Origin of the sequence: Acinetobacter sp. A47 (genome assembly GCF_000805455.1) — a bacterium.
Lineage (GTDB): Bacteria > Pseudomonadota > Gammaproteobacteria > Pseudomonadales > Moraxellaceae > Acinetobacter.
On sequence record NZ_JSUS01000071.1, the window covers coordinates 461,373 to 519,043 of the forward strand.

51 protein-coding genes, 2 tRNA genes, 2 pseudogenes and 1 riboswitch (2 of these 56 cut by a window edge) are annotated in these 57,671 nt (G+C 45.8%); of the genes and pseudogenes, 19 read left to right on the forward strand and 36 right to left on the reverse strand.

The genetic code is table 11. The annotated features are described in order from the left end of the window. Positions 1 to 50, reverse strand: the 5' end (the start) of a protein-coding gene (locus OC23_RS17590; RefSeq protein ID WP_038346269.1) for a potassium transporter Kup. The gene continues 1,831 nt to the left of window position 1, outside the view; the window shows 50 of its 1,881 coding nt (coding positions 1–50); its start codon is at positions 48 to 50; the stop codon falls past the left edge of the window. A gap of 125 nt (positions 51 to 175) precedes the next feature. Here OC23_RS17590 and OC23_RS17595 point away from each other — a divergent pair. Together OC23_RS17595 and OC23_RS17600 are read left to right on the forward strand one after the other, a co-directional pair. Continuing rightward, positions 176 to 265, forward strand: a tRNA-Ser gene (locus OC23_RS17595). Between the two features lie 430 nt (positions 266 to 695). After that, positions 696 to 1,157: a very short patch repair endonuclease gene (locus OC23_RS17600; protein ID WP_038346270.1), complete on the forward strand. Its 462-nt coding sequence runs from the start codon at positions 696 to 698 to the stop codon at positions 1,155 to 1,157. A 33-nt stretch (positions 1,158 to 1,190) separates the two neighbouring features. Here the strand turns inward: OC23_RS17600 and OC23_RS17605 are convergent, their stop codons facing one another. Beyond that, the gene (locus OC23_RS17605) at positions 1,191 to 2,507 is read right to left on the reverse strand and encodes an MvaI/BcnI family restriction endonuclease (RefSeq protein WP_038346271.1); all 1,317 of its coding nucleotides are present in this window, start codon (positions 2,505 to 2,507) and stop codon (positions 1,191 to 1,193) included. A gap of 63 nt (positions 2,508 to 2,570) precedes the next feature. Next, positions 2,571 to 4,013 carry a DNA cytosine methyltransferase gene (locus OC23_RS17610; protein WP_038346272.1) on the reverse strand — a complete coding sequence of 481 codons (1,443 nt, stop codon included), beginning with the start codon at positions 4,011 to 4,013 and terminating at the stop codon, positions 2,571 to 2,573. Between the two features lie 295 nt (positions 4,014 to 4,308). Between OC23_RS17610 and OC23_RS19680 the strand changes: the two are divergent. Together OC23_RS19680 and OC23_RS17615 are read left to right on the forward strand one after the other, a co-directional pair. Continuing rightward, a pseudogene (locus OC23_RS19680) lies at positions 4,309 to 4,443 on the forward strand (gamma-glutamylcyclotransferase); the annotation flags it as partial. A gap of 106 nt (positions 4,444 to 4,549) precedes the next feature. Further along, positions 4,550 to 4,625 (forward strand) — tRNA-Thr (locus OC23_RS17615). Positions 4,626 to 4,634: 9 nt separating this feature from the next. Here OC23_RS17615 and OC23_RS17620 read toward each other — a convergent pair. From OC23_RS17620 to OC23_RS17640, 4 genes are all read right to left on the reverse strand, one after another. Beyond that, a complete protein-coding gene (locus tag OC23_RS17620; RefSeq protein WP_038346273.1) occupies positions 4,635 to 5,057 on the reverse strand; it encodes a GFA family protein in 423 nt (140 codons plus the stop codon). Between the two features lie 7 nt (positions 5,058 to 5,064). After that, positions 5,065 to 5,892, reverse strand: coding sequence for an SAM-dependent methyltransferase (locus OC23_RS17625; RefSeq protein WP_038346274.1), 828 nt, complete (start codon positions 5,890 to 5,892; stop codon positions 5,065 to 5,067). A 1-nt stretch (position 5,893) separates the two neighbouring features. Then, positions 5,894 to 7,192 carry an FAD-dependent oxidoreductase gene (locus tag OC23_RS17630; RefSeq protein ID WP_038346275.1) on the reverse strand — a complete coding sequence of 433 codons (1,299 nt, stop codon included), beginning with the start codon at positions 7,190 to 7,192 and terminating at the stop codon, positions 5,894 to 5,896. Positions 7,193 to 7,626: 434 nt separating this feature from the next. After that, positions 7,627 to 8,493: a pirin family protein gene (locus OC23_RS17640; RefSeq protein WP_038346277.1), complete on the reverse strand. Its 867-nt coding sequence runs from the start codon at positions 8,491 to 8,493 to the stop codon at positions 7,627 to 7,629. A 289-nt stretch (positions 8,494 to 8,782) separates the two neighbouring features. On the opposite strand from OC23_RS17640, the gene ycaC reads away from it, so the two are divergent. Together ycaC and OC23_RS17650 are read left to right on the forward strand one after the other, a co-directional pair. Beyond that, entirely contained in the window at positions 8,783 to 9,409 is a 627-nt protein-coding gene (gene ycaC / locus OC23_RS17645) for an isochorismate family cysteine hydrolase YcaC (RefSeq protein ID WP_038346278.1), read from the forward strand. 69 nt (positions 9,410 to 9,478) lie between these two features. After that, positions 9,479 to 10,405 carry a LysR substrate-binding domain-containing protein gene (locus tag OC23_RS17650; RefSeq protein ID WP_038346279.1) on the forward strand — a complete coding sequence of 309 codons (927 nt, stop codon included), beginning with the start codon at positions 9,479 to 9,481 and terminating at the stop codon, positions 10,403 to 10,405. Between the two features lie 8 nt (positions 10,406 to 10,413). Here the strand turns inward: OC23_RS17650 and OC23_RS17655 are convergent, their stop codons facing one another. After that, the gene (locus tag OC23_RS17655) at positions 10,414 to 11,334 is read right to left on the reverse strand and encodes a LysR substrate-binding domain-containing protein (RefSeq protein WP_038346280.1); all 921 of its coding nucleotides are present in this window, start codon (positions 11,332 to 11,334) and stop codon (positions 10,414 to 10,416) included. A 136-nt stretch (positions 11,335 to 11,470) separates the two neighbouring features. On the opposite strand from OC23_RS17655, the gene OC23_RS17660 reads away from it, so the two are divergent. Then, on the forward strand, positions 11,471 to 12,148 hold the full coding sequence (locus tag OC23_RS17660) for a hydrolase (RefSeq protein ID WP_038346281.1): 678 nt from the start codon (positions 11,471 to 11,473) through the stop codon (positions 12,146 to 12,148). Between the two features lie 109 nt (positions 12,149 to 12,257). Here OC23_RS17660 and OC23_RS17665 read toward each other — a convergent pair whose 3' ends face one another. Both OC23_RS17665 and gabT read right to left on the reverse strand, forming a co-directional pair. Beyond that, complete coding sequence (locus tag OC23_RS17665) at positions 12,258 to 13,706, reverse strand: NAD-dependent succinate-semialdehyde dehydrogenase (protein WP_038346282.1); 1,449 nt, start codon at positions 13,704 to 13,706, stop codon at positions 12,258 to 12,260. Further along, positions 13,703 to 14,995, reverse strand: coding sequence for a 4-aminobutyrate--2-oxoglutarate transaminase (gene gabT / locus OC23_RS17670; RefSeq protein ID WP_038346283.1), 1,293 nt, complete (start codon positions 14,993 to 14,995; stop codon positions 13,703 to 13,705). Before gabT ends, OC23_RS17665 begins: the two co-directional genes overlap by 4 nt. Before the next feature lie 154 nt (positions 14,996 to 15,149). Between gabT and OC23_RS17675 the strand changes: the two genes are divergently transcribed. Then, the gene (locus OC23_RS17675; protein ID WP_038346284.1) at positions 15,150 to 16,649 is read left to right on the forward strand and encodes a PLP-dependent aminotransferase family protein; all 1,500 of its coding nucleotides are present in this window, start codon (positions 15,150 to 15,152) and stop codon (positions 16,647 to 16,649) included. Between the two features lie 70 nt (positions 16,650 to 16,719). Here OC23_RS17675 and OC23_RS17680 read toward each other — a convergent pair whose 3' ends face one another. The 4 genes from OC23_RS17680 to OC23_RS17695 all read right to left on the reverse strand — a co-directional run bounded on the left by OC23_RS17680 (position 16,720) and on the right by OC23_RS17695 (position 21,810). Then, positions 16,720 to 18,153 (reverse strand): amino acid permease, encoded by a 1,434-nt coding sequence (locus OC23_RS17680; RefSeq protein WP_038346285.1) that lies wholly within the window; start codon positions 18,151 to 18,153, stop codon positions 16,720 to 16,722. A 419-nt stretch (positions 18,154 to 18,572) separates the two neighbouring features. After that, complete coding sequence (gene ssb / locus OC23_RS17685) at positions 18,573 to 19,157, reverse strand: single-stranded DNA-binding protein (protein ID WP_038346286.1); 585 nt, start codon at positions 19,155 to 19,157, stop codon at positions 18,573 to 18,575. 51 nt (positions 19,158 to 19,208) lie between these two features. After that, positions 19,209 to 20,570 carry an MFS transporter gene (locus OC23_RS17690; protein ID WP_038346287.1) on the reverse strand — a complete coding sequence of 454 codons (1,362 nt, stop codon included), beginning with the start codon at positions 20,568 to 20,570 and terminating at the stop codon, positions 19,209 to 19,211. Between the two features lie 157 nt (positions 20,571 to 20,727). Next, positions 20,728 to 21,810 (reverse strand): DUF475 domain-containing protein, encoded by a 1,083-nt coding sequence (locus tag OC23_RS17695; RefSeq protein ID WP_038346288.1) that lies wholly within the window; start codon positions 21,808 to 21,810, stop codon positions 20,728 to 20,730. Between the two features lie 172 nt (positions 21,811 to 21,982). Between OC23_RS17695 and tenA the strand changes: the two genes are divergently transcribed. Continuing rightward, complete coding sequence (gene tenA / locus OC23_RS17700) at positions 21,983 to 22,663, forward strand: thiaminase II (RefSeq protein ID WP_038346289.1); 681 nt, start codon at positions 21,983 to 21,985, stop codon at positions 22,661 to 22,663. A gap of 37 nt (positions 22,664 to 22,700) precedes the next feature. On the opposite strand, the gene OC23_RS17705 is transcribed toward tenA, so the two are convergent. From OC23_RS17705 to OC23_RS17720, 4 genes are all read right to left on the reverse strand, one after another. Beyond that, positions 22,701 to 23,432, reverse strand: a complete 732-nt coding sequence (locus OC23_RS17705) for a hypothetical protein (protein WP_038346290.1) — start codon at positions 23,430 to 23,432, stop codon at positions 22,701 to 22,703. A 320-nt stretch (positions 23,433 to 23,752) separates the two neighbouring features. Further along, the gene (locus OC23_RS17710) at positions 23,753 to 24,106 is read right to left on the reverse strand and encodes a DUF1304 domain-containing protein (RefSeq protein ID WP_038346291.1); all 354 of its coding nucleotides are present in this window, start codon (positions 24,104 to 24,106) and stop codon (positions 23,753 to 23,755) included. 68 nt (positions 24,107 to 24,174) lie between these two features. Further along, positions 24,175 to 25,152, reverse strand: coding sequence for a zinc-binding dehydrogenase (locus tag OC23_RS17715; RefSeq protein WP_038346292.1), 978 nt, complete (start codon positions 25,150 to 25,152; stop codon positions 24,175 to 24,177). Positions 25,153 to 25,156: 4 nt separating this feature from the next. After that, the gene (locus tag OC23_RS17720) at positions 25,157 to 25,759 is read right to left on the reverse strand and encodes a TetR/AcrR family transcriptional regulator (RefSeq protein WP_038346457.1); all 603 of its coding nucleotides are present in this window, start codon (positions 25,757 to 25,759) and stop codon (positions 25,157 to 25,159) included. Between the two features lie 244 nt (positions 25,760 to 26,003). Here OC23_RS17720 and uvrA point away from each other — a divergent pair, with 244 nt between their 5' ends. Both uvrA and OC23_RS19600 read left to right on the forward strand, forming a co-directional pair. Further along, entirely contained in the window at positions 26,004 to 28,835 is a 2,832-nt protein-coding gene (uvrA, locus tag OC23_RS17725; protein ID WP_038346293.1) for an excinuclease ABC subunit UvrA, read from the forward strand. A gap of 119 nt (positions 28,836 to 28,954) precedes the next feature. After that, positions 28,955 to 29,509, forward strand: a pseudogene (locus OC23_RS19600) (AbiJ-NTD4 domain-containing protein). 288 nt (positions 29,510 to 29,797) lie between these two features. Here OC23_RS19600 and OC23_RS17735 read toward each other — a convergent pair. Then, positions 29,798 to 31,519, reverse strand: coding sequence for a GGDEF domain-containing protein (locus OC23_RS17735; RefSeq protein ID WP_038346294.1), 1,722 nt, complete (start codon positions 31,517 to 31,519; stop codon positions 29,798 to 29,800). Positions 31,520 to 32,023: 504 nt separating this feature from the next. Then, positions 32,024 to 32,890 carry a class D beta-lactamase gene (blaOXA, locus tag OC23_RS17740; protein ID WP_052209191.1) on the reverse strand — a complete coding sequence of 289 codons (867 nt, stop codon included), beginning with the start codon at positions 32,888 to 32,890 and terminating at the stop codon, positions 32,024 to 32,026. A 727-nt stretch (positions 32,891 to 33,617) separates the two neighbouring features. Here blaOXA and omp33-36 point away from each other — a divergent pair. Next, positions 33,618 to 34,541, forward strand: coding sequence for a porin Omp33-36 (omp33-36, locus tag OC23_RS17745; protein ID WP_264673656.1), 924 nt, complete (start codon positions 33,618 to 33,620; stop codon positions 34,539 to 34,541). A gap of 121 nt (positions 34,542 to 34,662) precedes the next feature. On the opposite strand, the gene OC23_RS17750 is transcribed toward omp33-36, so the two are convergent. Continuing rightward, complete coding sequence (locus OC23_RS17750) at positions 34,663 to 35,313, reverse strand: response regulator transcription factor (protein ID WP_038346296.1); 651 nt, start codon at positions 35,311 to 35,313, stop codon at positions 34,663 to 34,665. Positions 35,314 to 35,663: 350 nt separating this feature from the next. Between OC23_RS17750 and msuE the strand changes: the two genes are divergently transcribed. Beyond that, positions 35,664 to 36,404, forward strand: coding sequence for an FMN reductase (msuE, locus tag OC23_RS17755; RefSeq protein WP_038346297.1), 741 nt, complete (start codon positions 35,664 to 35,666; stop codon positions 36,402 to 36,404). 25 nt (positions 36,405 to 36,429) lie between these two features. Beyond that, positions 36,430 to 37,536, forward strand: a complete 1,107-nt coding sequence (sfnG, locus tag OC23_RS17760) for a dimethylsulfone monooxygenase SfnG (RefSeq protein ID WP_038346298.1) — start codon at positions 36,430 to 36,432, stop codon at positions 37,534 to 37,536. A gap of 78 nt (positions 37,537 to 37,614) precedes the next feature. Here sfnG and OC23_RS17765 read toward each other — a convergent pair whose 3' ends face one another. Continuing rightward, positions 37,615 to 38,028: an Lrp/AsnC family transcriptional regulator gene (locus OC23_RS17765; RefSeq protein WP_038346459.1), complete on the reverse strand. Its 414-nt coding sequence runs from the start codon at positions 38,026 to 38,028 to the stop codon at positions 37,615 to 37,617. Positions 38,029 to 38,132: 104 nt separating this feature from the next. On the opposite strand from OC23_RS17765, the gene OC23_RS17770 reads away from it, so the two are divergent. Further along, entirely contained in the window at positions 38,133 to 38,675 is a 543-nt protein-coding gene (locus OC23_RS17770) for a cysteine hydrolase family protein (RefSeq protein WP_038346299.1), read from the forward strand. Positions 38,676 to 38,732: 57 nt separating this feature from the next. On the opposite strand, the gene acs is transcribed toward OC23_RS17770, so the two are convergent. Next, on the reverse strand, positions 38,733 to 40,676 hold the full coding sequence (acs, locus tag OC23_RS17775) for an acetate--CoA ligase (RefSeq protein WP_038346300.1): 1,944 nt from the start codon (positions 40,674 to 40,676) through the stop codon (positions 38,733 to 38,735). A gap of 284 nt (positions 40,677 to 40,960) precedes the next feature. Here acs and OC23_RS17780 point away from each other — a divergent pair, with 284 nt between their 5' ends. Both OC23_RS17780 and OC23_RS17785 read left to right on the forward strand, forming a co-directional pair. After that, positions 40,961 to 41,530 (forward strand): DUF805 domain-containing protein, encoded by a 570-nt coding sequence (locus OC23_RS17780; protein WP_038346301.1) that lies wholly within the window; start codon positions 40,961 to 40,963, stop codon positions 41,528 to 41,530. 126 nt (positions 41,531 to 41,656) lie between these two features. After that, complete coding sequence (locus OC23_RS17785) at positions 41,657 to 42,637, forward strand: mechanosensitive ion channel family protein (protein ID WP_038346302.1); 981 nt, start codon at positions 41,657 to 41,659, stop codon at positions 42,635 to 42,637. Here the strand turns inward: OC23_RS17785 and OC23_RS17790 are convergent. The 5 genes from OC23_RS17790 to prfB all read right to left on the reverse strand — a co-directional run bounded on the left by OC23_RS17790 (position 42,617) and on the right by prfB (position 47,403). Continuing rightward, the gene (locus OC23_RS17790) at positions 42,617 to 43,327 is read right to left on the reverse strand and encodes a 16S rRNA (uracil(1498)-N(3))-methyltransferase (protein WP_038346303.1); all 711 of its coding nucleotides are present in this window, start codon (positions 43,325 to 43,327) and stop codon (positions 42,617 to 42,619) included. The two genes, OC23_RS17785 and OC23_RS17790, sit on opposite strands and share 21 nt — an antisense overlap. Beyond that, positions 43,324 to 44,643, reverse strand: a complete 1,320-nt coding sequence (locus OC23_RS17795; RefSeq protein ID WP_038346304.1) for a 3-deoxy-D-manno-octulosonic acid transferase — start codon at positions 44,641 to 44,643, stop codon at positions 43,324 to 43,326. The genes OC23_RS17790 and OC23_RS17795 overlap by 4 nt, the downstream gene beginning before the upstream one ends. A gap of 108 nt (positions 44,644 to 44,751) precedes the next feature. Further along, a complete protein-coding gene (locus tag OC23_RS17800) occupies positions 44,752 to 45,816 on the reverse strand; it encodes an alkene reductase (RefSeq protein ID WP_038346305.1) in 1,065 nt (354 codons plus the stop codon). Positions 45,817 to 45,842: 26 nt separating this feature from the next. Then, entirely contained in the window at positions 45,843 to 46,145 is a 303-nt protein-coding gene (locus tag OC23_RS17805) for an ArsR/SmtB family transcription factor (RefSeq protein WP_038346460.1), read from the reverse strand. A 162-nt stretch (positions 46,146 to 46,307) separates the two neighbouring features. Further along, positions 46,308 to 47,403 (reverse strand): peptide chain release factor 2 gene (gene prfB, locus OC23_RS17810; protein ID WP_152607858.1). Its coding sequence is split into 2 segments (ribosomal slippage): positions 46,308 to 47,330 and positions 47,332 to 47,403, totalling 1,095 coding nucleotides; the frame shifts between segments, so codons are not numbered across the junction. A 408-nt stretch (positions 47,404 to 47,811) separates the two neighbouring features. Here prfB and OC23_RS17815 point away from each other — a divergent pair. Next, the gene (locus OC23_RS17815) at positions 47,812 to 48,621 is read left to right on the forward strand and encodes a putative porin (protein ID WP_038346306.1); all 810 of its coding nucleotides are present in this window, start codon (positions 47,812 to 47,814) and stop codon (positions 48,619 to 48,621) included. Positions 48,622 to 48,822: 201 nt separating this feature from the next. Then, the gene (locus OC23_RS17820) at positions 48,823 to 49,680 is read left to right on the forward strand and encodes a putative porin (protein WP_038346307.1); all 858 of its coding nucleotides are present in this window, start codon (positions 48,823 to 48,825) and stop codon (positions 49,678 to 49,680) included. A 45-nt stretch (positions 49,681 to 49,725) separates the two neighbouring features. Here the strand turns inward: OC23_RS17820 and recJ are convergent, their stop codons facing one another. The 8 genes from recJ to OC23_RS17865 form a co-directional block, all read right to left on the reverse strand. Further along, positions 49,726 to 51,426 (reverse strand): single-stranded-DNA-specific exonuclease RecJ, encoded by a 1,701-nt coding sequence (gene recJ, locus OC23_RS17825; RefSeq protein WP_038346308.1) that lies wholly within the window; start codon positions 51,424 to 51,426, stop codon positions 49,726 to 49,728. After that, positions 51,427 to 52,077 carry a pyridoxamine 5'-phosphate oxidase gene (gene pdxH / locus OC23_RS17830; RefSeq protein ID WP_038346309.1) on the reverse strand — a complete coding sequence of 217 codons (651 nt, stop codon included), beginning with the start codon at positions 52,075 to 52,077 and terminating at the stop codon, positions 51,427 to 51,429. An 11-nt stretch (positions 52,078 to 52,088) separates the two neighbouring features. After that, positions 52,089 to 53,426 carry a phosphoglucosamine mutase gene (glmM, locus tag OC23_RS17835; protein WP_038346310.1) on the reverse strand — a complete coding sequence of 446 codons (1,338 nt, stop codon included), beginning with the start codon at positions 53,424 to 53,426 and terminating at the stop codon, positions 52,089 to 52,091. 127 nt (positions 53,427 to 53,553) lie between these two features. Continuing rightward, positions 53,554 to 55,020: an IMP dehydrogenase gene (gene guaB / locus OC23_RS17840; RefSeq protein WP_038346311.1), complete on the reverse strand. Its 1,467-nt coding sequence runs from the start codon at positions 55,018 to 55,020 to the stop codon at positions 53,554 to 53,556. 141 nt (positions 55,021 to 55,161) lie between these two features. Continuing rightward, positions 55,162 to 55,527, reverse strand: coding sequence for a YkgJ family cysteine cluster protein (locus OC23_RS17845; protein ID WP_038346312.1), 366 nt, complete (start codon positions 55,525 to 55,527; stop codon positions 55,162 to 55,164). 126 nt (positions 55,528 to 55,653) lie between these two features. Then, positions 55,654 to 56,460 (reverse strand): MBL fold metallo-hydrolase, encoded by an 807-nt coding sequence (locus OC23_RS17850; RefSeq protein WP_038346313.1) that lies wholly within the window; start codon positions 56,458 to 56,460, stop codon positions 55,654 to 55,656. Between the two features lie 156 nt (positions 56,461 to 56,616). Next, positions 56,617 to 57,192 (reverse strand): TMEM165/GDT1 family protein, encoded by a 576-nt coding sequence (locus OC23_RS17855; RefSeq protein WP_038346314.1) that lies wholly within the window; start codon positions 57,190 to 57,192, stop codon positions 56,617 to 56,619. Positions 57,193 to 57,276: 84 nt separating this feature from the next. Continuing rightward, a riboswitch (yybP-ykoY riboswitch) is annotated at positions 57,277 to 57,417 on the reverse strand. A 34-nt stretch (positions 57,418 to 57,451) separates the two neighbouring features. Further along, positions 57,452 to 57,671, reverse strand: the 3' portion of a protein-coding gene (locus OC23_RS17865; protein WP_038346315.1) for a hypothetical protein. The gene runs 68 nt beyond the window's last position; only the last 220 of its 288 coding nucleotides appear in the window; its start codon lies beyond the right edge, outside the window; its stop codon occupies positions 57,452 to 57,454.

The following is a 57,671-nucleotide window of genomic DNA, read 5'->3' on the forward strand; positions in this document are numbered from 1 at the left end:
GCTGCCAGCGTCATTGCGGGCAATGCGGCTTTTTTTGCAGTACTTTGCATATTATGTCGTCTTCAAACTAGAACGTTATATGGCGCAATCTTATCACTAGCCAAAAAGTTTTTCTGCAAATCTGTTCAACTACGACTTGGCAGCCCGCATTTTTTTGGTTACTATCGCACACCTTGGTGAGGTGTCCGAGTGGCTGAAGGAGCACGCCTGGAAAGTGTGTATACGTTTGCGCGTATCGAGGGTTCGAATCCCTCTCTCACCGCCAGAATTTTGATTTATGCAATTTATTTACTTAGTAGAAAAAATAATTAGAATAACTATTTAGCCAAGCTCAATGAATGTTTTTGAGTATATAAAGATATCATCCAAAGTATAGACAATAAATATTTTTAACTACCCTATGAAACCTTCAAAGAACCGATTGAAATCTTAGTAAGTCGTTCTGTCGTATATAAATAATATTTAAACTGCATGCAGTAATTTTGGATTAGTTTTTCCGATCATTTAATTAATTCATATGCTGAAAGAAAATTCCTAAAATATACCCTTTTATAAAAATTTTACGCTATTTGGCTTTTAAGGCAACATTTGAAGTACTTTTGATTCAGTAATGTTATTTTTTAAGCTTTATTAGCGTTCAATATTTAAACTATAAAAATATTAATAATTCCTAGATAATTACAGAATTAATTTTTATGACAGATATAGTAGATAGCTATAAACGTAGCTTAATGATGGCTGGGATTAAAGGGCGCAATACAAAACCTGAATTGCTTGTCCGCAGTTTACTTCATAAAAAGGGATTTCGTTTCCGTCTCCATGTCAAGGATCTGCCAGGAAAACCTGATATAGTTTTACCAAAATATAAAGCTGTAATTTTTATTCATGGGTGTTTCTGGCATGGCCATCAAGATTGTCGTCTTTTCAAGTTACCAGCAACACGGACCGAATTCTGGAGAGAAAAAATTTGCCGTAATCGGGCCAATGACCACAGAGTAGTAGGTCTTCTACTAACAAGTAAATGGAGAGTCTGTATTATCTGGGAATGCAGTATCCGTAGAGCCAGAAAAGACCCAGCGAAATTAGTTAATACTATTACCGAATGGCTTACAGGAAATGAACAATTGCTTGAAATCAGAGAAGAACCTCAATTATAAAGGGATTCTTCACTGTATAAATTATGAATTCCATTATAACTCCGACAAATTCAGTTCTTTGTAATTATCATAGAGAGAGGCAGAATTAACTGCTGAAACCCTGAACTGGTTGCGTTTTTTCTGTCTCCATTTCCCGGTACTTGGATCCAATGCATATTTACAACCTGGATCATAAATAACAATACCGGTTGACAGGGCATGCAAGAATTTTTCAATACTTGCACCTGTAGCCAGACAAACTTTAGGACCAAAATAATAATGTTTAGAACTATCGATCTCTACATCTTTATATGAGACATAACAGGTCTTGGTATGTTTATTCTTCCAGTGGTTGAGCAGTTTACTAAAGGTCCATCCAGCGGCAATCTCTCCATTATCATTTTTCAGAAAATAACCTCCCTCGCTTTGAGTAATTTTTCTTTTTTCGGGATCATAACCTTCAATAAAAAGAGTTAGATGAGTTTCCGGATTCCGCATTCCCACATGATGTTTAGCTGTAAAATAGAATTTATCAGGATGCCTGCGGTTCGCATGAGCCTTCATAAAATTTACATAGCTGTGACGATAGAGTCCGATATCTGGTTCGGGAGTCATCAGAGTAGTGCTGCTTTTCGATCTTGTTTTCAGTTCCCAATCAAGAAAATCAGGGTTGGCATTTCCGTTCGGAACAATACCAAATTCACATTCGAGAGTAAAACCTGCCCCATTTGGTGCATTGTAAAAGATTATATTGCCGCTTTTGTCCAGTCTTCTGGATCTTATCGGTCCCTTGCTGTAAATTTCCTTGAGCTTTCTTAGTAAGAGATCCTGACTGTCAGCGAGGCTGGAATAATATTCGTAGAAAACCGACAGGACTTTCTTTCCTTGATTATGTTCAGCATACTCCTGAATTTGCTCTGAAATTTTTTCATCCCATGATCCTGTATAAGCGAAGACTTTGTCTTCCGCCAGACCAAGTATCATACCTCGTTTCCGGCTTGCAAATAATTCGCGTTCTTCTATTGTAGGGGGTTTCATTATTTTACTAGGTGCTAGTGAACAGCCACGAAGGAACCCGGAAAGTCTTATTTCTGGATATTTGGGATAAAGGATGACTTGGGAGTTTATAGCTTCTTCAGTCTTTCCATCTGGTGTAATCCATAAAAGTTTGAGAGGCGCCTTAAATATTGGTCCTTTACTGGACTCTCCATCTGCACGGATCTCGCCTAATGGAAAATCCTGAAGGACTTCAAAACTACCTCCAAAATAGATCTGCTGTTTGGAATTATCATTATTAGACAGTGGTTTGAGCAGGATCCGAGTTGCCCCTAAAGCCTGCATTATTTGTGATATCTGACTGATATTCGCCATATACGATCCAATCCTTACTCTTCTGACCGAATCGTACCGCTATTTAAGTGATTTTTATAGCTTTCATGCAGAAATCTTATGTTTTCCTTTAGCTTGGATTTCTACTGCGCGTAAAATGTAAGATTCAAGCAGTTTAGCAACGGCTGTAAAGACAGGCACGACAACCGAATTACCAAACTGTTTGTAGGCTTGAGTATCAGAAACCGGGATACGGAAGAAGTCTTTTCCATCCAGTTTTTCAAAACCCATCAGTCTTGCACATTCTCGGGGTGTAAGACGACGCGGACGGTTTTTCTGGTTATCAGGATCATCGAAATCAGTCTCTCCATGCTCCATATTCCAACCACGATCAATCAAGATTTCCGAACCATCCTTGTGGTAACGAGCAGATAATGTTCTTGCGATACTACCAGGATTTTTGGGATCCACCAATCCAAAGCCAAAACCATTACCTTTTGCTTGATGCTTCTTGGCATAGTTATATAAATACTTCCACAAATTTTCAGTCAAAATATACTTGTCATTAACTTCTGGCTCTAGAATATTCTGTATTGTCGGACGGACTTCAGGGAAGAATTGATTAATATTTTTTAAGGTAAAGTCCCCTTTAATACCTAGACTACGTTTGAAACCTACTAACACAATACGCTCACGATGCTGGGGAAGAAAGTTTTTACCATCAATAATTTTAGGATCATTTGGACCATTTACTTCAGCATCGGCAACATCATAACCTAGCTCATCCAGAGTCTCCATAATGACTCGGAAGGTCTTACCTTTGTCATGACTCTTTAGATTCTTCACATTCTCCAGTACAAAGATAGCCGGCTGTTTCGCCGCAATAATCCTAGCTACATCAAAAAATAGCGTACCTTGGGCTTCACATTCAAAACCATGGGCCCTGCCAAGCGAGTTTTTCTTTGAAACTCCTGCCAGAGAAAATGGCTGACATGGAAAACCGGCTAGTAATACTTCATGATCCGGGATTTCATTATCAATATTTTGATAGGCTTTATTAATGTCTATATCTTGATCTTCAGTCAGCGTAATCTCGCGAATATCTTCGTTAAATTTATGTCTTTCAGGATCACAATACCAGTTAGCCTTATAAGTTCGGACTGCTTCCTTATTCCATTCACTAGTAAAGACACACTGACCACCAATTTCTTCAAATCCTTTCCTGATCCCGCCAATACCGGCAAACAGATCAATAAAACGGAATTTATAATCCGGATGATGAGCTGGAGGTTTTGGTAACATCTGCTGAAGCATGTCTACCTCGATCTGGGTAAGTGACCGTTGTATACCCTTACCATTAAGCCACCGGTTTAGAGTTTCTCGTGTCCAATCACATTGACTAACCCTACGAAGTATTTCTGCCACCGATTTCTGGTCATAAGATTCTAATACCTGTCTAACCAAAACCTTATGTGACTCTACTTTTAAAGTTTCTTGAACTAAGTATTGTTCATGCAGATCATCTGCTTGGGACAGGAACTCTTTCATTACAATTTCTATTTGGGAACTTTAAGTGACATTTTATCACTCATTTAACCCAGATATAAAGAAAAGTATTTGCGAAGTTATAAAAAATTAAAACATACAAGAGCTGACTATGCGATGAAAAAAATCAGGTAATAAAATAATATGAGAAACAAGAAAAAAGGAAATTCTTTCTTTAGATGAATAAGAGGAAATCAAAAAATCTAATAAATTATAACTAAAATCATTGATAATATATGAGAAATATATTTATAACTTTATCTGTAACTCTCGCAATACAGTATCTAAATATTAGCTTGTATTTTTCTCAGACAACCTGAAACAACACTGGCAACAATTGGACGAATTCGAGGGTGCAGGCTATCAATGTGTGCCTGTCAAAGCCCATTTAAACACAGGCGAAATCATTGATTCTTTTGTTTATGCAACGAATGATCAAGATGCAACTGGTAAAAAGTCTATACACTCATTACTTACATCCGTTTGCTTATTTTTTCGCTTGTTTTTTTAAACAGATTCTGTAGAATTCTCGCCACGTTGCCGGCATAGCTCAGTTGGTAGAGCAACTGACTTGTAATCAGTAGGTCCACAGTTCGAATCCGTGTGCCGGCACCATTTCTCGCTTTATTCTCTTTTCTTCCCCATCATTTTCTCAAAATGCGCAATATCCGGATTTAACAGATCCCATTCATTGGCATGACTCACAAAACATTCTGCTTGTGGTTGATACAGATTTGGATCATCCAGCGTTCCTGCACGAATTGAAATCATCTCCGGCACTAGCTCAGGCAAACCAAACATTTGCGAACCACAGGTTGGGCAAAAGGCACGGCGAATCGGCTTGCCAGACAATCCCAGAGATTCAAAATATTTCAGTTCGCCTTCGATCTTCAGTTCAGATTGATGAAAGAATGCAATCGGCGCATAGGCACTGCCCGTCGCCTTTTGGCAATCACGACAATGACAATTAAAACGATAACGTGGCGCAACCTCGGCCTGATAGCTCACCGCCCCACACAGGCATGAACCTTTATATTGATTTGGCATCTTATTCTCACTGTTTTACTGCACTGACCTGAATATAACGCACTAATCCATCCTGATAGAGTTTTCGGCACAACTTGGCAGTCATCTCGATTTTGAACCGGGAAAAATCAAAACCATGCTTTTCAGCTTTTCGCGACTCAATATATTGAGCAAAACCCTTTAACACCGGTTCGGAAAAATCCTGAATCTGAATTTCACCAAAACCCTGTTGCACCAAGGTCTGCTCAAGCTGCTGCTGATCCAGCAGCTGTTGCCAATGCACATCGGCACTTTTTAACAAATAGCGATATTGCTGCTGTTGAAGATATCCACAGTTTGCCCAGTTCTCTGACCACATCAGGGTATGAAATGCGATTCGGCCTTTTGAATTTAAAACTGGGGACACGGCATTAAGAAATGAATTCAAATTACTGTGATAAGCTGCATCGATACATAGCACTGCATCAAATGAATTCAAAAGTGGCAGTGCTTTTAAATTCAAAAAATTTGTACAATAAATTTGAACTTGCGGTAAGTATTTTTGAATTCGTTGCACACAGGCAGGCTGCAGTTCAACTGCACTCAGCTGTTGAATTTGATACTGCTGCAGCCAGTGCAACAGGCTGGCCCCTTGTCCACAGCCCAGATCTAAAACACGATCTATTGATTTGAGTTGTAGAGAGGCAGCGATCTGATCGGCCAGACTTTGGCAAGCCAGCGCATAGTCCTGCTGCTGGCCCTGCCAAAAGCCCAGATTGCTCCAGGCAAGCACTGCATCATCTCCAAGATGCCGGGCATCAATGGCATATTTATGCCCGATGACTTTTTCAATCAGTGCCTGCTTGAAGGAGCGCATATTAATAACCGAGTTCGGGTGCAACCTTCACTTTTGGTTTTAGCCCAACAAACGGCGCCGGAGCACCCAAGATTTCAGAGATGTGCATGGCCGAAGTCACTGCCGACTCTAAAATTGGCAAGCCATCACATGACCACGAACCACAATAAAATACTTTACGGTTCTGCTCTAAATGGCGCTGCTGGATCTGTTTATTCAAGGCAACTGTTTCAGAATCGACCACCGCACGGGTCAGTTTGACCTTGGAAATGATTTTCTTCGGATCAATTTCGATCACCGGGCACCAGGTCTGGAATACAGCATTTTTACCGACCAGACTTGGTTCAATGGCGTTGATCCACACGGTAAACTGCTGACGGGTAAACTTGCGGTCCATCATATAACTAAGCACGGCCCAGTCCTTCCGGCGTTGTGGCATCACTACCGGGTCGGTGTGAATCACCAGATCCCCTTCTTCAAAACGGAATTTTTTCAGCAAGGCAATATCTTCAGCAAATTGTGGCTGTTTCAGGAAGCCTTCAATCGCAGGGGTTGGCGTGGCAATCACCACACGGTCAAACCGCTGGCTATCGCCCTGATCATTTTCCACCAGCACTTTATCGCCCTGCTCTTCCACCGTCTTCACCGGTGAGCCGCTATGAATTTCAATGCCTTCAATCAGGCGGTTAACCAATGCAGGCGTACCACCTTTCATACGCAACAAGGCTTCACCTTCGGTCAACTGGCGAATAAATTCCAGTAACGGTTTTGCTGGCCATTCCCCGATAGTCTTGGGATGACAGGTACAAATGGTATACAGCACCGGCATCACCGTACCATGCCAGAACACTTCCTCAATATGATATTGATTGATGAACTCGGCCAGAGTGATGTCCTGTTTGTCTGATTTAAAGAATTGATGCACTGCAGTTTTCAGCTGCAACATCCCCTTGACCAGACGCCAGCCATATTGCTGGATACCTTTGCGGTTATTAATAATCGGAAAATTTCCAATCCGGCTACGTGAAGTGGTCAGCCAGGTCTCTGTCCGGTCTTCAAATAACCAGCTGCATGCCATAAAGGTACGCACAGGAAAGGTTTCAATACCTAAATAACTGGCCAGACTGAGCGTATTTTTCCAGAGTTTTGGATTCATGACACGCAAGGGTGCATCAATAATGCCACCATCAAAATCAATACTGTGACTATCCATGCCCCGACCTTCGAGCGCTTCGAATATCGTTACTTTATGTCCTGCATCATGTAGGATTCTGGCTGAGGCAAGTCCTGCCATTCCACTGCCGATAATTGCAATATCCAAAATTATGTCCCATCAGTTGATGATTTTTCTTGATTATGACTGATAGTTTGACTAAACACGGTATTAAAAAATACCAGATTCAGCCTTTCAGCCAGACTTTTGTTGAATTTGATTGTTCATTTATTGTTACATTTTATCACAATTCGATTTTTCAACTTAAGCCCATGAAAAAAATCAAAATATTACTTTTAAGGCCACAAAAATATACAGAACATTCTTTATTTTTACATTTTCGGGGTTTTAAGGGCTTTGCAAGGCACAAAATTAGCGTTATGCTCTTTGTATAAGAACGAGAACAAAGTCACATAATAAGCTGGATAACCATAAGTGACAATAAATTAAAAAAATCAATAGAGGACCCTTATAGCGAAAGCCTGCCATGCTTCAAAAGCATGACAGGCTTTCTTATATAAACACTTGATTTAAATCAGTTATCAAGCATCCATATGACCGAATTTGCCACTATTGAAATCACGCACAGCCTCCATGATTTCGGCTTTGCTGTTCATGACAAAAGGCCCATAACCTTCAATCGGTTCATTTAGTGGCTGGCCCGTCAGGATCAGGAATTTACTGTCCTGTTCTGCCTTGAGACTAAACTCGATATCTTCACGACTCAGCACCACCAGACTGGGTGCTGCAATGCTTTGGCTATCATTTAACGTCACTTGTCCAGAGAGCAATACCAATAAAGCAGTATGGCCTTCGGTCACATAAAAGCTGTGTTGCTGACCCTGTACAATCGTGCCATCCCAGACATTGACCGGACTAAAAGTGGTCGCGGCGCCATCCACGTCCTGATATTGACCTGCAATAATGCGCATTTCACTACCTGCATCATCCAGTGCAATGTGCCGAATCTGCCCTGCTTCAATGGCCTGATACTTTGCCGGTGTCATTTTTGCATGGGCGGGCAGATTGACCCAAAGCTGTACCATTTCAAATAAGCCACCTTGATGGGCAAATTCGGGCGAATGGAATTCCTGATGCAGAATCCCGCCACCGGCAGTCATCCATTGCACATCGCCTGCTTTGATGGTTCCACCGCCACCACTCGAGTCTTGATGGGTCACTTCACCCTGATAGGCAATGGTGACCGTTTCAAAGCCCCGATGGGGATGCGAACCGACACCATGTTGCACCGTAGTCGGGTCAAAGCGATAAGGCGCAGCGTAGTCCAGTAACAAAAACGGACTCAGGCTCTGGCCTAAACGGTCATAAGAAAACAGGTTATATACCGGGAAACCATCACCGACCCAGTGCATGTGTTTATTTTGATACACACCAAGAATTTTTTTCATCGGGTTTCTCCTATAGCCTAGAAGTGCTGTTATTGGAATTTATTGTAGCGCTGTAACCGCACGGCTTATAGCCTTGGATTGGCAACACATTATTCTATCTATAGGACAATTTAAAATTAAAAAGCGTATGAATGGTTAAACATGATCAATCGTCCTATTTTTGATATTGTTTATCTCATTTTTTGCCCTTCATCTGCGCTAAAAATTTAACTAGCATCATTTCAGACAGTACGGAAACTGGCTTGCTTTTTCCGTGTTCTTGTTCACAAAAAAACATAAGGATACAACCATGACTAAAGACTATATTCGCCTGGACAAAGACAATGCAGCCGTCCTTCTGGTCGATCATCAGGCTGGCCTGCTGTCGCTGGTACGCGATATCGATCCAGACAAATTTAAAAACAATGTGCTGGCCTTGGCCGATGCGGCAAAATACTTCAACTTACCCACCATTTTAACCACCAGCTTTGAAAATGGCCCGAATGGTCCACTGGTGCCCGAACTCAAAGACATGTTTCCCGATGCACCTTATATCGCCCGACCAGGGCAGATCAATGCCTGGGACAATGAAGATTTCGTCAAGGCCGTGAAAGCCACCGGTAAAAAACAATTGATTATTGCCGGTGTGGTCACCGAGGTCTGTGTCGCCTTCCCTGCCCTGTCTGCACTGGCAGAAGATTTTGAAGTCTTTGTAATTACCGATGCTTCAGGCACCTTCAATGCGCTTACCCGCGATGCAGCATGGGAGCGTATGTCACAAGCCGGCGCACAGCTCATGACCTGGTTTGGGATGGCTTGTGAACTGCACCGTGACTGGCGTAATGATATCGAAGGTTTGGGAGCGCTGTTCTCAAATCACATTCCGGATTATCGCAACTTGATGACCAGCTATTTCACCAATACTGCAGAAAAATAAGCCACCCTATTAAGATCAGGACAGTTAATGCTATCCTGATCTTGTCGTATTTACCGGATCTGCTTTGCCTTGATCAACTCTTTTGATGACTTTCATTATTTCTATCTGGTGGTGAAACACGGCGGATTTAGTGCAGCCAGCGAAGCTGAAAATATCAGCAAATCCAAGCTGAGCCGTCGCATCATTGAACTTGAACAGAAGTTTAATGTCAGCCTGATCCAGCGTACCACCCGGCATTTTAAAGTCACTGATCTGGGCCAGGAGTTCTATGAAGAATGCTGTAAGGTCATTGCACAAGTGGAATGTGCCGAAAATATTTTGCTGAAACAGAAAAATGAACCGCAAGGCATGGTCAAGATCAGTTGCCCACCGTTGATGATGCATTTCCAGATTCGTAAATTACTGAACCAGTTCTTAAAACGCTATCCCAAAGTTGACATCTCTCTGGAGCTGACCAGTCGCCGTGTCGATATTTTACATGATGATATTGATATCGCGATCCGTACCAGTTTTGAACCCAATCAGGACTCCAGCCTGATTGTCCGTGATGTGATTCGCACTGAACATTGTCTGGTCGCTGCACCCGAATTACTGCAAGGCCAGACCCTTCAGCATTATTCAGACTTGCAGCATTATCCGAGCGTGGCCCTGGGCATACAAAAGCATCAATATTACTGGCACTTATGTCATGTAGAACGCAATGAAACGGTCGATGTGCCGTACCAGCCCCGGGTCAAAAGCAATGATCTGGCAGGTGTATATTATGCTGTCCGTGATGGTCTTGGCATTGCCGACCTGCCCTACCTGACAGTTCAGGCCGATATTGAAAAAGGCAAACTGCTACATTTGCTCCCGGAATGGAAATCCAACCGTGGTACCGTACAATTGGTCTATGCTTCACGTAAAGGCCAGCGTCTGGTGGTGGAAAAGCTGATTGAAACCTTGATGACAGGCTTGCGTGAATTGGCAAAAACTGACAGCGGCTATTCGTTATAGTGCAATTTTTAATACAATACCGAGTTCTGCTGTTTCAGCCCGGCAAACTTTTTGACCAGAAAATCGATCAATAATTTCATCGATGGCAGTAGTCCACGTCTGGAGGTATACACCAGATGGATCAGCTCAGGCTTGGGTTGCCATTCGGGCAAAACATGAATCAGGCGGCCCTGTCTGATATCCTCGGCCACCATCAGTTCCGGCAATTTTGCCACGCCCAGACCTTGCAAGGTAGCTTCCCTAAGCGCAGTCAGATCGGTGGTGGTCAGTCGTGGATGACACTGTACTTTCAGTTCCTTTTCATCTTGCGAAAATAATTGCCAATGATATTCAGGTGCAAAGGATTCCATCATCAACACCGGAAATTGTGTTAACTGCTGCGGTTCAGTAATCGAATAAAACTGATGTAACAGGTCTGGGCTGGCCACAATAAACTGCCGTGCCAGTGCCAGCTCCCGCACAATCAAATCACTGTCTGCCAGAGGCAAAGGCCGGATGCGTACCGCCAGGTCAAAACGTTCGTTGATCAAATCTACACGGCGATTGGTGGCTTCCACATGCAGACTGATCTTGGGATATAGCTGCAAAAACTCGTTCAGCATCTGGCTAAGATTGATATGTAATAAATTGGTCGGACAAGACAATTTGATCAGTCCACGCGGCTCCGCAGTTAAAAACTCGATAGCCTCCTCGGCGGCCTCAGCTTCAATCAACATGGCCTTGCAATGCTGGTAATAGATTTTCCCGACCTCGGTAATCGAGACCTGTCGGGTGGTCCGGTTGATCAGCTTGACTCCGAGACGTTCCTCCAGCTCGGCAATGCGGCGGCTCAATAAGGATTTGGTGACCATCAGTTCCTGACTGGCAGCAGAAAAACCACCGCAATCGATGACTTTGACAAAGAAATATAAGTCATTTAAATCTTTCATCTTATTTGCTCGACCTGTATGTACTCAGCAGTATTATTCTTCTAGCATGACAATATATCCTATTACAGATATTTTTCAGCCATCGTCCTGCCTATATCATCAATTATACCAACCATAACAGGATGAGGATACAACAATGACAACACCAGCAAATTTCAATGGTCAGGCCCCCGTGATTGATGTCAATGATACAGTGATGCTATTGATCGACCATCAGAGCGGCTTGTTCCAGACCGTCGGTGATATGCCCATGCCCGAGTTACGTCAGCGTGCTGCTGCCTTGGCCAAAATTGCCAGTCTGGCTAAAATTCCGGTGATCACCACGGCCTCCGTTCCACAAGGTCCCAATGGACCGCTGATTCCCGAGATTCATGCCAATGCACCGCATGCACAATATATCGCACGCAAAGGTGAAATCAATGCCTGGCACAATCCGGACTTTGTCAATGCCGTAAAAGCGACGGGACGTAACACCCTGATTATTGCAGGGACCATTACCAGCGTGTGTATGGCTTTCCCTGCGATTAGTGCGGTTGCTGAAGGCTATAAAGTGTTTGCCGTGATTGATGCTTCGGGCACCTATAGCAAAATGGCAGAAGAAATTACCTTGGCCCGTGTGGTACAGGCAGGTGTGGTGCCAATCGATACTGCAGCAGTAGCCTCTGAAATCCAGCGTAGCTGGAACCGTGATGATGCACAGCAATGGGCACAGGTCTATACCCAGATTTTCCCTGCCTACCAGTTACTGATCGAAAGCTACAGCAAAGCGCAGGCTGTGGTTCAGAATAATGAAATACTGGACTCGGCCCGCTAAGCCCAGTCAGAGTGAAAAAAGCCAGTCATGAATGGGCATGACTGGCTTTTTATCAAACTTGTGCTGTGTAGCACCTCGCTAAGCTAAAACATGAAACGTTTTTTATGTCTTATTCAGATAAATCCACACACAGATATTTCATTTCGGTATATTCCTCAATACCGAATTTTGAACCTTCACGGCCTAAGCCTGACTGTTTCACCCCACCAAAAGGTGCAACTTCATTGGAAATCGCACCGGTATTGATGCCGACCATGCCGTATTCCAGTGCTTCACCGACTCGCCATTGACGGGCCGTACTCTGGGTAAATAAATACGCTGCCAGACCAAACTCGGTATCGTTCGCCATCGCTACCGCTTCATCTTCAGTTTTAAAACGGAATAAAGGTGCCAGCGGCCCGAAGGTTTCTTCTTTAGACACCTTCATGTCCTGGGTGACCCCCGTCAATACGGTCGGTTCAAAGAAAGTGCCACCTAAAGCCGAACGTTGTCCACCAATACGTAGCGTTGCCCCTTTGGCAGTTGCATCAGCAATATGCGACTGGACTTTGGCAATCGCATCTTCATCAATCAGTGGCCCCTGGGTTGAACCTTCCTGACGGCCATCGCCCACTTTCAACTTAGACACCGCTTCCACCAGACGATCTGCCAAAGCATCGTAAATACCATCTTGCACATAAATACGATTGGCACATACACAGGTCTGACCGCTATTGCGGTATTTGCTGGCCATAATGCCCTGCACGGCCTGCTCGAGGTTGGCATCATCAAATACCAGTACTGGCGCATTTCCACCTAGCTCAAGTGAAAGCTTTTTGATGCTTGGTGCACATTGCTGCATCAAGATACGACCGACCTGGGTTGAACCGGTGAAGCTAAGCTTACGCACAATATCGCTTTCGCATAAGGTTTTGCCGACTTCAACCGCATCACCGCTGATATTGATTAAAAGATCGACAGGCAAGCCAGCCTGTAAAGCCAAGACTTCAAGCGCATAAGCGGTTAATGGGGTCTGCTCTGCAGGTTTGACCAGCATGCTACAGCCAGCCGCAAGCGCAGGAGCTGCCTTACGGGTAATCATCGCTGCCGGAAAATTCCACGGCGTAATGGCCGCAGTCACCCCAATCGCCTGTTTAATCACCAGTAAACGCTGGTTCGGCTGGGTAGATGTTAAAACTTCACCATCGATACGGCGTGCCTGCTCGGCGAACCAGCGAATAAAAGAGGCTGCATAGGCAATTTCACCCCGGGCTTCAGCCAGCGGCTTACCTTGTTCAGCAGTTAAAATCTGTGCCAGATTTTCCTTATGCTCAAGCATCAGGTTATACCAGGCCAACAACACATCGGCGCGCGCCAGTGCAGTTTGCTTTTTCCAGGCAGCCTGAGCCTGGGCAGAACGCTGGATTGCCGCATCAACGGCTACACGGTCATAGGTTTTGACCCATGCCAGCGTTTCGCCTGTTGCTGCATCTTGAACCTCAATATAGTCATTTGATGCAGGCTGATGAAATGCAATATCGGGATGTTTTAAAAGATACTGCAAATTGTCTTGAATCATGCAGGTTGCTCCATTGCTGTTAGGCGACTTGTTTCTAGCGCCACAAAACCTTGTTTCAAGATCTCCAGACCCTGACGGAATTGTGCGGTAGGAATCGTTAATGGGTATAAGAAACGAATGACATTACCGTATTTACCACAAGTCAGAAGTAACAAGCCATTCTCCATTGCAGCGTTTTGTACAGCTTTTGCTTGTTCTGCTGTTTCCAGCTCAACTGCCACCATGGAACCCAGAGCACGAATATCCGTGACCACATCACCTGATGCCTGCTGAATTTCTTTCAGCGTCGCCACCAGCTCGGCACCCAGTTCATTGGCACGCTCACATAGCTGTTCTTCTTCAATCGCGTCAATAACTGCATGGGCTGCAGCAACCGCAATCGGGTTACCGGCATAAGTCCCGCCCAGACCACCCGGATTTGGCGCATCCATGACTTCTGCACGCCCGACTACACCTGAAATCGGGAAACCGCCACCCAGGCTTTTTGCCATGGTGATCAGATCGGCCTTGGTCTCGAAATGGTCCATGGCAAACAGTTTGCCAGTCCGGGCAAAACCGGTTTGCACTTCATCGGCCACCAGCAAAATACCATGCTTGTCACATAAGGCACGTAAACGTTTCAGGAAATCGGCAGGCACCACGTTGAAACCGCCTTCTCCCTGGACAGGTTCCAGAACAATCGCCGCGACATCATGCGGGGCAACATCTTCACTAAAAATATCTTCAACACTGGCAATAGCGGCCTCTACACTAATGCCCTTGGCCGGTACAGGATAACGCGCATGGAACACACCCGCTGGCATCACTCCGAAATCGCGTTTGTAAGGCGCTGTCTTACCGGTCATGGCCATGGTCATGAAAGAGCGTCCATGGAATCCGTTACCAAAGGTAATAATGCCATGACGGCCAGTATAACAACGGGCAATCTTCACCGCATTTTCAACTGCTTCTGCACCCGTGGTAAAAAAAGCAGACTTGGCAGCACCGGCAATTGGAGCACGTTCATTAATCCGCTCTGCCAGCGCCACATAACTTTCGTAAGGCGTGACCTGATAAGCCGTGTGGGTAAACTTTGTCAGTTGCTCAGTCACCGCAGCAATCACTTTGGGATGACGATGACCGGTATTGAGCACTGCAATGCCACCTGCAAAATCGATGAAAGCATTGCCATCCTTGTCCCAGATTGTGGCATTTTCCGCTTTTGCTGCATACCACTGGCACATTACGCCCACACCACGTGGAGTGGCTTGCTGTTTACGTGTGTTAAGTGCAGAATGTTGAGCGTTCATTTAATTCCCTCATATTTTCATCATCTATTACAGCGTTGCCCGACATCCAGCTTGATTTTTTCTGGGATGTTTTACAATGACTGTCTATAGCTGTAATTTCGCGCGTATGAAGGCCAGTGACGAGAGCCACTTTTAAATTGAAGGAGAGAGCCAATTGCGTAGTTTACTTGGAGACCATTTATTACAACGTCTCCAACAGGACATGGAAGGAAAACTACATCAACGTCTGTTTCGCTGTTTACGCGGGGCGATCATCGAAGGCGTGATCCAGCCCAAAACGCGTTTACCGGCTTCACGCGATTTAGCCAGTGAAATTCATGTTTCCCGTAATACGGTGCTTTCAGCCTATGAACAGCTTCAGGCTGAAGGCTATCTGGAGGCACGTACCGGACATGGCACCTGGGTGGCCGAGCAATTGCCTGAAGCCTTTTTAAATACCAAGACAGATAAAAAGCTTGCTCCCCTCACCCGGCAGGAAACTTCTTTTGCCCTGTCCCAGCGCGGTTCAAGCTTGCTCGGTTATGCCGCTGCCTCACCGCATCAATGGGGGGCTTTTGTCCCGGGCGCACCCGATGTAACCGAATTTCCGCATCATATTTTCAGTCGCATACAGGCACGTCTTAGCCGTGAACCCGATATTAACCGGCTGATTTATAGCAGCGCAGGTGGCTGTATTGAATTGCGCAGCGCACTGGCTGACTATCTACGTGTGGCCCGTTCAGTACAATGTGATGCGGACCAGATTATTATTACCGAGGGTATTCATCAGGCCATCGATCTGGTTTCACGGGCGCTCAGTGATATCGGTGACCGTGTCTGGATTGAAGACCCGGCCTATTGGGGCATGCGCAACACGCTCAGGATCAATGGACTGGATATTCAGCCCATGCCGGTTGATGCTGAAGGCATTATTCCGGAACAGCAGCCTGCCGAGCCGCCCAAACTGATTTTTGTGACGCCATCTCATCAGTATCCCCTCGGTTCGCATTTAAGTCTGGACAGAAGAAAACAGCTGATCCAGATCGCGCGTCAGCATCACAGCTGGATTGTAGAAGATGATTATGACAGTGAATTCCGCTTCTCGGGCCAGCCTTATCCTTCACTGCAAGGTCTGGAAAATGATGCGCCCGTGATTTATATGGGCACCTTCAGTAAAACCATTTATCCGTCTTTACGGATTGGTTATGTGGTGGTACCTAAACCGCTGTTTTCGCCATTACGGATTGTGGCAGCGGAGTTATACCGGGGTGGACATCTGCTGGAACAAAAAGCCTTGGCCGAGTTTATCCGTGAAGGCCATTATGAAGCACATATCCGTCGTATGCGTTTGCTCTATGGCAAACGACGCGATTATCTGGTCAGCCTGATTAATCGCTATCTGGGAGCAGCGTTTTTGCATGAGTATGATGAAGCAGCAGGCTTACATCTGGTACTTAAACTGCCTGCCCACTGTGACGATGTCGCCATTGCTGCCACGGCGCTGGAACGTGGTGTCAAGGTGCGTGCCCTGTCACAATATTATATGCACTCTCATGCACACGCCCAGCGCGGACTGTTGCTGGGCTTTGCCTGTGTCAATGAAAAAGACATGGTGATGGCCTTTGGTGTGTTATTGCAATGCCTACGCGAAGCCGGGGTGACCACATTGCCTTGAACAAAAATGAAACATGGAGAATCTCCGTCGCGAGATACTCCATGCTTTAAAAATATTCCTTGATGGGTGCTCAGATCGACTGTTTTTCCTGTACCAAGGTATTTTTCCCGAGTTTTCCTTTACTCAGTTTCTGTACCAGCATTCCCACCAGTACAATCGCCAAGGCCAGCATGGAAGTATAGGTTACTTCTTTAAAATAAGTCCCCTCGATCAGCATGACCAGCAATGAACCGATAATGATAAAAATCACGGCATACGTCATCCATGGGAAACACCACATTTTAAAATCAATCTGCTTGCCTTCGCGCTGGTATTGCTTACGCATCCGCAATTGTGAACAGGCAATCGCCAAATACACATACAGGGCAACCGTACCTGTTGCCATCATCAGTACATCATAGACATTCATGCTTTCGGTTGCGGTTAAATATACGGCGACAATGGCAAACAGGCTGGAAAATAAAACCCCGATCCACGGACTGCCCTGACGGTTGGTTAGCGCCAGACATTGAGGTGCATCGCCCCGTCTGGAAAGTGAAAATAGCATACGCGAACAGGTGTACAGCGCCGAGTTAAAACAGCTACATACCGAGGTGAGCACCACGAAATTGACAATATGACGTGCTTCGGGAATGCCCAGTGCGGTCAGGGTGACACTATAGGTGCCCCAGGTCGGATCTTTTAATAAGGGATTGTCATGTGGAATAAGACAGACGGTAATTAGCATGGAGCCGACATAAAACAATAAAATCCGCCAGACCACCGAATTAGACGCTTTACGAATCTCTTTTTCAGGGCTTTTTGCTTCAGCAGCAGCAACTGTGACAATTTCGGCACCGACATAGGCAAACATCACCCCGAGTAAGGCAGTAATCACCGGTGCAATACCATTGGGCATGAATTCTTGCTGTAGCAGGCCGGCGGAACCTGTTTGGGCAAGTTCACCCCAAGGCCATAGATGAAAGATGGCTAAGCTGCCAATGACCAGAAAGATGATGATCGCCACCACCTTGATCAGGGCAAACCAGAACTCGAATTCACCATAGCTTTTGACATCTTTCAGGTTAACCCAGATCAGGGACACAATCACCAGTAGCATATAGCCCCAGATCGGGATAAAAGGAAACCAGCTATTTAAGATCTTGCCTGCAACATAGGCCTCCCATCCCATCAACAGGGTCCAGAAACACCAGTACAGCCAGCCTATGGAAAACCCGGCCCAGCGTCCAATGGCACGGTCTGCGTAGGTCGAAAATGACCCGCTATCCGGATTCAGTACGGCCATTTCACCCAGCATACGCATAATGAAAAGTACCAGCAAACCACCTAAGGCATAGGCCAGGATCACTGCTGGCCCGGCAGCATAAATAACATTGCCCGAGCCGACAAACAGGGCACCACCAATGACGCCGGCAATCGAGATCATGGTCAGATGACGTGACTTCAAGCCACTTTTTAAGCCTTGTGCATGGCTGGCATTAGAATGTTCGGGGGTTGATATCATTATTATTCTTCCTTCTTTTGAGGCACATATCCCCTCTCCAGAACAAGCTGTTCCAAAGGGGCAAATATGCTCTAAACAGCTAGTCGTTTTTATGCATCATCCATGTCTGAATATTGATATGACTTAAGCGACGGCTTCCGTATGCATAGCTCTGATACAGTTAATGTGTCGGTTCAAAAGCCAAGAAACGAGAGCCATTTTGACGATCAGGAAGGGAGCCAATTGCAGGATTTCTGTCCTATTGCAGAGACAGTGAAAGACGGGCACTTAAAAAATATGACAACCTGTTTTCAAATCGGGCCGCCGAATAAGTGACACCATAACTATGCCCAGCTGACCCAGCTTTTTTAGCCGAACCAAGCCAATAAAAAAGCGAGGTATAGCCTGAGCTATCCTCGCTTTTGTACATGTGACCGAACTTAGAACGGTAAATCGTCGTCCAGGTCTGCAGGCGCTGCGGCAGCAGGTTGTGGCGCTGCCTTTGGTGTATTAAAACCATTGCCAGCCTGCGGGCTACCCGCATAGTTGCCCTGATTGCCGCCATTAAAGCCGCCACCCTGACCATAACCATTCTGGTTATTGTTATAGCCTGAATTCTGGTAACCACCACCCTGATTATTATTGTTAAAGCGTGGCTGGTTAAAATCACCGCCGCCTTGCTCACCCTGCTGGCGTGTATCCAGCATCTGCATCTGGTCGCCGCGGATTTCTGTACTGTAACGTTCCTGACCATTCTGGTCAGTCCATTGGCGGGTACGCAATGAACCTTCGATATAGACTTTTGAACCTTTGCGCAGATATTGTTGAGCAATTTCCCCTAAACGGTTATGCAGCACAATACGGTGCCATTCCGTTTGCTCTTTACGTTCACCTGTACTCTTGTCCATCCATGACTCACTTGTTGCAATCGAGAACTGAGTGAGGGACCCGCCATTCGGGAAGGTCTTGGTTTCTGGATCACGTCCTAAAGTACCGACTAAAATAACTTTATTCACACCACGCATTAGCTGTCTTCATCCTATATATTTATATGTTTCACTTTATAAGAGTTATGATCAAATGGCTACCTCTTTGCCAATCAAGTGCGTTAAATCTTGTCGCCCAGCATCATCAATGCGCTGTTTATCGACTTTAATATAGGCAACTTGCTGTTCAGGCATCACCACGACTTCTTCAATACCACGAATTGCCAAAAGTTTTGAAGTCCATTCATCTGTTTGTACTGCCTGAGGTAGAGGCAATACAATTGAGGATAGATATCTTGGCTGGGCCAAGCCAAAACTAATCAGCAGCCATATTATAGCAATCCCTGTGAGGACACTCCACCCGAGTGCAGTATTCTGTAACATCAAAAGCTGCCCGCCCAGCGTCCCCCCAAAGAAGGCTCCCAGAAACTGGCTACTGGCATTGATCCCCATTGCCGTCGCCTTGGACTGAATCGGTGCGGCCTTGGACAGCCATGAAGGCAACAGTGCCTCCATGACATTAAAGGCAATAAAGAACAGGCCCAATCCGGCCAGTAACACGTATTTTGATTCATAGCCAAAAATCAGGATCAGCAAGCCGCCAATAATTCCAGCAATGGCAGACAGGAAAATCCCGCGCATCTTGCGATATTTTTCCGCAATGATAATGCTTGGGAAGGCAAAGAACAGGCTGATCAGCAGAAGAGGCAAATATACCCATCCATGCTGTGCCAAAGGAATCTGGGCATATTCGATCAGCTGCGACGGCACATAGATAAACATGGCAGTCAGCAACAAATGCAAGGCAAATACCGAGACATGCAGCCGGTTTAGCTCGCCCATCTGAATGACCTGTTTCAGTTGGGCCAGATAACCTTGCTGGAAATTTTTATGATGGCGGGTCACTTTGGGAACCAGCAACAGCATCAAGATCGCCACCAGTCCCATAATGGTGGTGACAAAAAACAGGCCCGAAATCCCGACCAGACTGGTCAGCCACGGACCCAGGCTAAATGCCACCACAAAAGATAAACCGATGCTCATGCCCATCGCGGCCATGGCCTTGGTCCGTTGTTCTTCTCGGGTCACATCGGCCAGTAACGCCATGACCACTGCTGAAACAGCACCGGCACCGGCAATGGCACGCCCAACAATCACGCCATAAATGCTGTCAGATAAACCTGCAATTGCACCACCAAGTGCGAACAACAATAGCCCCAGAACCACCAGTGGCTTGCGGCTAAAGCGGTCTGCCAGCAAGCTAAACGGAATCTGCAAGATTGCCTGGGTCAGGCCATATACGCCAACTGCAAGGCCAATCAAGGCTGGTGTCGCGTATTGATAAGACTGCCCTGCCACCGAAAAGACAGGAATAATCATGAACAAGCCCAACATGCGTAAGGCAAAAATGCTACTTAAGGCAAAGGTTGAACGGCGTTCTAAAGCATTCATTGTTGATAAGACACTATAACTGGCTCAGCGAATTATAAGCCATTCGCCTGCAAAGGTTGTACGTTAGATCATGAAAATCACAATCTTTGTTGAGGAAAAAATAAAGGAGCGAATATCGCTCCTTTATTTAAAATAACCGCTCAAGCTGAAAACAAGCTTAAGAGGCCTGCTGTTCCCGCTTGCTATACTGGATCGAGGCAATCACCGCCCAGACAATAAAGGCCACCCCGATCAGGCCAGTGACCACTTCCGGCACATGCAAACCGGTACCGCTGGCAATCATGATAAAGGCCAGGGCGCCAATGGCATAATGTGCACCATGCTCCAGGAAGATGTAAGCATCCAGCGTGCCTTTCTCGACCAGGTAAATGGTCATGGAACGGACAAAGATCGCACCGATCGCCAGCCCCAGCATAATGATCACGACGTCACTGGTAATCGCGAAAGCCCCAATCACACCATCAAAACTGAAGGAGGCATCCAGCACTTCAAGATAGAGGAAACCGCCAAACCCGGCTTTGACCACACCCGCCGCTGCGCCATTTGAATCGTGGGTGACGGCATTGCCATCTTCATCAATTTCAGGTTCACCACCCAATAAATGACTGAGTACCTGCACCCCGATATAGACCACGATGCCCCAGATACCGGCCATGGTTACTGCCAGACGAGCAGACTCGTCAACATTTGCTGCCATGATAATCATCGCAATCAGAGCAAGGAAAACTGACATGGCCGGAACGCTGGCCAAATGCGCCAGTCTGGCTTCTAACCATTTAAACCAGTGGGTTTCCTTGCCATCATCAAAAAAGAAATTCAAGAACACCATCAACAGGAAGGTACCACCAAAGGCTGAAATTTCAGCATGATGGGCCATTAAACGTTCCGAATAGGTTTTTGGATCATTCAGGGCCAGTTTTGCCACTTCGACCATCCCCATATCAGCAGTCACGGCCACGATCACCACCGGGAAGATCAAACGCATACCGAATACGGCAATCAGGATACCTACGGTTAAGAAGATCATCTTCCAGAAATGATCCCAGCCCCGTAACACCGAGGCATTGACCACGGCATTATCAAACGATAAAGAAACTTCCATCACGGCCAGAATTGCGGTAATGGTCAGTGCTTTGAGCATGGTGGCCACGCCTGCTTCAGGCCCGTGCGTATAGCCCCAGTAAGCCGACAGTGCCAGACACACGATCGTAAAGAAAATGGAAAAACGAAAATGCTTCATGAGCAGCCTTTTATTCAAATTGTCGGGTGATAAAAATGTGTCTATTGTAGGCGAGTTTTTACCGAAAAAGAGAAAAGATTGTTGCGGTTATTTTGAAGAAAAATTTATCTAAACCAGACTCTGCTATAGTGCAGTCAGATTTGTTCTTTTATCGCTTTCACAGGTTCATTCCATGACGTTTTCTCAAGATGTTTGGCAACGTAATCAAGACTTATACCAAAAAATATTGGCCCTGCCTTTTAATCAGGAACTGGCAGCCGGGACCTTAGATCGCAAGGTTTTTTGTCACTATGTCATTCAGGATGCACATTACCTGCTGGCCTATGGGCGTGCACTGGCAGTGGCCGCCGCCAAAGCCTATGAAGCAGATGACGTGATCCAGTTTTCAGAAGCAGCGAAAATCGCCATTATTGTAGAGCGCAGTTTGCATAACGATTTCATGCAGGAATTTGATGTCAGCAAGGCCGAGTTTGAAAACACGCCACTGACCCTGGCCTGCCATCATTATACGTCCTTCCTCACGGCAACGGCGTGGTCGGAAAGCTATCCGGTAATTCTGGCGGCATTACTGCCCTGTTTCTGGATTTATGCCGAAGTAGGTAAAGACATCGTCAGCCAGTCTGTTGACAATAATCCTTATCAGGCCTGGATTGATACCTATGCCGGCGAAGAATTTAATACGGCCGTAGGGAATGTGATTGCGACCATAGATAAAGTTGCTGCTCGCTGTGATGCGGACACCTTAGCCAAAATGCATGCGGCCTATGCCATGGGTGCCAAGCTGGAATGGTTGTTTTGGGATAGTGCCTATCAGCAACGCCAATGGCCAGGTCTGGATGCTTTAAATCCATGATCAAAGGAGGCATGGCCTCCTTTTTTGGTGAGAAAAATCAGTTTCTGCGCCATTTGCCCCAGTTCAGAAAAATGGTGGCTCCCAGCAGGGTCAGGAAAATCAGGATTTTGGCTTCAAACCGGGCGATATTAAATTGCTGACGATGACTTTGCTCCTGAAACGGTTGCCCCAGCTGCTGTGCATCAAGCGGATGAATCTCCAGCGCCAGTAATTGCGGAGTTTTTTCCGCCTCGCCAATCACCACATAGGCGGCTTTGATTTCAAAGTCCTGCGGGTTGGCAATCCCAAAACTGATTTTGGCAGCTTTGCTGGCATTGTATTCTGGAATCCAGTCCATAATCTGGCCATACACGCGCACATTATCGGTGGTACCCAAGACCGGATCTTGGACTTTTTTGCCAGTTTGCTCTTCAATTTCTTCTACCAGCGCTTCAAAGCCCTGAAATGAATAGTTCTGGCGAACCGGTAAATGATTTGCCACCAGACTCACCTGCTCCGCCGGGCTGGCTGGATGGGCCTTATTGATCATGCCTTCAGCGCTGACCACAAAATCAGCCCGGGTATTGTCCGACGCAGCTTTGGGCACGCCGACCAGATAAAAGGCGGTCCATAACTGTGCGCCCGGATTCAGGTTCTTTAACTCAAACTCATACACTTCATCGTGGTTTAACTGAAAAACCTGATCAAACCCAATAATTTTTGTTTCCTGTGCCATGAGACCCAAACTCAGACACAGCCCCCACCCCAATACCATCAGTTTTCTTAACATTGTTATTGCTCATGTGCGCTATGTCATTCATTTTAATTTATTTATTTTATAATTCAGAAGATAATTCCTGACTTTCTTCAGGCACCATGACCAAAAATGGCAACTTGTAGCATTCTGCTATCTTTAATGCCCAATCTGGTTCAAGACCAGACGACGCTTATTGCCTTCGATAGCCGATCTGCCCCGACAGACAGACATAAAAAAGCCCCAATCAAGGGGCTTAGTCGCATATCGTAACGTCCGATATACTGTATGAGGCTCATCTCAAACTGGGCGCATTAAAGCATAAATCCATCACGATGCCTACTGTTATCTATAGACTAAAAAACATTCACCACAATTAAGGCAATCAGTGTGGGGATGGCCTGAATATAAATTATCTTCTTGCTGGCGGTTAACCCCCCATAGAGACCAGCGATCAATACACAGCCCAAAAAGAAACTGGCAATCGCGTTTGCATAGCTTGCAGGTGCCAGTAATGACCAGAATAAACCGGCTGCAAGAAAGCCATTATACAGACCCTGATTCTGTGCCATCACTTTGGTCAGTTGGGCCTTTTCGGGACTGTTGCCAAAGGCTCTTAACCCTGTGGGCCTGTCCCACAAAAACATTTCCAGTACAAGAATATAGACGTGTAATAAGGCAATGAGTCCAATGAGCAGTTGTCCAAGCATCTGATTATCCTTTTGATCATGGCAACATCACAATAAACCAGCCTCGCGGCTGGTCACCGGTTTTTCAATTATGGCTTTAGCAAAACTTTACCTTGACGCGCTCCCTGTGTGGCTTTGAGCGCTGCAGTTTGAATCTCATCAAAACCAAATACTCCCTCGACAGGTAGAATCAGTTTCTTTTGCGCTGCCAGTGTCAACAGTTCTACAAATAACGCCTTTTTCCGTTCTGCCGGCATTTCCTTACTCACTACACTGGCCCAGAAACCTTTTACGGTTGCCTGCTTAAAGATCAGGTCACCTGACGAGATCTGCATGGTTTCTCCGGTCATACTGCCAAACGACACCAGCAGGCTATTTTCACTCAGCAGATTCAATAGTTCACCGCTGGCACGGCCACCAATAGAATCTACCCCGGCAATCAGAGGCTGATCGGCATGGATGGCTTTAACCTGTTGTTTCCAGTCCGGCTGATCTGTTGCCACCACATGCTGGATGCCAAGGGCCTGCATCTCGGCAATCGCATCGCTACGGCGCACCAGATTAATGACTTGCAGTCCACGTGCCTGAGCGATCATGGCAACGGTTTTTCCCACCGCACCATTGGCGGTATTCTGAATCAGCCATTGACCGGGCTGAATATTGACAAAATCCAGCAGCATCAAGGCACTGATCGGCATACCGATCAGTTGAGCGGCTGTTTCATCATCAATGGCATCATTTAACGCAATAACACCTGCAGCAGGTGCAATAAAGTATTCTGCCCAGCTACCATGCACACCAGCAACGGCTACGCGCTGTCCCAACTTGCTTTGATCAACACCTTCACCTACTGCATCGACAATCCCCACCGCTTCACTGCCACCAATAGCAGGCAGCGTTGGCTTATAGCCGTAGCTACCACGTACCGTCCAGACATCATGGTTATGTATGGGAGACAGGATCGTTTTAATACGCACCTCACCCGCTTTCGGCTCGGGTTGCGGCATCTGTGCCTGCTGTAATACTTCGGCAAGTTCACCAAAACTGTGATGGATAATACTTTGCATCTTTTTATTCCTTAATCGGTTGTAATAGCTGTTGTGTGGTTTCTAAAGCCAGATATAGCGGTGCCTTGTCTTGCGCCAGCTTGGTCATCAGGGCGGCACCCAGCCATAACTGATACATCACCTGAGCCGTTTTAACAGGATCAAGATGGACAGGAATCGAGCCTTGCTGTTGACCTTCTTGCAATAGCAAGGCCACACTCTGGGTCAATCGATATACACCGAGATTGAGAATTTCACGCATGTCCTCGGATAAATCGGCCACCTCTGCGCCTAATTTCACAATCAGGCAATTCTCGGCCCAGCTGCCATAAACAGGATCATCAATCCAGGCCTGCCATAACGCCATCAAACGCGCATAGGCATCTGCTTCAGTGCGTTGCCAGAGTTGCTCGACCCGGACTTTGTAATCTGCCATGTACTGTTCCAGCAAGGCACAGCCAAACGCCTCTTTAGAGGCAAAATAATGGTAGAACGACCCTTTCGGAACAGCACAGGTCTTGAGAATTTCTTGCAAGCCCACCCCGACAAAACCTTTACGCAACACCAGTTCAAAACTGGTATCGAGAATATGTTGTCGCGTGGCTTCACTTTTACTTGATCGTTTCATCATTGCACTATAAATCAATATTAGACCAGTCGTCTAGTAAATTGTATATTTTTATTCCTTCCGTGTTGATAACTCGTAATCTGGCATATGGAATACGCACGATACCGGGCATATTATCCTGAACAAATGTGAACCAGTTCATTAACCGTCACAATTTGTCGTTTTAATTATTTTTCTATCACTTGAACAATTTTAAATCGTTATCATATACATGTTTTCATGTTCAGCTTATTGAGATGTATTTATGAGTCAAAGTCATATCCGTATTCGAGGCGCACGTACCCATAATTTAAAAAACGTGTCGCTCGATATTCCACGTGACAAGTTTGTGGTGATTACGGGACTCTCTGGCTCAGGAAAATCATCCCTGGCCTTTGATACCCTATATGCCGAAGGCCAGCGCCGTTATGTCGAATCATTGTCGGCCTATGCACGCCAGTTCCTGTCCCAGATGGAAAAACCGGAAGTCGATTCGATTGAAGGTTTATCCCCTGCGATTGCCATTGAGCAGAAGTCGACCAGCCATAACCCGCGTTCAACTGTCGGTACCATTACCGAGATCTACGACTACCTGCGTCTGCTGTACGCACGTGTCGGTACGCCTTACTGTCCTGAACATGACCTGCCGATGGTGGCCCAGACCATTTCCGAGATGGTCGATGTGGTCAAGGGTCTGGAAGAAGGTACAGCCTTGATGCTGCTTGCGCCTGTAGTGCGGGAGCGTAAAGGTGAATACACGCAACTGTTCGAACAGCTACAAGGACAAGGTTTTGTACGCGCCCGTGTCGATGGGGAAATCATTGATATCGATACCCCACCCGAGCTGGACAAAAAGAAAAAGCATACCATCGAAGTGGTGGTCGACCGCTTTAAAGTACGCGATGATCTGGGTAACCGGATTGCAGAATCATTTGAAACTGCATTACGTTTAGGCGGTGATATTGCGGTGTTATCCTGGATGAATGGTGAACATCCTGAACGGGTGTTCTCGGCCAAACATTCTTGCCCTGAGTGTGACCGTGCCGTGGCCGAGCTTGAGCCACGCCTGTTTTCATTTAACAACCCGTTCGGTGCCTGCCCGGTCTGTGACGGTCTAGGCACACGCAGCCATTTCAGTGCAGATAAACTGATTCCCAACCCTGAAATTTCAATCAGTCAGGGTGCGATTCGTGGCTGGGATCGTCAGCGTCCATATTATTACACCATGCTACAAAAAGTCGCAGATCATTTTGGCATCAGCCTTGATGAGCCTTGGAACAAACTCGATAAAGACACGCAAAAGAAATTCCTGCAAGGCACAGGCAAAGAGAAAATCGACCTCAGTTATATTGATGAACGCGGCCGCAAACATACCCGCGTACAGGCCTTTGAAGGGATTTTGCCACATCTGGAACGTCGCTACCGCGAGACTGAATCGAATTATGTGCGGGATGATCTGGCCCAATACCTGTCCAATGCTGCGTGTGATGCCTGCGGTGGTTCACGTTTGAATGAAATTTCCCGTCATGTCCGGGTCAAGGACAAGACCATTGCCCAGATCACCAAAATGTCGATTGGTGATGCCGAAAACTATTATCAGGGTCTCAATCTTGAAGGGGCCAAAGGTGAAATCGCCGATAAAATCTTTAAAGAGATTCGTGAGCGTTTACACTTTCTGGTCAGCGTTGGCCTGAACTATCTCAGTCTGGCACGTTCGGCTGAAACCCTGTCTGGAGGTGAAGCACAGCGTATCCGTCTGGCATCACAAATCGGTGCCGGTCTTATGGGGGTGATGTATGTGCTGGATGAGCCTTCCATTGGCCTGCATCAACGTGATAATGATCGCTTACTACAAACCCTGATTCGTCTACGTGATTTGGGCAATACCGTACTGGTGGTGGAACATGATGAAGATGCCATCCGTGCCGCTGACCATATTATTGACATCGGCCCAGGCGCAGGGATTCATGGCGGTGCCGTAATTGCCGAAGGCACCTATGAGGAACTGGCCAATCATGCCGACTCCCTGACAGGACAATACCTGTCAGGCAAGTTAAAGATTGAGGTACCGAAACAACGTACCCAGTCCCCACGTCCGGATGATGTCATCAAGCTGTCTGGTGCCAGCGGGCATAACTTGCAAAATGTCGATCTAACCATTCCATTGGGTATTATGACCTGTGTCACCGGGGTATCTGGTTCGGGTAAATCGACCTTGATTAACCGGACGTTATTGCCGTTGGCAGCGACGCAACTGAATGGTGCCACCACGCTGACTGCAGAGAAGTTTGACTCGATTGATGGCTTACAGCATTTAGATAAAGTGGTGGATATTGACCAGAGCCCGATTGGGCGTACGCCACGTTCCAATCCGGCCACCTATACCGGTTTATTCACCCCGATTCGTGAATTGTTTGCCCAGACACCAGAAGCCAAAGCGCGGGGTTATAGTGCAGGCCGTTTCTCCTTTAACGTGAAAGGCGGACGCTGTGAAGCCTGTGAAGGCGACGGCATGATCAAGGTGGCAATGCACTTCCTACCCGATATGTATGTGCCATGTGATGCCTGTCATGGCAAGCGTTATAACCGCGAAACACTGGAAGTCGGCTATAAAGGTAAGAACATTTCCGATGTACTGGAAATGACTGTGGAAGATGCAGCCGAGTTCTTTAGCGCCATTCCTGTGATTCACCGTCGTCTGGAAACCTTAACTCAGGTTGGTCTCGGTTATATCCGTTTAGGTCAGGCTGCAACAACATTGTCCGGTGGTGAAGCCCAGCGGGTGAAACTGGCGCGTGAACTGGCAAAACGGGATACGGGTAAAACCTTGTATATTCTGGATGAGCCAACCACAGGCCTGCATTTCCACGATATTGCCAAGTTGCTTGATATCTTGCATGAGCTACGCAACAAGGGGAATACCATTGTGGTGATCGAGCATAATCTGGATGTGATCAAGACCGCGGATTGGGTGATTGATTTAGGGCCTGAAGGTGGTTCTGGTGGTGGTCAAATCATTGCCGAAGGTACCCCTGAACAGATCGCCGAGGTTGAGATTTCGCATACCGGTCGTTTCTTAAAGCCGATGTTGAAATAAATTACTCACTAGTCCTAAACTGCCTATTAAAAGGAAGACTTCCCCTCTTTTTTAAAGAGGGGCTAGGGGAGATTTTTAGATTGAATAACAAGAAAATTTTTAGAGTTTTGAGGTAAATAATGCGATTTTCAGAAAGATATGGTTATAAACCTGTACGAGAAATTATTAAAAAAGAAAGTATAGATGATGCTCTCAAAAATCTATTATGGAGTGTATTAAATGACTATGTATGGAAACAAGTCAAACATGGTAATAATTACTCATATACAAAATACTCAAATATTTCTTCTTTATTAAATAGTTATTGGATTAATATTTTTAAATTACCTAATGATACTCTCCCAATTTCTATATCTGATGCTATCAAAAGGATAAGATCGTACTTTTTTCATGTGAATGGCACGAAATTTATAGCTTAATTGAGGAAACTCTTGATAACCTTCCTTATGGGTTTGTTAAAAGTAAAGAATTTTTTTATTAAGGCGATTAATAATGCTCTAGAATATGAGAATAGCGCCTATAGATTAATTAATCATGAAATAATCCCTATTACATCTGAACAAGAAATTCAATCAATTGAACAAGCATTGGAAAATACCAACCAATATTCGGGTGTTCAAGTTCACTTAAATCAGGCATTAAAGCTCATGTCAGATCGTCAGAACCCTGATTAAAGAATCAATTAGTGCTGTCGAATCAATCTGCAAAATTATTACCCAAGAAGACAAAACTACTTTGGGCAAAGCACTCAGAATTATTGAGGAGAGATATGGTTTACATACTGCTCTTAAAAGTAGTTTAAGCCAACTTTATGGTTATGCCTCGGATGGAGATGGTATACATCATGCAATGCTAGAAGAATCAAATTTATCTTATATCGATGCCAAGTTTATGCTGGTTTCTTGTACGAACTTCATAAACTATTTAATTGAGAAGACGAAATAGGTTAGTGGTAAGCGTATTTATCCCTCCACCACATTCTTCCCTTTTGCCTTGGCTTTTAACAACGACTGATCGGCTTTTTCCAATAACGCTAACCAGCTATTTGCCCCAATGGCCACCCCAATACTGACCGATACCTGAATTTCCTCGGTCATGCCCGAAAGGATAATACGTTGCTGGGCTACTCCCTCACGAATATTTTCGGCAATCGCTTTGGCAATGTCCATTTGGATATTTTCAAGCAGGATAAGAAATTCATCACCACCATAACGCACAATCAGGTCAGAGGCCCGAACATGCTGTTTGAGCTGGTCTGCAATCATGGTAATGACCTGATCCCCCACAATATGCCCATACTGGTCATTCACACACTTAAAATTATCAATATCAATCGCCATGACACATATCTGTGACAAGCCCTCAGGCTGGGTTTCCAGCGCAGCTATATATTCTTCCAGCGCCAGACGGTTTGCCACGCCTGTCAGCACATCAGAGTTCGCAATCTGCTTGAGTTGCAACTCCATACTGTCACGTTGTTTCAACATGCCTTTGAGTTTATCAATCGCCTCAAACAACGAAAAAAATTCTTCCTTGTTTTTGGTCAGGTGCGACACTTCATCAGAAGTACCAGAGAGGCGCAGAATCATATTGCGGGCATTGATTAATGGCCCAAACACCCTGCGTTTGGCATAAATCATGGTAAAAATCGCAATCAGTAACGAGAGACTGGAAATACACAGGGTAAAGATAAATTGCAGTTTCGCGCGGCGATTCTGCTCATCTGCAACTGCAATACTGTCGTCCAGAATATAGTTTTGCAAATCCATCACTGTGGTAAATTTGCCAACCATCTGGTCGGTCAACTCATTTCCGGTAATAAAATAAGGTTGATGATCCTTACTTTCTTCAAGCAGTTGTGAAATGATCGGAAGACCTTTATCCAGAAACTCGGTTTTTACCCGTAAATACAAGCGCACATATTCAGGCGTTTTTGATTGTTCGGGCTGGATTGTATCAATCAGACTCCACAGGTAAATGGTCTGATGCTGGGTTTGCAGGGAACGCGCGCGGTTTTCATCTGAAATTTTCTCATCAAAGGTCACGGGTGCCATGATATTGGAAGCCACTCGCCCCGCCTGATCCCGCATATCGGTTAAAATCAGGATCGAGGTAAAATAGTTCGACATTTTACTGTTTTTGCTATTCGACTGAACCATCAGCCATTTCAGCATTTCACGGCTTTCATCCCAGACATCAAACATAGACAAGATCGTACGGTCAAACTGGACCGAGGTACGTTTTGATCTCGGTGTTGCCGCATAAACGTCGACCATATTTCGTGCTTGAGCCAATTTACTCTTCAGATCTGTGTCGAGGTCTTCCGCAATCATCGCAAAACCATTGTGTTTTAATACCTGAATGGAATGATCAATCTGTTCATCAACAACTTTACGGTATTCCAGCAATTCCTTGCGATTTTTAGCAAAATCTTCAGGCTGGCTCGACATGACTTTATTTGAAGGGGCACGTTCTCTTGAAATTTTATTGGCTGTTTTAACCAGGCTGCGCAGGCTAACAATTTCGGTCAGGGTCTGATTGGTTCTTATATATTCTTGATAACTATTAATAATAAGTGGAATAGAAAGATAAGAGATTGAAAAAATGATGACCAGCATGCAAAGAAATAAACGACGGCTAATCTGCTCGGAACGTAATGTCGAATTTTTTATATTACGTTGCATGCACACACCTTGCTATTTTTCAAAACGGTCTCGGCTATTTTTAACAGCTTATAATTTTACCCGAAATCTAAATAATGCGACCAAGATTATGCAGAGTTTTTTGTGAGTATTAATCTAGAGCATCAAAATCCCAAGTCTTTTTAAGCCTGTTTAACACTCTATATATAAGCGACTGAGAATAATTTATGTTTATATTTAATAGGTCCAAATCAGGTTTTATTAAAGTTAAATAAAAATATAAATGTTAAAAGTCAAAAACATAGATTATTTTCAAATGATGTTTTAATTCGGGCAAATGCGCTAGGACTGTATTGCAGCTGCGTTTTCCTTTTATTCATATCAATCGAAAAACCCAATCGTCAAAATAAAAATTAACAATTTCACAAATTACTTTCCAAAGAACATAATTTCATCAAGTCAGAGATTGTTTGTTTTATACAGAAACCCTCTAGGATGTTTTTCTCCCCCTATGTCAAACATCCTTTTTTCACCCCAGCTTTTCCCCTATAAGCTGGGTCTTTTTTTATCTAAACATTGGCCCGGTAATCCCCCCAACTGTTGTAATGCCTGATATACGATAAGCTGGCGTGCCTCTAAATCTTGCTGTTTTTTTATTTCCATATTGAGCGAAAATGCAGTGACCTGGCCACCCGCTTGTTCGACCCAGCCCGTCCACCAGCCGACTTGAGGATTCACATCCATGCCCCAGCCACTCTTGGCATAAATCTTGGTGCCATTTCGATCTTCAATCAGCAACATCTGCTTAACTTGCTGTTGTGTAAGAGAGTCAAAAGGAAGCTGTTGATGTGCCAAGGCATAGACAAATTTTACTTCTTCGACCGGGGTAATTTCTAAAGGTCCCACTAACCAGAAATTATCAACTTGCGTCCCGATTGACTGATTGCCATACCCGACCCGCTTTACCTCACTGGCCATTCGTTGCAACCCGATCCGTCGTGCCAACGTCTGATAGACAGGCACTGCCGAGACTTGCATGGCCTGTGCCAGCGTTAAATCTTTTTCCCACTGCTTAAATGCGCGTTTCTGCCCGTCCCATTTAAAAACTTCATCAGGAGTGGTTTTATGATATTGAAGACCAATCAGCGCATTAAGGATTTTAAAGGTAGATGCCGGAACATAACGCTGGTGGGCTCGCTCAGGATCATTACCGTAACGATGTAATTGTTTGCCATCATAGAGCACCAGAACACCTGTGGTCTGAATCTTTTGAAAAGCAGCAGCCACCTGACCGGCTACCGCAGAAGGGGCAGTAGAAGCCGATGTTTGAGTGCGAATCGCTTGACAGCCGGCCATCGCGACCGCTGAAAACAGCCCTGCACATACAGTCAATAATTTTATTTTTTTCAACATGGCATATAAAGAATGGACAGAAAGTATCATGATAAATGATTTATTTTAAGGCGACTGTTATGGATTTAAATTTGCTTCGGTTCACAATCAGTCAGGCAAAAAAAAGCTCAGCCTTGGGGAAAGCCGAGCTAGTAAAACAGTGATGTTAAACACATCAATAAGTGTCAAGAAAATGTTATGAGATATTAAAATGCAAATTAGATACCTCTTGCTTGATATTATGTGAATTGCTTCTCGTAAAGTAAAGTTGATTAAATAGATCGGATTTAAAAATCTGATCGTTTTTGTTAATTGGTTATTAAAAACCAGATTTATTTGTTTTTTTGGGGTATATTAATTGCCAAATCGCCGTTGACTTTTTCGTATACTTCGTCGCAAAAGTGACCATAAAACTATTTCAGCTCACATTCTGCTGACCCATTTATGACAAAATCCTGTCCCATTCTAATGAAAAAATCGATCAAAACGATCGAATAAACCAATCAAACTATTTCGCCATGCTATAATGATTACATTCTATTAAAAGACAAAATATAAGCTTATCTATTTGTTAGATATATAATTTATAAATGGTTGACATGCCATCCGCCAAACGTTCACTTTTTAAACTATATCGAGACACATTTTACTCATCTATCGACAGCGCTAATTTATTACATTGACTTCATAAATTGTTACAATACAATGACTGCAACTTTACTCTTTCTTGTTTTTAAAGCTGGAAATCATTATGAAAAAACTCGGTTTAGCCACTGCTCTAGTTTTAGCCATGACCGGTGCTCATGCGTACCAATTCGAAGTTCAAGGTCAATCTGAATTCATCGATGCTAAAGACTTAAATGACAAAGACTTTACTGGTGCTGCTCAAGGTACTTACTACTTCAAAAATGTAGATGCGTCTAAAGGCCCTTTAGCTGAAGCTGCTTTCTTAAACCAGGCTTCTAATGTTTCTGCTGCATACAACTATGCAAAATTAAGCGGTGATGAGTCAGTAACTGTTAAGAACAACTCTTTCGGTGCAAAAGGTGAAGTTTATCTTCCTACTCCTTATGTACCTGCTTACGCAAGCGCTGCTTATAGCCACTCTCAAACTAAAGTTGAAGACGAAAAAGACAATGGCGACCGCTACTCTGTAGAACTTGGTGCTATGGTTTTACCTAACTTCTTGGTTGCTGTAGGTTATACTCGCGTTGCTGACCAGATTGCTTTAGATGCAAACAAAGCTCTTGAAAATGGTGTATTCAGCGCTGTAGCTGATTCAGCAACAATCGGTGACAAACAAGACGTTGTAACTGCACGTACTAAATACGTTGGCAACATCGACGGTACCAACATGGCTTTAGGTTTTGAAACTGGCCTTGTATACGGTGAAAACCAGGCTTACGGTTTAAAAACTGACCTTTACTTAACACCTAAGTTAAGCATTGGTGCATCTTATGCTGAAGCAAACTTTAGCAAAAACCCAGCTAGCGATAACTACGCTCCAATCAAATCTGCTTGGGGTGCAAATGTGAACTACTTCATCACTCCAGCAATTGCTGTTGGCGCTAGCTATGTAAATGCGAATGCAAAAAGCTTCGAAAACATCTACGGCGAAACTGTTAACGTAGATACGCAAACTGTTGGCGTAAACGCGAAGTTCCGTTTCTAATACTGGATTCTGGTTCTAGCAATAGAAGCATCAATTCATAATAAAAAACCAGTTCTTTTGAACTGGTTTTTTATGGTCTGTCATTTAATAAAATGAGAATCTGAATTCTCATTTCAACAGATTACATTTTTTTATCTTCAATATTTAAAGCACTGATTGCCAAGACGGCCTGGGTACGGTTCTGTACGCCCAGTTTACGGAAAATTGCGGTGACATGTGCCTTAATAGTTGCTTCAGAAACTTCCAGTTCATACGCAATCTGCTTGTTCAATAAACCTTCAGCCACCATCATCAATACACGGAACTGCTGCGGCGTCAGTGACTGTAGGCGTTCGGCCAAAGCGGTCTCATCCGCGGCTCTTGGATCAAAACCGGCATGGCTTGGTAAATTTGGCGGTAACCAGATCTCACCTTCCAGCACATGTTTGATCGCTTCACCAATATGGCCAGGATGGGATGACTTGGGAATATAGCCCATGGCACCATGAGCGATCGCACGCTGAATAATCGATACTTCTTCGTGTGCCGAGACAATAATAATCGGGATTGCCGGGTATTGGGCACGGACGTAAACCAATGCAGAAAAGCCTGAAGCACCCGGAAGATTGAGGTCCAGCAAAACCAGATCAGGTTCGGCGCCATGTTCCAGGCGGGCATAGAATTCGTCGACGTCAGCCGTCTCCTGAATCTGTGCCTGAGGTAAACTATAACGAACCGCTTGAATCAAGGCATGTCTAAACAGAGGATGGTCGTCTACAATTAAAATATTCATAAGCGCTAAGCTATCTACAAGTACGTCACTGTACGATGTTTATTTACATTCAATCCGTCTAAGCCTATTTTTAATTAGGGCTGAGGTCAAGCACAAGCATTGATTTATTTCCTTTTCCCGCAAAATAAATCAAATATTGTTATAACCCGCCTATATCGCATCCAGATAAAAAAAGCCTCGATAAATTCTGAATAGAAACAGCAGATTAAACCGGCATTAATTTAGTTTAAAAGCCATTCATTGATATATCTATAAAAAAGATAAGCTTGCAGCATTTCCTTATTTTACAGTCTAGCAGCGGGTGTAGGTAAATAAATAGCAATTCGAAATGAAATATTCAGGCAATGATTATGTCCAATCATCATACACACGCAACTCCCCTCAATATCGTAGCTGTTTCTGGTGGTTTAAACAGCCCTTCAAAAACAGAAAGTCTGGTTCAGGCCATTCTGGATGAACTTTCGGAGGCCATCGATATCAAGGTGCATTTTGTCAAACTCAGTGAAATTGGGCCATTACTGGGCGGCGCAATTTACCGTAACCAGTTGCCACAGCGGGTTCAGGATGATCTGGCAGCCGTAGAGGCAGCCGATGCACTGATTGTCGGGACCCCGGTTTATCGTGCATCATTTACCGGCCTGTTCAAACATTTTTTTGACTTTGTAGAGCAAACCGCACTGGTAGATGTACCTGTACTGCTCGCAGCATCAGGCGGAAGTGACCGTCATGCACTGGTTCTGGAACATCAGTTACGCCCCTTGTTCAGTTTCTTTCAGGCACAGACCTTACCGATTGGGGTCTATGCAACCGACCGGGACTTTAGCCCTGAATATACGGTGAAAAGTGAGCAACTGGCTGATCGTGTCACCCTGGCCGTGGCACGTGCCCTACCCATTTTAGAATGGGCGCCTGCCAAAGGTCAGCGTGCAGCTGTGATTAAAACCAAAACCGAACAGGCCAATCAAAACCTCGGCATCAATAAACAGATCGAACAGGCTGAAGTCCTGCCTTCGGCTGCAGTTCCCGATCTGGATGCAGCCGAATCACGCCTCCACGCCAAATTTTCAAAAAACCTTACCCACGTTGCATAAACCAATTGTGATGGAGGCTACAACAATGACGACAACAGCATCGGCAATCAAGTTTGCCTACTGGGTGCCCAATGTCAGTGGCGGTCTCGTTGTGAGTAATATCGAGCAACGTACCGACTGGAGTTATGACTATAACGTGCGTCTGGCACAGGCTGCAGAACGGAACGGTTTTGAATATGCCCTGACCCAGATCCGTTTTACCGCAGGATACGGCGCAGAATACCAGCATGAATCGGTCAGTTTTAGCCATGCCTTACTGGCAAAAACCGAGAAACTCAAAGTGATTGCAGCTATCTTGCCGGGTCCATGGAAGCCTGTACTTGCAGCCAAACAGCTGGCGACCATTGACTATCTGACCCAGGGACGGATCGCCATTAATGTCGTCAGTGGCTGGTTCCGCGGAGAATTTGATGCCATTGGCGAAGCATGGCCAGAACATGATGAACGCTATGTGCGCTCGGAAGAGTTTATCCGTACCTTAAAAGGCATCTGGACCACAGACAACTACAGTTTTGATGGCAAATATTACCAGTTCCAGAATTACACCCTCAAACCCAAACCACTGCAACATCCCCATATCGAAGTATTTCAGGGCGGCAGTTCGCGGGCTGCACGGGATATGGCAGCGCGTGTATCTGACTGGTACTTTACCAATGGCAATAGTGTTGAGGAAATCAAAAAACAGGTCGATGATGTACGAACCAAGGCCAAGCGAGAAAACCGGCAGGTCAAAATTGGCGTCAATGCCTTCATTATCGCGCGTGATACTGAAGAAGAAGCCAAAGCAGTACTGAATGAGATCATTGCTCAGGCCAATGTCGAAGCCGTCAATGCCTTTGGGGATGCCACACGTGAAGCCGGCGCAGCGGCACCGGAACGTGAAGGTAACTGGGCCAAATCGACCTTTGATGATCTGGTGCAATATAACGATGGCTTTAAGACCAACCTGATCGGTACACCGCAGCAAATTGCAGAACGGATTGTGGCCTTAAAACAGGTAGGGGTTGACCTGATCCTGTCCGGTTTCCTGCATTTCATTGAGGAAGTCGAATATTTTGGAGCCAACGTCCTGCCTCTGGTTCGCCAGCTTGAGCAGCAACAGGGGCATCCCTTAATAGAAAAATCAGCCTAATCGTTGCGACCGGACAAGAAGAAAAATAAAAGTAATGGCAAGTACTCTCCCCCAAGACTCGGCTTGGGGTTTTTTTATTTAAGTGGTTGCAATTTCCCGCATCACGGTTTCAACCGAATAACGGCACCATTTGGATAACTGCTCAATAAATTCGTTCAATTGTGCAGGATTAAAATGGCTGACAATCATGTAACAGGCATTGCCAATAATCTTGAAACATTCATCGACCTGCTCATATTGTTTGACCAACAATTCCACCTCAATAAAGGCCTGCTGATCATTCATAAACAGCTGAATGAACTGCTTGTGTTCATATTGAACGGCGATGGTGTAATTTTTAATAATACCGGCATCCATCAGTTGGGCAATACGTGCGCCCACCGCTTGCCCTGTACGATGCACCCGCTGACCAATTTCTTTATGGCTCAGGCGTGAATCCTGTTTCAGCAGTTCAATGATTTTTAAATCGATCGGATCAAGTTCCATATTCATTTTTTCATGACGAAAGAAAACCGGCAACAATGCTTTCACCTGAATATAGCCGATTTTTCACGCTTGCCCTACTCTTGTTTTAACTTAACACTGGAAGTAAAACCATGAAACAGGCCCTGCTGATTATTGATGTTCAAAATGATTATTTTAAAAATGGCAAAATGGAACTGGTCAATCCAGACCACGCACTGGCACAAACCAACCAGCTGGAAGATTATTTTAACCAGCACAATTTACCGATCATTTATATCCAGCATATTAACCCGGCCACTGCCAGCTTTTTTCAGGAAAATACTGTCGGTGCCGAATTACATCCGCAGTTAAAAGTAAATACTCACTCGATTATCGTGAAAAAACATGTTCCAAATAGCTTTGTAGACACCCATCTACAGGCCATTCTTGAACAGCATCAGGTTGAGCAACTGGTGATTAGCGGCATGATGACCCATGTCTGTATTGATTCAGGCACACGTACCGCCAAAGAACTGGGCTACCAGCCGATTGTGATTGCAGATGCAACTGCGACCCGTGATCTCGAATATAACGGTCAGACAGTAAAAGCAGCCGATGTCCAGACTGCATTTTTAGCGGCACTGGGTTTCTTTGCCACGGTACAAAATACGGCTGATTTTTTAGCGCAGCATTAAATCATGCAGATAAAAAAAGAGCGTTCGATTCAACGCTCTTCTTCAATTCAAAAAAGGTTATCGGTTTGGGTACACCGTTGCAATCAAATGATCTACCACTGCCGGTTCTGCCAGGGTTGAGGTATCTCCAAGTGTATCCAGCTCATTGGCCGCAATCTTTCTCAAGATACGGCGCATGATTTTACCTGAGCGTGTTTTTGGCAAGGCGGGTGCCCAATGTAAGGCATCCGGTGTGGCCACCGGCCCAAGCACTTTACGCACCCAGTTTATCAGCTCCTTGCGTAACTCTTCCGATTCGGCCACATCAGCCTGCAAGGTCACAAAGGTACAAATACCTTGCCCCTTGATCTCATGCGGCATGCCGACCACAGCCGCCTCTGCCACTGCTTCATGGGCTACCAGTGCACTTTCAATTTCAGCCGTACCCAGACGGTGACCAGAGACGTTAAGTACATCATCAACACGCCCTGTAATCCAGTAATAGCCATCTTCATCCCGACGGGCACCATCGCCAGTGAAGTAACACCCCTTAAAGGTCGAGAAATAGGCCTCAATAAAACGCTCCGGGTCACCCCAAATGGTACGCATCTGGCCTGGCCATGAATCCTTAATCACCAGATTGCCTTCTGTTGCACCTTCCAGCTCATTGCCTTCACCATCCACCAATGCCGGTTGTACCCCAAAGAATGGACGTGTCGCTGAACCCGGTTTAAGGGCGGTTGCACCGGGTAATGGCGAAATCAGAATTCCACCGGTTTCAGTTTGCCACCAGGTATCGACAATCGGACAGCGTCCCTCACCCACCACTTCATGGTACCAGTTCCATGCTTCCGGATTGATTGGCTCGCCGACTGAACCGAGTAAACGCAGGCTGCTACGATTACTTTCACGGACATAAGCATCACCTTCACGCATCATAGCGCGAATCGCGGTGGGTGCAGTGTAGAGAATGGTAATGTTGTGCTTGTCGATGACATGGCCAATACGTGCCCAGGTCGGATATTGTGGAATACCTTCAAACATCACCGTGGTGGTGGCATTGCTCAGGGGGCCATAAAGCAAATAGCTATGTCCGGTAATCCAGCCCACATCGGCAGTACACCAGTACACATCGTCTTCTTTTAAGTCAAAAATTTCCCTAAAGGTACAATTGACATAAACCAGATATCCGCCCGTGGTATGTAACACCCCTTTAGGTTTGCCGGTTGAACCCGAGGTATACAGAATGAATAGCGGATCTTCCGCTTTCATTGGCTCAGGCGGACAATGCTCATCTACTTCCATGATGGCAAGGTGATACCAGATATCACGTGCTGCATTAAACTGGATCGGATTGCCGGTACGATGTACCACAATCACATTCTGCACGCTTTCTGTGCCGGCAAGTTCTAATGCGGCATCGACATTTTCTTTTAATGGCAGCAGCTTGCCACCACGCATGCCGGCATCGGCAGTAATCACCAGTTTGGCCTGGCTGTCTTCAATGCGGCTGGCCAGCGAGTCTGGAGAAAAGCCGCCGAACACCACACAATGTACAGCGCCAATCCGTGCACAGGCCAGCATCGCGATTGCCGCCTCAGGTACCATCGGCATATACAGCACCACGCGATCGCCTTTGCTGATGCCGTGTTTTTTCAGGACATTGGCAAAGCGGCACACTTCATCATGCAGCTCCACAAAAGAAATAATCTTGTGACGTGACGGATGATCCCCTTCCCAGATAATCGCCGGCTTGAGCGGATTATCTTTAAGATGACGGTCCAAACAGTTTGCAGATACATTCAGTTCGCCATCGGCAAACCATTCAATCTTAAAATTATCTTGCTGGAAACTGGTATTTTTTACCTGGCTAAACGGCTTGATCCAGTCAATATGACTGGCCTGTTCAGCCCAGAAAGCTTCCGGTTGTTCAATCGATTCCTGATAACGTCTGAAATAGTCTGCTTCCGAGATTCTTGCCGTTTCTTTGAATTTATCAGGCACTGGGTAGATGTCTTTCATAGCTTACTTCCTTGGTTTTTTATCTCATATCCTAGATGTACTCATCTATTTTCCCGGATATGTTTTGTTCTCTCTAGCAGTATGGGCACCATTTACACGCGCAAACAATGCGGCTTTGGTCGTAGGATTGTGATCCGGTCATGACCCGCTTATTTTCAAAAATTTACTCAAAATAATTTAAATCTGAACTGCTTGTCTATGCTTTTTCTTTTTAAAATAAGTGATTATTTTGATCACTCCCTCAAGCTTAAAAGATTTAATAAACAAAAAAACAGGAAATAGCTATGTTTAATCCAGAAACATCAAGCCCCGCTCTCCCCGTGGATGATCATCCACTTTCTCCGAACGGGCGTTTTAACCGGCTGAGCTATCTTGGCTGGTATGGTTTGCTGAGCCTGCTCTGCATGGCAGGCTTCCTCGGCATCTTTGCTTTTGCAGGCTTTTTTAACATGAATCAGGACAATGTGGATACAGCAATATTATCGACATTTTCCGGCTTTTCAGTCTTTGCCCTGATCGCGCTGTGGCTGGTGGCATTTTATTGCCAGATCGTGTTCATGATCCGCCGTTTACATGACCTGAATAAAACCGGCTGGCTGAGCTTACTGGTTCTGGTCCCCATCCTGCAGTTTTTCTTTACCTTATATGTATTACTGGCGCCAGGTACGCCCCATCGTAATGATTACGGCGATGTCCGTCCGTCACGGGGCTGGGAAAAACTACTGGCCTGGATCATGATACTGGTCACACTACTGATGATGTTTGGCCTGTTCACCTTTGCATATTATTTTGCCAGTCCAGACCTGTGGGATATGCCAACACAAATGATTCAAAATACAACTGAATATTTCTAGAACACAACAGAACTTGGCGGATAATGAGTGTGATGGCAGCAATGAATTTTACAAGCGTATTTGCGCCAAATTCATTATGATGGCTTCCCTCATTGACTCCTACCTTTGCGAAATAGAGATTTTCCTGTGGCAAACGAACAAACAACATTGTCAGAAGTGGCGAGAGATACAGGTGAACTGCTTCATCAGGCTGGCGCCAAAACCACCCAGACCGTACTCGCCCATACTGAAAAATATCACGATGCCTATACCACCATTGACAAGATCATGGACAGTTTCTGGGAACGGGTTCCCTATATCGGGATCGCGATTACGGTTTTCGTTATTTTCTGGTTACTGACCAAGTTATTTAAACTGTTTATACGCAAGACTCTGGAAAACCGCAGCTATACCCGCCAGAATCTGGTGCTGGTCCTGAATCGTGTCGGTAGTACCTTTATCCTGTTCTTCGGTTTCCTGATTGCACTGGTGATCGCCATTCCGGGCTTCACGCCCAGCCAGCTGATTGGTGCCCTGGGCATCGGTTCTGTGGCAATCGGTTTTGCCTTTAAGGATATTTTCCAGAACCTGCTGTCCGGCATCCTGATCCTGATCAGCGAACCGTTCCGCATCGGCGATGACATCGTCGTCAACGGTATGGAAGGTAATGTCGAAGACATCCAGATCCGTGCCACCTTTTTACGCTCGCCTGACGGCCGCCGTATCGTGATTCCAAATGCAACGGTGTATACCAGCGCGGTCACGGTCAATAATGCCTACCAGCGTCGCCGCTGTGAATTTGTGGTCGGTATTGGCTATGAAGATGATATGCAAAAGGCCAAGCAAATCATTCTGGATATTCTGGATCGTAACCTGAACGTACTCAGCCAGCCGGGCTTTTCGGTCAATGTCACCGCACTTGCCGATTTCTCGATCAACCTCACTGTACGCTGGTGGGTCAATACCACCGAAACCTCGACCTCGACTTCAATCAGTGAAATCCAGGAACAGGTAGTGACCGCATTCGATGAGAAAGGTATTTCCATTCCCTATCCGGTACAAGAGGTCAAAGTCTATCGTGGCGACCAGTCCGAGCAGGCCGACCCTTCAGACAAACAAACGCCCTAGAATATTCGATACCGCTGTTTCAGTTCGCAAAATCCGGTTGCCGATGCTCATGGCCTGGCAGCCGTTTTTTTTGAGTAGATCAACTTCATAGGGGATGAATCCACCCTCTGGCCCAATCACCAGGCTACAGCCATGCTGGATTGCATAAGGCATCTGTTGCGCTGCATAAGGATGCGCCACATAAGCAGGCCGCTCCGCAGTAATCCAGGCCGGCAAGACATCTTCAACAAAAGGTTTAAAGCGCTTATATAGCTGGATATCAGGAGGTATGGTATCTCCTGCCTGCTCCAGCCCCAGCGTTACATACTCGTCCAGTTGCTGTAAAAAAGGCGTTTGCCAGTAGCTTTTATCCACCCGGTAACTATGAATCAGGCTGATCCGTTCAACGCCAATCGTCACCGCATCCATAATGATACGACGCAACACTTTAGGCCGCGGCAAGGCAAGAATCAAATGCACTGGTAACTTTTCCGGGACCATTTCAGGCTGAACCGGCTTCACCAGAATGCGCTGTTCTGACATCTCCAGCACTTCGGTAACATAGCGCGGTCCCTGCCGTATTCCCACTTTTAACCTCTCCCCAACCTTCAGGTCGAGATGCTGGCGCAAATGCTGGAGTTGGCGTGGACGGTCAATCTGCCATACAGCATTATTCACCATCTGTCCGGGTTCAAGTAATACGATATTCATGGCAAAGTGGCTTGTGCTAAATAATGATCAAGTAACTGGATATGCTGTTGTAACGATCCCTGATTGCGCTGTAATACCTGTTGTGCATGTTCGACCTGTTGCGAGACGTGTAAAGAATCATTCAGGCAGTTTAATAAATGCTGTACCACCTGCGCAGCATCCTCACCGATCAGGATCGCCTGTTCTGCCACAAATTCATCCACAATCGTTTGAAAATTAAAGTAACGTGGGCCAATCACTGTAGCAACATCCAGTGCCATCGGTTCTAAAATATTGTGTCCACCGCCAGGCTCATTTAGTGAACCACCGACAAAACAGGCCTGACTCAAGGCATACCACAGCCACATTTCACCCATGCTATCGGCAAGGAACACCTGGGTATCGGCCTGAACCGGCTGTTGCAGACTACGGCGCCGGGTGTTTAACCGCAAACGTTGACAAACCTGATAGACCTCGTCAAAACGTTCCGGATGACGGGGCACCACAATACAGAGTAATTCTGGATTTGAATTTAAATAGGGCTGTAACTGTCTCAGCAGGCTTTCTTCTTCGGGTGCATGGGTACTGGCCAGCGTAATGATTTGACGTCCCGCCAACTGCCAGTCCTGTTCGAGTTGCTGTGCTTGCACGACAAAATATGCCGGAGCAGTAATGTCAAATTTGATATTGCCCACCACCTGACTCCTGGCAGGATCAAGCCCTAAATCGACATAACGCTGCCGGGTCGCGGCATCCTGTGCCAGCATCCAGGTCAGCTGTTGTAGCATCGGCCGGGTCAAACGGCGAACTTTGGCATAACCTTGAGCCGATTTTTCTGAAAGACGTGCATTGAGCAGTACACAGGGAACCTGCTGTAGCCTAGCTTCGGCAATCAGGTTCGGCCAGATTTCGGTTTCAACCAAGGCCAGTATTTTAGGTTGATAGCGCTGAAAGAACTGCCTGAGTAATGGCTTCTGGTCAACAGGCAGGTACACTGCCTGAAATAAATCTAGATACGGTGCTTTTTGAAACAGGGACTTTGCCCGTGCCTGCCCGGTCTTGGTGGTATTGGTGACCAAAACCGGATGGCCCAGTTTTAAATAATGTTCGATTAAGGGCTGGGCGGCATTGGTTTCTCCCACCGATACGGCATGAAACCAGATTGCGCCGGTATTTTTGGCTGGCTGGAAGGGGCCAAAACGCTCAAGACATTCCTGCTGAAACAGCACAGCACTTTCGGCCCGCTGTTTGATTTTCCAGCGATATAACGGTTTGAGACACGTCAGGAGAAAGTTATACCAGAACGGGGTTTGCTGTACTGCGTTTTGCTGCGCCATCCGAGACCATGCTTCACAATTTGATTCCAGCCCATTATGCGGAATTTAAACAAAAAACTCATGCAATTTTGGTAAATTACATGAGTCATTTTTAGCAGTGAATACGGATCAAGCTTCTAACTTTTCAAATACCGGATAATCGGTATAGCCTTCCGCACCCGCACCATAAAAGGTCTGTGGATGAGGCGGATTGAGCGGCAGGTCATGTTGCAAACGATCCAGTAAATCCGGATTGGCAATATATTGTTTGCCAAATGCAACGGCATCGGCCTGCCCGGTGGCCAGGATACGTTTCGCAGACTCAGCAGTTAAGCCTTCATTGGCAATCCAGACACCTTTAAATTTCGGACGTAATTTTGGCATGAGGCTGTCCTCTGCTTCATATTCACGTGTGAAAATAAACGCAATATTGCGCTGATCCAGCTGCTCAACAACATAGCCGAAGGTTGCCAACGGATTTTCATCGCCCATGTCATGCGAATCACTGCGTGGTGAAAGATGTACCCCAACACGGCCAGCCCCCCAGACCTCAATAAAGGCATCGACCACCTGCAACAATAACCGGGCACGATTCTCAACCGGACCACCATATTCATCATCACGTTGATTGGTACTGCTTTGCAGGAACTGATCGATCAGGTAGCCGTTGGCAGCATGCAATTCCACCCCATCAAAACCGGCAGCTTTGGCCAGTTCGGCTGCATGCTTATATTGTGCGACAATTTCCTGAATTTCTTCATGCGATAACGCACGCGGGGTCACAAAAGGACGTTTTGGCCGAAGCAGGCTAACCTCACCTGCGGGCTGAATGGCACTTGGAGCAACCGGCGTATCGCCGTCCAGTAAATCCGGATGCGAAATACGGCCTACATGCCAGAGCTGCACCACAATTTTAGCACCCTGTGCATGCACAGCCTCGACAATCGTGTTCCATGCCTGAGCCTGTTCTTGCGACCATAAGCCCGGGGTATTGGCATAACCCGCTGCCTTTGGACTAATCACCGTTGCTTCAGTAAGGATTAAGCCCGCATTGGCACGCTGCTGGTAATATTCCACCATTAAGTCGTTCGGAATACGTTGTGCACCACTCCGTGCTCTGGTTAGAGGAGCTAAAACCAGACGGTTTTTAATTTTAAAATCGCCTACTTGTAACGCAGAATTTAGTTCAGCCATGATCGCCTCAACTTACACTTTTCTTTTTAAAGTGTCTGTTTTAAATGTTCGATGTATTGCTGAATCAAAGCTTCATTACGGGTAAAATAGGACCATTGTCCATATTTTTCGACCTTGATCAGACCTGCCTGCTGTAATACAGACAAATGATTTGACATGGTCGACTGGGCAACTTTGCCTAAACGCTCGATGTGACCTGCACATACACCCCGTTCAAAACTGCCACCACATTCCTGTACCGGTAAAAATTGCTCCGGCTGTTTTAGCCATTGCAAAATCTGTCGCCGCAATGGATTGGCTAAGGCTTTGCTTATAACATCAATATCCATAGACTCACCAGACTTCTCAACAGGCAAAGCTTTGTTCAGCATCTAGATCCAGTATATCTATTTTTATAGATATTAATATCCGTTTTTTTCGATATTAATATCATATTTTTTCGATTAACTGTCCGATGCTGAACGAGATTGCCTTTTTTAATGGAATTAAACTTACAGACCCTGCTTCAGGCTTGCTTCGATAAACTTATCCAGGTCGCCATCCAAAACAGCTTTGGTATTCGATGTTTCTACACCGGTACGCAAGTCTTTGATACGTGAATCATCCAGAACATAAGAACGAATCTGGCTGCCCCAGCCGATGTCAGACTTCGAGTCTTCCAGCGCCTGTGCCGCTTCATTACGTTTGCTCATCTCCAGCTCATACAGCTTGGCTCGTAACTGTTTCCAGGCATGGTCACGGTTGGCATGTTGCGAACGCTGGTTCTGACAAGCCACCACAATCCCGGTCGGGGCGTGGGTCAAACGGACCGCAGAGTCAGTTTTGTTAATGTGCTGACCACCTGCACCCGATGCACGGTAAGTATCGGTACGGACATCAGAAGGGTTAATATCAATTTCGATATTGTCATCAATTTCTGGTGAAATAAACACCGCCGAGAATGAGGTATGACGGTTATTGTTACTGTCGAATGGGGATTTACGCACTAAGCGGTGTACCCCACTTTCGGTACGCAACCAGCCATAGGCAAACTCGCCATCAACACGAATCGTTGCAGACTTGATCCCGGCCACATCACCATCCGAGACTTCCATCAGCTCGGCTTTAAAACCATGGCGTTCGATCCAGCGCATATACATGCGCAATAACATCGAGGCCCAATCTTGTGCCTCAGTACCGCCGGAACCGGACTGGATTTCAAGGAAGCAAGGATTCGGGTCCATCGGGTTACTAAACATGCGACGGAATTCCAGGTTACCCAAGGCCTGTTCAGCACTGTCCAGTTCTGCCTGTACATCGGCCAGCAGGCTTTCATCATCTGCCTCTACAGCCAGATCCAGCATGGCTTTGGCATCCTCCAGCTGCTCAGCCAGACGGTCAAATACACCAATGGTATTTTCCAAACTGCCCTTTTCTTTTGCGATCGCCTGAGCACGACTCTGGTCATTCCAGATCGCAGGGTCTTCGAGTTCTCTTAAAACTTCTTCTAAACGTTCAACCTTCAGATCGTAGTCAAAGATACCCCCGTAGTGTCTGGCTACGATCAGATAAATCTTTTAATTGCACTAAATACGGATTAATTTCCACGCGTCTTTTCTCACACAACTTTTCACTTGATCGCGTATTTTAACATAACTGTTTTGCCCGACACAGCCATGCCTTGTGTGCACCTGAACGGTCGAACATGTGATTTAAAACATCTATCCAGTTTTGTGTTGTCCCATCCTGTATCACAGGTTAAAGGCCTGATTTTGCCTAAAAATTAGACTAAAAACCCTAAAACACATATTTCATCCTAAGTTTTAATAAATCAAAACAATGATTTTTTATTTATAAATATCAATCAAATAAAATGTCAAAATTACAAGTCACTTACATTTGTACAGTTTGATTACCTTATCAAGATTGACGATGATAAAAATTGCTCTAGACTCAAGTTGTAACAAAACATGTATCAGTGTTTAACTTGGTTTAAATCTTAATGAGGAAACAACCATGAAAAAATTAGCAATTGCATCGGCACTTTTATCTGCGATCGCAGTAACAGGAACTGCTCATGCTTATCAAGCTGAGGTAGGTGGTTCTTATACCTATAAAGACCAAGACCGTTTTGGTGACAGTGATCGTTTTAGCGTAGATGGTACATATTATTTCAACCCGGTTCAAACACGTAATGCTCCGCTTGCAGAAGCCGCATTCCTTGACCGTGCCAGCAATGTAAGCGCACAGTACGCACATGAAAAAGATGACGCGATCAAAGACAACCACTATGGCGCTGGTATTGAATACTTTGTTCCAAACAGTGACTTCTACTTAAGCGGTAATATTGGCCGTGAAGAAGTGAAGCCAAATTCAAAATACCTGAATGACAACAAGATCAAAATCAATCACTATGCCGGTGAAGTCGGTTACTTGCCAGCCCCTGGCCTATTAGTTGCTGCGGGTGCCAAAACCGTTGACGTTAAAGATGGTGACCGTGAAACCAGCCCGACCCTGCGTGCAAAATATGTGACCAAAGTTGGTCAAAACGATATTAACCTAGAAGCGTATAGTGCTTTTGGTGACAACAAAGAAGTGACGCTAAAAGGTGACTACTTCATCGATAAAACGTTAAGTGTTGGTGTGGATTATCAAAAACTTAAATACGATGACACACTGGTCGACTCAAATGAATGGGGTATTTCTGCGAAGAAATTCTTCAATCAGCAGGTTAGCCTCGAAGGCCGTGTCGGCTTCGGTAATGACAAGTCATATATCGATAATGACTACACCTCTTTCGGCTTACGTGCTGCATACCGCTTCTAATACCTGAAGCTGAACTGATAAATCAAAAACGCCCTGATGATTCAGGGCGTTTTTTTATCTATACATTTTAACAAATACTTTTTTATCCCTCTCCCGATATCACAGCACGTTTTATCATCAAGAATTGACGCTAGGGGATTTTTGATTACACTACACTCCGTAACAAAATATGTATTTTTTTCAAACAAGGGGGAGAAATTAATGAAAAAATTTACACTTATTGCAGCGCTGATTGGTGCCAGTCTGAGCATTACAAGCCATGCCTATCAATTCGAAGCCAATGGCTCCTATGAATATGCCAACCTAGATGACGGTAAAGGCAATAGTGGCGTGATCACAGGCAAATATTATTTTAATCCTGTGCAAACCCGTCAGGCGCCTCTGGCAGAAGCGGCTTTCCTGAATAAAGCCTCAAATCTTGGCGGAGGCTACGCTTATAGCAAACTGAAGGATGACGAAGGTTTCGGTGACTTGCAGTTTAATATTCTGGGTGTACAAGGGGAGTTTTATATCCCGGACTCACAATTCTACCTGTCTGGTGCCTTACACCGTACCAACCTAAAGACCACGATTAAGGGTATGGGTTCCGACTCACACAAAGGGGACGGCTATAGCCTTGAGGCTGGTTTCCTGCCTATTCACGGCTTACTACTGGCGGTTGGTGTGGCTGATTTGTCAGACAGCCTAAATCCGGTTCAGGTCGCACAATACGGCTTTATCAACAACTTATCCAATGCAGCACTGGTTTCGGGTGATAATAACGATACGGCAGTGTCTCTACGTGCAAAATATGTATCACAAATCGGGGGCTACTATACCAATCTTGAAGCACTGAGCTACATAGGAGATGAAACCAGCTATCGCTTAGGTGCAGATCTATACCTTGACCCAACCCTAAGCATTGGTCTTTCCTTTGCAGACTCTACTGCCAAAGACTCAGATAGTGTATTCAATCTTCGCGCCCAGAAATTCATTACCCCCCAATTTGCATTGGGTGTTGGCTATAGCACAACAGATGGTGCGGATGCTTATGGCCTTAATGGCACCCTCCGCTTCTAATTACCAGAGCTTTACCTAAAACATCCGCTCATAACAGCGGATGTTTTACTGTGTAAGATGTACGATTTGCAATTGCAGGCTGGTAGTGCCATTAAACACATTACGTTCCAGCGTATAGACCAGATCGGCATGCCCCAGCATAGGATCAAACTCAAAACGGTCTTTGGCATTAAAAGCAATGGCATCAACAGCATGTGATCCGACAGCAAGTTTCAATTTTAAATGCTGCTCTTTTAACCAGCGATAATCAATGATTTTAAACCGCCCTTCAAACTGGGGAAAAGGAAATTTCTGCCCCCATGGTCCCAGTTGTTCGATCCAGTCCAGTGTAACCAAATGCAAATCGACATCGGCCAATTCACCATCTGTCCACAAGGTTGCCTGAAACAGGTCATCGTCCAGCGCTGCAATCGAACGGGTAAAAACCGTTTTAAATACCTCAAAGTTTTCTTTCTTCAAGGTCAGGCCAGCCGCTGCCGCATGCCCGCCAAAATGGCTCACCAGATGAGGATATTGTTCCGCCACCTGCTCTATCATATCGCGTATATGGATCCCTTCAATTGAACGGGCTGAGCCTTTAATATGGATACCATCTTCATCGGGGGCAAACACCAGACTGGGACGATGAAACTGTTCCTTGAGCCGCCCTGCCACAATTCCGATCACGCCTTGGTGCCACTGCTGATCGAACATCACCAGTGCGGCAGGTAAATCTGCTGTCTCGAGCTGGATATGTTGCAGGGCCTGCATCGCCTGCTGCTTCATCTCGTTTTCAACCTGCCGACGCTCGATATTCAGCTGATTCAGTTGCCGGGCCAGCGGATAGGCGGTTTCCATATCTGCAGCAAGTAAACATTCAATTCCGATCCGCATGCTTTCCATACGCCCAGCAGCATTAATACGAGGCCCCACCACAAAACCCAAATCTTGCGCGCGCAAACTGGCGGCATCACGGCCTGCGATATCCAGCAAGGCCAGAATACCGGCCCGACACTGATGCTGCTGTATACGTTTCAACCCGGCATCAATCAGGATGCGGTTGTTATAGTCCAATGTTGCCACATCGGCATAAGTCCCCAACGCCACCAGATCCAGATACTGTGTCACTTTGGCAGTACTTTTAGCTTGCTGGCTGCGTGAACTTGCCAACCTTGCTAACACATAAAAAGCAACCCCAACCCCGGCCAGTGCCTTGCTGGAAAAGTCACAGCCCAGCTGATTCGGGTTCACCACGGCTTCAGCAGCGGGGGTGGGTTTGGTGGTCAGATGATGGTCGGTAATGATCACCTGCATCCCCAATGCCTGTGCCTTTTCCACGCCCGCATGGCTGGAAATGCCATTATCCACAGTAATCAAGAGATCAGGCTGGTAACTCTGCCAGGCCAGTTCGGCAATCGCCGGAGTAAGGCCATAACCGTATTTAAATCGGTCAGGTACCAGATATTCGACCTGCGCTCCCATTTCTTTGAGCACCAGCACCATTAAGGCCGTACTGGTTGCCCCATCGGCGTCATAATCCCCGACAATGACAATGCGTTTTTGCTGGTCAATCGCCTGATCAATCAGTTCAACGGCGGTCTCCAGATCTTTTAAGGCGGGTGGCAACAAGTGTTTAAGCTTAAGTTCCAGCTCTTGTTCGGACTGTACACCGCGTCTTGCCAGTATTTCAGCAATAAAAGCAGGCACGCCCTGAAACTGTTCAGGGCGTGTAATCAAGGGTCTTTTTTGGATTTGAATCTGGCTCATTTATGGCATCAAACGTTGTAAGGTCCATTGACCCTCTTGGAGTTGATAACTTAAACGGTCATGTAAGCGATTTGGCCGTCCCTGCCAGAACTCATAATAGTCGGCTTGCACGCGGTATCCGCCCCAGAAACCGGGTTTATCCAGCTCTGCCTGGGCTTGTGCCTGTAAGTCATGGAAGCGCTGTTGCAACAGCTCACGGCTTTCAATCACCCCACTTTGTGGTGTACTGATATGCGCTGCAATCTGGCTGTCACGTGGCCGTTTATGGTAATAATCGGTTGACTCCTGCTCGGAGATCTTGACGACCTTCCCTCCGATACGGACCTGCCGCTCCAGACTTGGCCAATAAAACAGCAATTCAGCATACGGATTTTCTGCAAGGTCCAGGCCTTTCTGGCTATCATAATTGGTATAAAAATCATAACCTGCCTCTGTCGCACCACGCAACAAGACCGTACGCACATGCGGACGACCTTGTGCATTTGCCGTAGCTAAAGACATGGCATATGGTTCATGCAGGTTGGCAGCCAGGGCGTGATTAAACCAGTTCAGGAACTGCAAGTGAGGCTGGTCACTGACCTGGGCCTCGTGTAACTCCCCTTGCTCGTAACTCAGGCGTAATTCGCTCAGGTCTTTGATCACATCGCTCATTGATGTACCTCTTAAGCCGCCTGGGCTTGCGCGCGTACCGCATCCGCCAGATGATTTGCCAGTGCCTGCACTTCTTCCTGCTGGTCACCTTCCACCATGACACGGATGACAGGCTCGGTACCTGACTTGCGAATCAACAGTCGGCCACGGCCCTTGAGCTGTTGCTCTGCCTTTTCAAACTCTGCAACCAGTGCAGGAATGGCATACGGGTCGATCATGTGCTGTAAGCGTACATTGACCAGCACCTGCGGGAATAACTCAAAACCTGCCACCAGCTCATGTAAGGCTTTGCCTTGCTCGACCATCACCGTCAATACCTGTAGCGCAGCAATAATCGCATCTCCCGTGGTGCTCTTATCCAGCGTCAGGATATGTCCTGAAGGCTCGCCACCTGTCACCCAGTTATTTTCTTCCAGCGCCTGCAATACGTAGCGGTCACCCACCTTGGCACGTACAAAACCGACATTGGCTTTTTGCAAGGCCAGTTCCAGCGCCATATTGCTCATCACGGTTCCCACCACACCGGCCGGCTTGTTTTTGGCCTGTGTCGCAAGAATGTACAGGATATGGTCACCATCGACCAAATGCCCGTGCTTGTCTACCATCACCACACGGTCGGCATCACCATCAAATGCAATCCCCAGATCAGCCTCATGCTCAACAACAGCGTTTTGTAATTGTTCAGGATGGGTTGAACCACAGTTCTCATTAATATTTAAGCCATCTGGTTCATTAAAGAGCGGTATAACCTTGGCGCCCAGTTCACGAAATACCGATGGTCCAACGCTATAGGCCGCGCCGTTGGCACAATCCACTACAATTTTTAAGTTACGCAGGTCAAAATGGTAGGGAAAGGTCGATTTACAAAATTCGATGTAACGGCCATTGGCATCTTTAACACGCACACTTTTACCTAAATGGGCGGTGTCATCGATTTCGATTTCTTTTTCCAGTTCCTGGTTGATCTCATCCTGCAAGGCATCGGGTAATTTTTTGCCCTCACTTGAAAAGAACTTGATCCCGTTATCAAAATACGGATTATGTGAGGCTGAAATGACAATACCCGCGTGGGCATGTAATGCACGGGTCAGGTGGGCAATGGCAGGCGTCGGTAACGGCCCTAGCAGATGTACATATACCCCTGCTGCGTTTAAACCCGCTTGCAGCGCGGCTTCCAGAATATAACCGGATAAACGTGTGTCTTTCCCCAATACCACAATTGGCTTGCTTTTAGGACTGTTTCGTTTTAATACTTTCCCTGCGGCGAACCCTAGTTTCAAGGCGAATTCTGGGGTAATTGGCATTTGTCCAAATTTGCCTCGAATTCCATCAGTACCAAAATAACTCATGTTTTACTCACTTTCTTATCGTGTATATGGTCTTAACCATATCTTTCTTTACCGTGTTCACTTTACACCAAAACAAAAAAAACCGTCAGTACACTGACGGTTTTTCAATCGGCAAAATTACCAAAAATCAACCAACACGATAGTTTGGCGCTTCTTTGGTAATCGTGACGTCATGTACATGCGACTCTGACATACCCGCTGAAGTGATTTTCACAAATTTTGCATTTTGACGAAGGTCTTCGATCACTGATGAACCGGTATAACCCATTGATGAGCGCAAGCCACCCATCATTTGATGCACGATGTTGCCCATAGGCCCCTTATAAGGTACACGGCCTTCAATACCTTCCGGAACCAGCTTTTCAGCGCCTGCTTTAGCATCCTGGAAGTAACGGTCAGCAGAACCGGATACACCAGCCATTGCGCCTAACGACCCCATACCACGGTATGCCTTGTAATAACGGCCCTGGAAGAATTCGACTTCACCCGGTGCTTCTTCAGTCCCGGCAAGCAGTGAACCCACCATAATCGTGCTTGCACCCGCACCAATCGCTTTAGCCATATCGCCAGAGAAGCGGATACCACCATCGGCAATCAAAGGAATCTGGTCTTTCAATGCGTTGGCAACGCTGTCAATCGCAGAAATCTGTGGCATACCGATACCCGCCACAATACGTGTGGTACAGATCGAACCCGGGCCAATACCAACTTTGACCGCATCTGCACCCGCATCCAGCAATGCTAGTGCAGCATCACCTGTTGCAATGTTGCCACCAATCACCTGAACCTGCGGGTAGTTGGCTTTTACCCAGCGAACACGCTCGATTACACCCGCCGAATGGCCATGAGCAGTATCCACCACAATCGCATCGACACCCGCTTCAACCAGTGCCTCTACACGGCTTGGTGTTTCAGCACCTGTACCGACTGCGGCACCGACACGTAAGCGGCCCAGATCATCTTTACAGCTGTTTGGATAGCTTTCGGCTTTACGGAAATCAGTGACCGTAATCAAGCCTTTCAGCTCATGCTGCTCGCCGACCACCAATACTTTTTCGATACGGTGTTTTTGCAACAAAGCCTGGATATTTTCTTTAGACTCGCCCTCACGTACTGTCACAAGACGGTCCTGACCTGTCATGATATTGCTGACAGGCTGTTCAAGATTGGTTTCAAAGCGTGTATCACGACCTGTCACGATACCGACAACCTTGCCCTCTTTAACCACAGGCACACCACTAATATTATTGGCCTGGGTAATTGCAATCAGTTCACGTACTGTGGTCTCAGGTGTCACGGTGATTGGATCTTTCACCATACCTGCTTCAAATTTTTTCACACGACGGACTTCTGCAGCCTGTGCTGCAATATCCATGTTTTTGTGCAAAATACCCATACCACCGTTTTGGGCCATTGCAATCGCCATACGTGATTCAGTCACTGTATCCATTGCAGCAGAAACGAGGGGGATATTAAGTTGAATTCCGCGAGTTAAACGTGTCTTTAAGGAGACATCTTTTGGGAGAACAGTTGAGTAGGCAGGAAGTAATAAGACATCATCGAAGGTTAGCGCTTCTTGAACGATGGTCAGCATAACAATCTCACTGGTAATTTCCGTGAGCTATTATAAACAAATTTCCATGTGATTTTCATTTTCTATGACGAAAATAATTTAAATCGTTGCTTAAAAAGCTTCCTGCCGGACCATTATTGCGTGTAAAACCGGTTCATCCTGTTAGCAAACCTGATCATAATTGTCATTATTTTCAGAAGGCTGCTGTTCAACCGCAACCAGTGGAATCAGGTTATGTGCCAATCTTGCCTTGTTACAATGTGAGTCGGCAATCTGGACTTCTTTACAGCTTGAGCTCCGGAACGGATAAATGGCACAGCTCACCTGCTGCCCCACCTCACCCTGCAAGGCCACACATCTGACCTGTGCCTGATTGGTCCCTTTCATACATGAATAGACAGCTGTCAACGGCTCAACCATGTGTTCAGGGATCTGTTCTGCCTCAGCCCAGTAGAAAGAAACACGGTAATTTGCACAGCAGGCACCACAACTGACACAGGCATCCGGTGTCGCAATTTGAGACAACATTTTTTTAAAATTCTCGTTATCAGATTCAATCCTTTATCCGCTAAATCCTAAAAAAATTTATGCCTGCCGACAAGAGTGCATGATCAAAGATTCATGTATTTTCCAGTCATTTTGCAACCCGGACACTTAGCTCATTTCAGCCGGCAAACTGAACACATCTTCATTCATCAGATCTACGCCACATTCCAGTGTTTCGATCCAGTCCAGGAACTGGTTGATCATCTGCGTACCCACAAAAGCAGTCCCATGCTGAGGCACAATCATTTCAAGATCCATCTGCCGCACCATATTGACCCAGAGACGGATGACTTTATTGGAACACATATAGCGCTGGTGAAAACCTTTCATTTTTTGGATATGTGCCTCAAAGTCAGTGATTGCCAAGCTGGCATCTTCGACAATTGAAGCGCCCATATCGCCTGAAAATAAAATTTTTGCAGTCGGATCATAGAACTGGAAATTGCCAACCGAGTGCAGGAAATGGGCAGGTACAGCCACAATTGAAGATTCACCCAGAGGAATGACTTGTCCGGTATCTGATAGCTCAATCAGGCGCTCCTCCCAGTTGCCTTTCATGCGGTCACTCATAAAGGCAGAGTTCAGGTGCGGTAAAAAGCGTGCCCATAACTTGGAAGCCACCACTTTGGCATCGGTATAGACCAGCCAGCGTGGCATCGAGGTAATAATGTCAGGATCTTGATGGGAGGCCATCACATAGTCCAGATTTTTCAGTTTGGTATAACGGTTCAGCTCCATGGTTAATGGCACATAGGTCAGGTCACCGCCCGGGTCCAGAACTGCGGCCCGATCATGGTCAATAATGAGAAACTGATTGGCCTGAATGCCTTCCCCTTTGACCAGACTGGTAAAACTGATGCATTTATGTGTGCCATTATCAAACAATATTTGCGAAGTTGTGCGCTCGAAACTCATAACCACCCCAGAAAAATTCTTTAAATATGAAATAATTTTAATTCCATAATAAAATAATGGGATTTAATGCCCGTTTCAATCAGAGTTTGGGTTTTTATCAATATTTATAAAAAAGACCCGTCACTGCTGCACGGGTCTTGTTACATTCGGGCGCAATTAAAAGAAATAATGCTGGACCAGCGTCGATACCCCGACCACCAGAAAAATTGCAGCACCAATTTTATGGATCAGGGAAATCGGTAATTTATCTGCCAGCTTGTCACCAATAAACACTGCCGGTGCATTGGCAATCATCATGCCGAACGTGGTTCCACACATGACCCAGAACACACTGTCAAAACGTGCCGCCAAAGCCACGGTTGCGATCTGGGTTTTATCGCCAATTTCTGCCAAGAAAAACAGGATAAACGTTGCACCAAAAACCCCAAATTTCTGCCACTTATTGATGCTTTCACTTTCGTCACCCAACTCATCCGGAATCAGCATCCAGATCGCCATGCCGATAAAGCCAAGCGCAAGAATCCACAACAGGATTTCAGGACTCAGTACAGTAGTAATCCATTGCCCCAAGATCGCAGAAATACCATGATTAATGGTGGTTGCCAGCAGAATGGCAATCAAGATCGGAACAGGTTTACGGAAACGTGCCGCCAGTAATAAGGCCAGTAATTGAGTTTTATCGCCCATTTCAGCAAGGGCAACAATTGAAGTAGAGATGAGAAATTCATACATGGTTGAATGCTCTGGCTAGCAAAATATACCGATGACCTACCCCTCCCGCTAGCCAAAATCAAATAGATTGATGCAGAGTGGTAAATCAAAGGTCTTGCCAACAAAAGCACAGCTGAAAAGCTGTTCTTGGTTCTTTGCTATGATGACCATGTTCGGTTGAACAATTATGTTGATCATCACCTCTTTACTTTGCGTAAAGAGCGGCTACTCCCCAATGAAGTCAGGCCATTCTAGCAAACAATAAAATGCTTTTGAATGCTTAAGCCCAAAATTTTTGATAACTCCAGAGCAATAGACGGGCAAGGCCCAGCACAACGGCCAGATAGGCACTCAGGCCCAGAAAACCGGAGCTGCCCCAGCCCCCTGCTCCACCCCATTGCTGGGCCTGATATTCCATAGCCATCATCACGGTCGCGACCAGTACCTCCAGTCCCATGACTGCATACATGACCCAATCCCAAGGGAAATGCAGGACACTT

Excerpts from the sequence above, each read along its gene's own strand:
- OC23_RS17600 (WP_038346270.1), top strand. The coding sequence starts at position 696 with ATGACAGATATAGTAGATAGCTATAAACGTAGCTTAATGATGGCTGGG.
- OC23_RS17605 (WP_038346271.1), bottom strand. The coding sequence starts at position 2,507 with ATGGCGAATATCAGTCAGATATCACAAATAATGCAGGCTTTAGGGGCA.
- OC23_RS17610 (WP_038346272.1), bottom strand. The coding sequence starts at position 4,013 with ATGAAAGAGTTCCTGTCCCAAGCAGATGATCTGCATGAACAATACTTA.
- OC23_RS17620 (WP_038346273.1), bottom strand. The coding sequence starts at position 5,057 with ATGCCAAATCAATATAAAGGTTCATGCCTGTGTGGGGCGGTGAGCTAT.
- OC23_RS17625 (WP_038346274.1), bottom strand. The coding sequence starts at position 5,892 with ATGCGCTCCTTCAAGCAGGCACTGATTGAAAAAGTCATCGGGCATAAA.
- OC23_RS17640 (WP_038346277.1), bottom strand. The coding sequence starts at position 8,493 with ATGAAAAAAATTCTTGGTGTGTATCAAAATAAACACATGCACTGGGTC.
- ycaC (WP_038346278.1), top strand. The coding sequence starts at position 8,783 with ATGACTAAAGACTATATTCGCCTGGACAAAGACAATGCAGCCGTCCTT.
- OC23_RS17655 (WP_038346280.1), bottom strand. The coding sequence starts at position 11,334 with ATGAAAGATTTAAATGACTTATATTTCTTTGTCAAAGTCATCGATTGC.
- OC23_RS17660 (WP_038346281.1), top strand. The coding sequence starts at position 11,471 with ATGACAACACCAGCAAATTTCAATGGTCAGGCCCCCGTGATTGATGTC.
- OC23_RS17665 (WP_038346282.1), bottom strand. The coding sequence starts at position 13,706 with ATGATTCAAGACAATTTGCAGTATCTTTTAAAACATCCCGATATTGCA.
- gabT (WP_038346283.1), bottom strand. The coding sequence starts at position 14,995 with ATGAACGCTCAACATTCTGCACTTAACACACGTAAACAGCAAGCCACT.
- OC23_RS17680 (WP_038346285.1), bottom strand. The coding sequence starts at position 18,153 with ATGATATCAACCCCCGAACATTCTAATGCCAGCCATGCACAAGGCTTA.
- ssb (WP_038346286.1), bottom strand. The coding sequence starts at position 19,157 with ATGCGTGGTGTGAATAAAGTTATTTTAGTCGGTACTTTAGGACGTGAT.
- OC23_RS17690 (WP_038346287.1), bottom strand. The coding sequence starts at position 20,570 with ATGAATGCTTTAGAACGCCGTTCAACCTTTGCCTTAAGTAGCATTTTT.
- OC23_RS17695 (WP_038346288.1), bottom strand. The coding sequence starts at position 21,810 with ATGAAGCATTTTCGTTTTTCCATTTTCTTTACGATCGTGTGTCTGGCA.
- tenA (WP_038346289.1), top strand. The coding sequence starts at position 21,983 with ATGACGTTTTCTCAAGATGTTTGGCAACGTAATCAAGACTTATACCAA.
- OC23_RS17705 (WP_038346290.1), bottom strand. The coding sequence starts at position 23,432 with ATGTTAAGAAAACTGATGGTATTGGGGTGGGGGCTGTGTCTGAGTTTG.
- OC23_RS17710 (WP_038346291.1), bottom strand. The coding sequence starts at position 24,106 with ATGCTTGGACAACTGCTCATTGGACTCATTGCCTTATTACACGTCTAT.
- OC23_RS17715 (WP_038346292.1), bottom strand. The coding sequence starts at position 25,152 with ATGCAAAGTATTATCCATCACAGTTTTGGTGAACTTGCCGAAGTATTA.
- OC23_RS17720 (WP_038346457.1), bottom strand. The coding sequence starts at position 25,759 with ATGAAACGATCAAGTAAAAGTGAAGCCACGCGACAACATATTCTCGAT.
- uvrA (WP_038346293.1), top strand. The coding sequence starts at position 26,004 with ATGAGTCAAAGTCATATCCGTATTCGAGGCGCACGTACCCATAATTTA.
- OC23_RS17735 (WP_038346294.1), bottom strand. The coding sequence starts at position 31,519 with ATGCAACGTAATATAAAAAATTCGACATTACGTTCCGAGCAGATTAGC.
- blaOXA (WP_052209191.1), bottom strand. The coding sequence starts at position 32,890 with ATGTTGAAAAAAATAAAATTATTGACTGTATGTGCAGGGCTGTTTTCA.
- OC23_RS17750 (WP_038346296.1), bottom strand. The coding sequence starts at position 35,313 with ATGAATATTTTAATTGTAGACGACCATCCTCTGTTTAGACATGCCTTG.
- msuE (WP_038346297.1), top strand. The coding sequence starts at position 35,664 with ATGTCCAATCATCATACACACGCAACTCCCCTCAATATCGTAGCTGTT.
- sfnG (WP_038346298.1), top strand. The coding sequence starts at position 36,430 with ATGACGACAACAGCATCGGCAATCAAGTTTGCCTACTGGGTGCCCAAT.
- OC23_RS17765 (WP_038346459.1), bottom strand. The coding sequence starts at position 38,028 with ATGAATATGGAACTTGATCCGATCGATTTAAAAATCATTGAACTGCTG.
- OC23_RS17770 (WP_038346299.1), top strand. The coding sequence starts at position 38,133 with ATGAAACAGGCCCTGCTGATTATTGATGTTCAAAATGATTATTTTAAA.
- acs (WP_038346300.1), bottom strand. The coding sequence starts at position 40,676 with ATGAAAGACATCTACCCAGTGCCTGATAAATTCAAAGAAACGGCAAGA.
- OC23_RS17780 (WP_038346301.1), top strand. The coding sequence starts at position 40,961 with ATGTTTAATCCAGAAACATCAAGCCCCGCTCTCCCCGTGGATGATCAT.
- OC23_RS17790 (WP_038346303.1), bottom strand. The coding sequence starts at position 43,327 with ATGAATATCGTATTACTTGAACCCGGACAGATGGTGAATAATGCTGTA.
- OC23_RS17795 (WP_038346304.1), bottom strand. The coding sequence starts at position 44,643 with ATGGCGCAGCAAAACGCAGTACAGCAAACCCCGTTCTGGTATAACTTT.
- OC23_RS17800 (WP_038346305.1), bottom strand. The coding sequence starts at position 45,816 with ATGGCTGAACTAAATTCTGCGTTACAAGTAGGCGATTTTAAAATTAAA.
- OC23_RS17805 (WP_038346460.1), bottom strand. The coding sequence starts at position 46,145 with ATGGATATTGATGTTATAAGCAAAGCCTTAGCCAATCCATTGCGGCGA.
- OC23_RS17815 (WP_038346306.1), top strand. The coding sequence starts at position 47,812 with ATGAAAAAATTAGCAATTGCATCGGCACTTTTATCTGCGATCGCAGTA.
- OC23_RS17820 (WP_038346307.1), top strand. The coding sequence starts at position 48,823 with ATGAAAAAATTTACACTTATTGCAGCGCTGATTGGTGCCAGTCTGAGC.
- recJ (WP_038346308.1), bottom strand. The coding sequence starts at position 51,426 with ATGAGCCAGATTCAAATCCAAAAAAGACCCTTGATTACACGCCCTGAA.
- pdxH (WP_038346309.1), bottom strand. The coding sequence starts at position 52,077 with ATGAGCGATGTGATCAAAGACCTGAGCGAATTACGCCTGAGTTACGAG.
- glmM (WP_038346310.1), bottom strand. The coding sequence starts at position 53,426 with ATGAGTTATTTTGGTACTGATGGAATTCGAGGCAAATTTGGACAAATG.
- guaB (WP_038346311.1), bottom strand. The coding sequence starts at position 55,020 with ATGCTGACCATCGTTCAAGAAGCGCTAACCTTCGATGATGTCTTATTA.
- OC23_RS17845 (WP_038346312.1), bottom strand. The coding sequence starts at position 55,527 with ATGTTGTCTCAAATTGCGACACCGGATGCCTGTGTCAGTTGTGGTGCC.
- OC23_RS17850 (WP_038346313.1), bottom strand. The coding sequence starts at position 56,460 with ATGAGTTTCGAGCGCACAACTTCGCAAATATTGTTTGATAATGGCACA.
- OC23_RS17855 (WP_038346314.1), bottom strand. The coding sequence starts at position 57,192 with ATGTATGAATTTCTCATCTCTACTTCAATTGTTGCCCTTGCTGAAATG.